This is a genomic window from Massilia sp. IC2-278 (assembly GCF_020708045.1).
GTDB lineage: Bacteria > Pseudomonadota > Gammaproteobacteria > Burkholderiales > Burkholderiaceae_D > Telluria.
The window spans coordinates 1-55,526 of sequence record NZ_JAJFES010000018.1; the positions used below are offsets into that span (position 1 = coordinate 1).

General features: G+C 63.7%; 56 protein-coding genes, 1 tRNA gene and 1 pseudogene (1 of these 58 running past the window's edge). 25 read left to right on the top strand and 33 right to left on the bottom strand.

Annotation, left to right across the window (positions count from 1 at the left end):
* Positions 1–150 precede the first annotated feature (150 nt).
* Complete coding sequence (locus LK540_RS22210; protein ID WP_229439574.1) at positions 151–348, bottom strand: YbdD/YjiX family protein; 198 nt, start codon at positions 346–348, stop codon at positions 151–153.
* The gene (locus LK540_RS22215; RefSeq protein ID WP_229439575.1) at positions 348–2,414 is read right to left on the bottom strand and encodes a carbon starvation CstA family protein; all 2,067 of its coding nucleotides are present in this window, start codon (positions 2,412–2,414) and stop codon (positions 348–350) included. Before LK540_RS22215 ends, LK540_RS22210 begins: the two co-directional genes overlap by 1 nt.
* Positions 2,415–2,712: 298 nt before the next feature.
* Between LK540_RS22215 and LK540_RS22220 the strand changes: the two genes are divergently transcribed.
* Positions 2,713–3,888 carry an HDOD domain-containing protein gene (locus tag LK540_RS22220; RefSeq protein ID WP_229439576.1) on the top strand — a complete coding sequence of 392 codons (1,176 nt, stop codon included), beginning with the start codon at positions 2,713–2,715 and terminating at the stop codon, positions 3,886–3,888.
* Positions 3,881–5,938, top strand: a complete 2,058-nt coding sequence (locus tag LK540_RS22225; RefSeq protein WP_229439577.1) for a bifunctional diguanylate cyclase/phosphodiesterase — start codon at positions 3,881–3,883, stop codon at positions 5,936–5,938. The genes LK540_RS22220 and LK540_RS22225 overlap by 8 nt, the downstream gene beginning before the upstream one ends.
* Positions 5,939–6,336: 398 nt before the next feature.
* Here LK540_RS22225 and LK540_RS22230 read toward each other — a convergent pair whose 3' ends face one another.
* The 4 genes from LK540_RS22230 to LK540_RS22245 form a co-directional block, all read right to left on the bottom strand.
* A complete protein-coding gene (locus tag LK540_RS22230) occupies positions 6,337–6,603 on the bottom strand; it encodes a PAAR domain-containing protein (protein WP_229439578.1) in 267 nt (88 codons plus the stop codon).
* Between the two features lie 140 nt (positions 6,604–6,743).
* Positions 6,744–8,339 carry a DUF6396 domain-containing protein gene (locus tag LK540_RS22235; protein WP_229439579.1) on the bottom strand — a complete coding sequence of 532 codons (1,596 nt, stop codon included), beginning with the start codon at positions 8,337–8,339 and terminating at the stop codon, positions 6,744–6,746.
* 97 nt (positions 8,340–8,436) lie between these two features.
* Entirely contained in the window at positions 8,437–10,524 is a 2,088-nt protein-coding gene (locus LK540_RS25365; protein WP_307729199.1) for a phospholipase D-like domain-containing protein, read from the bottom strand.
* A 29-nt stretch (positions 10,525–10,553) separates the two neighbouring features.
* A complete protein-coding gene (locus tag LK540_RS22245; RefSeq protein ID WP_229439580.1) occupies positions 10,554–13,502 on the bottom strand; it encodes a type VI secretion system Vgr family protein in 2,949 nt (982 codons plus the stop codon).
* A gap of 80 nt (positions 13,503–13,582) precedes the next feature.
* On the opposite strand from LK540_RS22245, the gene LK540_RS22250 reads away from it, so the two are divergent.
* Together LK540_RS22250 and LK540_RS25415 are read left to right on the top strand one after the other, a co-directional pair.
* Entirely contained in the window at positions 13,583–13,822 is a 240-nt protein-coding gene (locus LK540_RS22250) for a hypothetical protein (protein WP_229439581.1), read from the top strand.
* A 21-nt stretch (positions 13,823–13,843) separates the two neighbouring features.
* Positions 13,844–14,545, top strand: a pseudogene (locus tag LK540_RS25415) (hypothetical protein); the annotation flags it as partial.
* Here the strand turns inward: LK540_RS25415 and LK540_RS22255 are convergent.
* The 3 genes from LK540_RS22255 to LK540_RS22265 form a co-directional block, all read right to left on the bottom strand.
* A tRNA-Ser gene (locus tag LK540_RS22255) sits at positions 14,531–14,620 on the bottom strand. The pseudogene LK540_RS25415 and the gene LK540_RS22255 overlap by 15 nt on opposite strands.
* Positions 14,621–14,635: 15 nt before the next feature.
* Complete coding sequence (locus tag LK540_RS22260) at positions 14,636–14,911, bottom strand: hypothetical protein (RefSeq protein ID WP_229439582.1); 276 nt, start codon at positions 14,909–14,911, stop codon at positions 14,636–14,638.
* 70 nt (positions 14,912–14,981) lie between these two features.
* A complete protein-coding gene (locus tag LK540_RS22265; RefSeq protein ID WP_229439583.1) occupies positions 14,982–15,614 on the bottom strand; it encodes a hypothetical protein in 633 nt (210 codons plus the stop codon).
* 324 nt (positions 15,615–15,938) lie between these two features.
* On the opposite strand from LK540_RS22265, the gene LK540_RS22270 reads away from it, so the two are divergent.
* The 3 genes from LK540_RS22270 (at position 15,939) to LK540_RS22280 (ending at position 19,491) form a co-directional block, all read left to right on the top strand.
* Positions 15,939–17,678, top strand: a complete 1,740-nt coding sequence (locus LK540_RS22270) for a diguanylate cyclase domain-containing protein (RefSeq protein WP_374041386.1) — start codon at positions 15,939–15,941, stop codon at positions 17,676–17,678.
* A 131-nt stretch (positions 17,679–17,809) separates the two neighbouring features.
* Positions 17,810–18,955, top strand: a complete 1,146-nt coding sequence (locus LK540_RS22275; RefSeq protein ID WP_229439584.1) for a porin — start codon at positions 17,810–17,812, stop codon at positions 18,953–18,955.
* Between the two features lie 98 nt (positions 18,956–19,053).
* Positions 19,054–19,491, top strand: coding sequence for a hypothetical protein (locus LK540_RS22280; protein ID WP_229439585.1), 438 nt, complete (start codon positions 19,054–19,056; stop codon positions 19,489–19,491).
* Here the strand turns inward: LK540_RS22280 and LK540_RS22285 are convergent.
* A complete protein-coding gene (locus LK540_RS22285; protein ID WP_229439586.1) occupies positions 19,450–20,487 on the bottom strand; it encodes an SDR family oxidoreductase in 1,038 nt (345 codons plus the stop codon). The genes LK540_RS22280 and LK540_RS22285 overlap by 42 nt on opposite strands.
* Positions 20,488–20,991: 504 nt before the next feature.
* Positions 20,992–21,216: a hypothetical protein gene (locus LK540_RS22290; protein WP_229439587.1), complete on the bottom strand. Its 225-nt coding sequence runs from the start codon at positions 21,214–21,216 to the stop codon at positions 20,992–20,994.
* A 154-nt stretch (positions 21,217–21,370) separates the two neighbouring features.
* Between LK540_RS22290 and LK540_RS22295 the strand changes: the two genes are divergently transcribed.
* From LK540_RS22295 to LK540_RS22305, 3 genes are read left to right on the top strand one after another with little or no spacing between them, the layout of a single operon-like run.
* Positions 21,371–22,135 carry a phosphatase PAP2 family protein gene (locus LK540_RS22295; protein ID WP_229439588.1) on the top strand — a complete coding sequence of 255 codons (765 nt, stop codon included), beginning with the start codon at positions 21,371–21,373 and terminating at the stop codon, positions 22,133–22,135.
* The gene (locus LK540_RS22300) at positions 22,135–22,971 is read left to right on the top strand and encodes a metallophosphoesterase (protein WP_229439589.1); all 837 of its coding nucleotides are present in this window, start codon (positions 22,135–22,137) and stop codon (positions 22,969–22,971) included. Before LK540_RS22295 ends, LK540_RS22300 begins: the two co-directional genes overlap by 1 nt.
* A 52-nt stretch (positions 22,972–23,023) precedes the next feature.
* Positions 23,024–23,374, top strand: a complete 351-nt coding sequence (locus LK540_RS22305; RefSeq protein ID WP_229439590.1) for a translation initiation factor Sui1 — start codon at positions 23,024–23,026, stop codon at positions 23,372–23,374.
* Between the two features lie 14 nt (positions 23,375–23,388).
* On the opposite strand, the gene cls is transcribed toward LK540_RS22305, so the two are convergent.
* From cls to LK540_RS22345, 8 genes are all read right to left on the bottom strand, one after another.
* On the bottom strand, positions 23,389–24,777 hold the full coding sequence (gene cls, locus LK540_RS22310) for a cardiolipin synthase (protein ID WP_229439591.1): 1,389 nt from the start codon (positions 24,775–24,777) through the stop codon (positions 23,389–23,391).
* Positions 24,774–26,918 carry a site-specific recombinase gene (locus LK540_RS22315; protein WP_229439592.1) on the bottom strand — a complete coding sequence of 715 codons (2,145 nt, stop codon included), beginning with the start codon at positions 26,916–26,918 and terminating at the stop codon, positions 24,774–24,776. The genes cls and LK540_RS22315 overlap by 4 nt, the downstream gene beginning before the upstream one ends.
* Positions 26,919–27,243: 325 nt before the next feature.
* The gene (locus LK540_RS22320; RefSeq protein ID WP_229439593.1) at positions 27,244–27,702 is read right to left on the bottom strand and encodes a hypothetical protein; all 459 of its coding nucleotides are present in this window, start codon (positions 27,700–27,702) and stop codon (positions 27,244–27,246) included.
* A gap of 151 nt (positions 27,703–27,853) precedes the next feature.
* Positions 27,854–30,718, bottom strand: a complete 2,865-nt coding sequence (locus LK540_RS22325; RefSeq protein ID WP_229439594.1) for a TonB-dependent receptor — start codon at positions 30,716–30,718, stop codon at positions 27,854–27,856.
* Positions 30,719–31,062: 344 nt separating this feature from the next.
* Positions 31,063–31,731 (bottom strand): OmpA family protein, encoded by a 669-nt coding sequence (locus LK540_RS22330; protein WP_229439595.1) that lies wholly within the window; start codon positions 31,729–31,731, stop codon positions 31,063–31,065.
* A 155-nt stretch (positions 31,732–31,886) separates the two neighbouring features.
* Complete coding sequence (locus LK540_RS22335; protein WP_136223041.1) at positions 31,887–32,033, bottom strand: lmo0937 family membrane protein; 147 nt, start codon at positions 32,031–32,033, stop codon at positions 31,887–31,889.
* Positions 32,034–32,121: 88 nt separating this feature from the next.
* Positions 32,122–32,379 carry a hypothetical protein gene (locus LK540_RS22340; RefSeq protein ID WP_229439596.1) on the bottom strand — a complete coding sequence of 86 codons (258 nt, stop codon included), beginning with the start codon at positions 32,377–32,379 and terminating at the stop codon, positions 32,122–32,124.
* Between the two features lie 208 nt (positions 32,380–32,587).
* Positions 32,588–33,340 carry a glycine zipper 2TM domain-containing protein gene (locus tag LK540_RS22345; RefSeq protein ID WP_229439597.1) on the bottom strand — a complete coding sequence of 251 codons (753 nt, stop codon included), beginning with the start codon at positions 33,338–33,340 and terminating at the stop codon, positions 32,588–32,590.
* Between the two features lie 234 nt (positions 33,341–33,574).
* On the opposite strand from LK540_RS22345, the gene LK540_RS22350 reads away from it, so the two are divergent.
* Complete coding sequence (locus LK540_RS22350) at positions 33,575–34,306, top strand: Crp/Fnr family transcriptional regulator (protein WP_229439598.1); 732 nt, start codon at positions 33,575–33,577, stop codon at positions 34,304–34,306.
* Positions 34,307–34,571: 265 nt separating this feature from the next.
* On the opposite strand, the gene LK540_RS22355 is transcribed toward LK540_RS22350, so the two are convergent.
* The 3 genes from LK540_RS22355 to LK540_RS22365 form a co-directional block, all read right to left on the bottom strand.
* A complete protein-coding gene (locus LK540_RS22355) occupies positions 34,572–34,793 on the bottom strand; it encodes a glycine zipper 2TM domain-containing protein (protein WP_229439599.1) in 222 nt (73 codons plus the stop codon).
* A gap of 22 nt (positions 34,794–34,815) precedes the next feature.
* Positions 34,816–35,136, bottom strand: a complete 321-nt coding sequence (locus LK540_RS22360) for a BON domain-containing protein (RefSeq protein ID WP_229439600.1) — start codon at positions 35,134–35,136, stop codon at positions 34,816–34,818.
* A 122-nt stretch (positions 35,137–35,258) separates the two neighbouring features.
* On the bottom strand, positions 35,259–37,322 hold the full coding sequence (locus LK540_RS22365) for an AsmA family protein (protein WP_229439601.1): 2,064 nt from the start codon (positions 37,320–37,322) through the stop codon (positions 35,259–35,261).
* Positions 37,323–37,510: 188 nt separating this feature from the next.
* Between LK540_RS22365 and LK540_RS22370 the strand changes: the two genes are divergently transcribed.
* The 6 genes from LK540_RS22370 to LK540_RS22395 all read left to right on the top strand — a co-directional run bounded on the left by LK540_RS22370 (position 37,511) and on the right by LK540_RS22395 (position 40,731).
* Positions 37,511–37,897: a DUF4398 domain-containing protein gene (locus LK540_RS22370; RefSeq protein ID WP_229439602.1), complete on the top strand. Its 387-nt coding sequence runs from the start codon at positions 37,511–37,513 to the stop codon at positions 37,895–37,897.
* A 154-nt stretch (positions 37,898–38,051) separates the two neighbouring features.
* Positions 38,052–38,954 (top strand): OmpA family protein, encoded by a 903-nt coding sequence (locus LK540_RS22375; RefSeq protein ID WP_229439603.1) that lies wholly within the window; start codon positions 38,052–38,054, stop codon positions 38,952–38,954.
* 49 nt (positions 38,955–39,003) lie between these two features.
* Positions 39,004–39,543: a bacterioferritin gene (locus LK540_RS22380; protein ID WP_229439604.1), complete on the top strand. Its 540-nt coding sequence runs from the start codon at positions 39,004–39,006 to the stop codon at positions 39,541–39,543.
* Positions 39,544–39,585: 42 nt separating this feature from the next.
* Complete coding sequence (locus tag LK540_RS22385) at positions 39,586–39,909, top strand: YqjD family protein (protein ID WP_229439605.1); 324 nt, start codon at positions 39,586–39,588, stop codon at positions 39,907–39,909.
* 18 nt (positions 39,910–39,927) lie between these two features.
* Positions 39,928–40,314, top strand: a complete 387-nt coding sequence (locus tag LK540_RS22390) for a phage holin family protein (RefSeq protein ID WP_229439606.1) — start codon at positions 39,928–39,930, stop codon at positions 40,312–40,314.
* A 21-nt stretch (positions 40,315–40,335) separates the two neighbouring features.
* Entirely contained in the window at positions 40,336–40,731 is a 396-nt protein-coding gene (locus tag LK540_RS22395; protein WP_229439607.1) for a hypothetical protein, read from the top strand.
* 162 nt (positions 40,732–40,893) lie between these two features.
* Here LK540_RS22395 and LK540_RS22400 read toward each other — a convergent pair whose 3' ends face one another.
* Positions 40,894–41,427 carry a hypothetical protein gene (locus tag LK540_RS22400; protein WP_229439608.1) on the bottom strand — a complete coding sequence of 178 codons (534 nt, stop codon included), beginning with the start codon at positions 41,425–41,427 and terminating at the stop codon, positions 40,894–40,896.
* A 90-nt stretch (positions 41,428–41,517) separates the two neighbouring features.
* The gene (locus LK540_RS22405; protein WP_229439609.1) at positions 41,518–41,982 is read right to left on the bottom strand and encodes a glycine zipper 2TM domain-containing protein; all 465 of its coding nucleotides are present in this window, start codon (positions 41,980–41,982) and stop codon (positions 41,518–41,520) included.
* A 216-nt stretch (positions 41,983–42,198) separates the two neighbouring features.
* On the opposite strand from LK540_RS22405, the gene LK540_RS22410 reads away from it, so the two are divergent.
* The 3 genes from LK540_RS22410 to LK540_RS22420 all read left to right on the top strand — a co-directional run bounded on the left by LK540_RS22410 (position 42,199) and on the right by LK540_RS22420 (position 44,521).
* Entirely contained in the window at positions 42,199–42,804 is a 606-nt protein-coding gene (locus LK540_RS22410; protein ID WP_229439610.1) for a hypothetical protein, read from the top strand.
* Between the two features lie 84 nt (positions 42,805–42,888).
* Entirely contained in the window at positions 42,889–43,203 is a 315-nt protein-coding gene (locus LK540_RS22415; protein WP_229439611.1) for a BON domain-containing protein, read from the top strand.
* A 49-nt stretch (positions 43,204–43,252) separates the two neighbouring features.
* The gene (locus LK540_RS22420) at positions 43,253–44,521 is read left to right on the top strand and encodes an AI-2E family transporter (RefSeq protein WP_229439612.1); all 1,269 of its coding nucleotides are present in this window, start codon (positions 43,253–43,255) and stop codon (positions 44,519–44,521) included.
* A gap of 39 nt (positions 44,522–44,560) precedes the next feature.
* Here LK540_RS22420 and LK540_RS22425 read toward each other — a convergent pair whose 3' ends face one another.
* From LK540_RS22425 to LK540_RS22435, 3 genes are all read right to left on the bottom strand, one after another.
* Positions 44,561–44,743, bottom strand: coding sequence for a hypothetical protein (locus LK540_RS22425; protein WP_229439613.1), 183 nt, complete (start codon positions 44,741–44,743; stop codon positions 44,561–44,563).
* A gap of 237 nt (positions 44,744–44,980) precedes the next feature.
* Positions 44,981–45,895, bottom strand: coding sequence for a YihY/virulence factor BrkB family protein (locus LK540_RS22430; RefSeq protein WP_229439614.1), 915 nt, complete (start codon positions 45,893–45,895; stop codon positions 44,981–44,983).
* Positions 45,896–46,013: 118 nt separating this feature from the next.
* Positions 46,014–47,051 carry an OmpA family protein gene (locus LK540_RS22435; RefSeq protein ID WP_229439615.1) on the bottom strand — a complete coding sequence of 346 codons (1,038 nt, stop codon included), beginning with the start codon at positions 47,049–47,051 and terminating at the stop codon, positions 46,014–46,016.
* Positions 47,052–47,516: 465 nt separating this feature from the next.
* Here LK540_RS22435 and LK540_RS22440 point away from each other — a divergent pair, with 465 nt between their 5' ends.
* The 5 genes from LK540_RS22440 to phbB all read left to right on the top strand — a co-directional run bounded on the left by LK540_RS22440 (position 47,517) and on the right by phbB (position 51,629).
* Positions 47,517–48,122: a winged helix-turn-helix domain-containing protein gene (locus LK540_RS22440; RefSeq protein ID WP_229439616.1), complete on the top strand. Its 606-nt coding sequence runs from the start codon at positions 47,517–47,519 to the stop codon at positions 48,120–48,122.
* Between the two features lie 199 nt (positions 48,123–48,321).
* Entirely contained in the window at positions 48,322–49,074 is a 753-nt protein-coding gene (locus LK540_RS22445) for a glutathione peroxidase (RefSeq protein ID WP_229439617.1), read from the top strand.
* 91 nt (positions 49,075–49,165) lie between these two features.
* Positions 49,166–50,032 carry a zinc-dependent peptidase gene (locus LK540_RS22450; RefSeq protein WP_229439618.1) on the top strand — a complete coding sequence of 289 codons (867 nt, stop codon included), beginning with the start codon at positions 49,166–49,168 and terminating at the stop codon, positions 50,030–50,032.
* 102 nt (positions 50,033–50,134) lie between these two features.
* A complete protein-coding gene (locus LK540_RS22455) occupies positions 50,135–50,689 on the top strand; it encodes a hypothetical protein (RefSeq protein ID WP_229439619.1) in 555 nt (184 codons plus the stop codon).
* A gap of 193 nt (positions 50,690–50,882) precedes the next feature.
* Positions 50,883–51,629, top strand: coding sequence for an acetoacetyl-CoA reductase (phbB, locus tag LK540_RS22460; RefSeq protein WP_229439620.1), 747 nt, complete (start codon positions 50,883–50,885; stop codon positions 51,627–51,629).
* 6 nt (positions 51,630–51,635) lie between these two features.
* On the opposite strand, the gene LK540_RS22465 is transcribed toward phbB, so the two are convergent.
* The 6 genes from LK540_RS22465 to LK540_RS22490 form a co-directional block, all read right to left on the bottom strand.
* Positions 51,636–52,004 carry a TraR/DksA family transcriptional regulator gene (locus tag LK540_RS22465; RefSeq protein ID WP_229439621.1) on the bottom strand — a complete coding sequence of 123 codons (369 nt, stop codon included), beginning with the start codon at positions 52,002–52,004 and terminating at the stop codon, positions 51,636–51,638.
* Positions 52,005–52,231: 227 nt separating this feature from the next.
* A complete protein-coding gene (locus LK540_RS22470; protein WP_229439622.1) occupies positions 52,232–52,831 on the bottom strand; it encodes a hypothetical protein in 600 nt (199 codons plus the stop codon).
* Between the two features lie 15 nt (positions 52,832–52,846).
* Positions 52,847–53,704 (bottom strand): hypothetical protein, encoded by an 858-nt coding sequence (locus LK540_RS22475; RefSeq protein WP_229439623.1) that lies wholly within the window; start codon positions 53,702–53,704, stop codon positions 52,847–52,849.
* A gap of 108 nt (positions 53,705–53,812) precedes the next feature.
* Positions 53,813–54,178, bottom strand: a complete 366-nt coding sequence (locus LK540_RS22480) for a VOC family protein (protein WP_229439624.1) — start codon at positions 54,176–54,178, stop codon at positions 53,813–53,815.
* A gap of 80 nt (positions 54,179–54,258) precedes the next feature.
* Positions 54,259–55,038, bottom strand: a complete 780-nt coding sequence (gene hyi / locus LK540_RS22485; protein WP_229439625.1) for a hydroxypyruvate isomerase — start codon at positions 55,036–55,038, stop codon at positions 54,259–54,261.
* Between the two features lie 387 nt (positions 55,039–55,425).
* On the bottom strand, positions 55,426–55,526 hold the 3' end of the coding sequence (locus LK540_RS22490) for a DEAD/DEAH box helicase (protein WP_229439626.1). The gene runs 1,327 nt beyond the window's last position; 101 of the gene's 1,428 nt are visible here — the last part of the coding sequence; the start codon falls outside the window, past its right edge; its stop codon occupies positions 55,426–55,428.

Sequence of the window (55,526 nt, forward strand, 5' to 3'; positions counted from 1 at the left end):
CTGGTGGGTTCGAGAACCCACCCTACAACAGCCCATAGCCCATGCGCCGGCACGGGCTCCGTTCATGTAGGGTGGGTTCTCGAACCCACCATATAAAAAGCCCGCGCCATCACTGGCACGGGCTTCGTTCAAGCGGTCAAGTACAGCGCCTCAGCAGCACCCCCCGCTGCGCCCCGACCCATACCGCGCTTCCTGGCGCTCGCGGAAAAACTCCTCGTAGGTCATGGGCGTCTTGTCCGGATGCTCGCGCTCCATGTGCGCGAGGTAGGTGTCGTACTCGGGCAGGCCGACCATCAGGCGCATGCTTTGCCCGAGGTAGCGGCCGGCCTGGGCCAGGGCGCCGAGCATCACTGCACCTGCGCGGTTGGTGCGGCAACAAACGGCGATTCCTTCACCGTCGGGCTGTTGCTGTTGCGCGCATTGATCACGGTCTTGATGCCGTACACCAGCACTGCAATCACCACCACCATGAAGAAGCCGGCCAGGGTGGCGTCAACGTAGTCGTTGAAGATGATGCGGCGCATCTCGTCGAGCGACTTGGCCGGGGCCAGCACTTCGCCGGCGTCGAGCGCGGCCTGGAACTTCTGGGCGTGGGCGACGAAGCCAACCTTCACGTTCTCGTCGAAGATCTTCTGCCAGCCGGCGGTGAGCGTGCAGATCAGCAGCCAGATGGTCGGCAGCACCGTTACCATCGCGTACTGGCCGCGCTTCATCTTGAACAGCACCACGGTGCCCAGCATCAGCGCGATACCGGCCAGCATCTGGTTGGCGATGCCGAACAGCGGCCACAGGGTGTTGATGCCGCCCAGCGGATCGACCACGCCCTGGTACAGGAAGTAGCCCCAGGCCGCGACGCACAGGCCGGTGGCCAGCAGGTTGGCCGGCAGCGACTCGGTGCGCTTGAGCGACGGGACAAAGGCGCCCAGCAAGTCCTGCAGCATGAAGCGGCCGGCGCGGGTACCCGCATCCACCGCGGTCAGGATGAACAGGGCCTCGAACAGGATCGCGAAGTGGTACCAGAAGGCCATCATGGCCTTGCCGCCGACCACGTTGGCCAGGATGTTGGCCATGCCCACGGCCAGGGTCGGGGCGCCGCCGGCGCGCGAGATGATGGTGTGCTCGCCGACGTCCTTCGCCACCTGCGTGAGCGTTTCGGGCGTGATCACGAAGCCCCAGTTCGACACGGCCGCCGCCGCCGATTGCGCGGTGGTGCCGAGTACCGCGGCCGGCGCGTTCATGGCGAAGTAGATGCCCGGGTCGATGGTCGACGCGGCCACCAGCGCCATGATGGCGACGAACGATTCCATCAGCATCGCGCCGTAGCCGATGAAGCGGGCGTGGGTTTCGTTCTCGATCATCTTCGGCGTGGTGCCCGAGGAGATCAGCGCGTGGAAGCCGGACACGGCGCCGCAGGCGATGGTGATGAACAGGAAGGGGAAGAGGTTGCCCGACCAGACCGGGCCGGTGCCGTCGATGAAGCGGGTCACGGCCGGCATCTGCATGTGCGGGGCGACCACCAGGATGCCGATGGCCAGGGCGACGATGGTGCCGATCTTCAGGAAGGTCGACAGGTAGTCGCGCGGCGCCAGCAGCAGCCACACCGGAATCACCGAGGCCACGAAGCCGTAGCCGATCAGCATCCAGGTCAGTTCGACGCCGGTGAAGGTGAACATCGGGCCGAAGGTCGGCGAATCGTGGACCCACTGGCCGCCGACGATGGCCAGCATCAGCAGCACGAAGCCGATCAGCGAGATCTCGCCGATACGGCCGACGCGCACGTAGCGCGAGTAGATGCCCATGAACAGCGCGATCGGGATCGTTGCCATCACGGTGAAGGTGCCCCACGGCGAACCGGTCAGCGCCTTGACGACGATCAGGGCCAGCACCGCGAGGATGATGACCATGATCATGAAGGTGCCGAACAGGGCGATCACGCCCGGAATCTCGCCCATCTCGGATTTGATCAGGTCGCCCAGCGACCGGCCGTCGCGGCGCATCGACATGAACAGGACGATGAAGTCCTGCACCGCGCCGGCGAACACGACGCCGGCCAGGATCCACATCATGCCCGGCAGGTAACCCATCTGGGCCGCCAGGACCGGCCCCACGAGCGGCCCCGCGCCGGCGATGGCGGCGAAGTGGTGGCCGAACAGCACGTAGCGGTTGGTGGGAACGTAGTCGAGACCGTCGTTGTATTTATAGGCGGGCGTCTGGCGGCGCGCGTCCAGACCCATCACCTTGGTGGCGATGTACAGGCTGTAGAAACGGTAGGCGATGAGATAAACACAGACGGCAGCGGCAACCACCCACACGGCATTGATCGACTCGCCGCGGCGCAGGGCCACATAAGCGAGCGCGAACGCGCCGAGGAGTGAGACTGCCAACCAGCCGAGCTTGTTTCCGAGGCTTTTCATGGTGGCTCCTTCAGTTTTTTATTCGTCAGGGTAGGGCGCATCCAGCGTCCTGCCGCGAGCGGCAATACGGCCGCAGCACCGGCCGCCAGACAGGCGACAGGTTGACAACGGCCGCCCCCGGCGTCCGATACATATCTTGCACCATTATGGAAATGGCAAGCGCATGATTCTACCGCCTGGCTCATGCGTATCCAGTTCGTATTAGTACGTAGTCAATGTATCTCTGAGGAAACAAATTTAGTTGCCATTCGCTAATCGCTCGTCTAATATGGCCCGATCACTCACTCAGAGGAAGCCGATGGCCGCCTTGGACTTGACCCCGTTCCCGCTGGTGCAGATGCACCCGATCGCCAATGGGCGAAACGAGTGGGTGGCGCTGGGCCTGGACTTGCGCGCCCGATCCGGCAACGCCGACGCGCTGCCGCTGCTGTTCGGTTCGCCCGATTTGCTGGCGGCAATCGCGCCGCTCGACTGCGTGCTGCAGCTCGACGGCCCGGCCCAGCTGCCCTTGCCCCTGTTGAAGCAACTGCCGCCGCAGCGCGTGGTGCTGGCCATCGATGCCGCCGCCCTGGCCCAGGACGGCGCGCCGCGCCAGCTGGCCGCCCTGCAGGAAGAGGGCTACCGCATCCTGCTCGACGGCGCCCTGGCGCCGGGCGTGGCCCGCCCCGCGACCCTGCGCGCCGTGGCCCTCGACTGCGGCGCCGGCGCGCCGCCGCCCGGCCAACTGCTGGCGCTGTTCGGCCCGCATTTGGCCTATGGCCTGCCTGATCAGCGCGCCATGCAGGCCTGCGAGAAGGCCGGCTTCGCCTGGTTCGCCGGCGCCTACCTGGAACGCTGCTGCCCGGCAGGCGCCGGCGCCAGCGAAGTGCCGACGCGCCGGCGCCTGCTCGGCCTCCTGGCCTTGCTCGCGCGCGACGCCGATTCGCGCGAACTCGAAACCCTGCTGAAGCAGGACCCGGTGCTGTCCTGGCACCTGCTCAAGCTGGTCAACTCGGCGGCCTTTGCCCTCAACACCCAGATCACCGGCTTTGCCCAGGCGATCGCGCTGCTCGGGCGGCGCCAGCTGCAGCGCTGGCTGCAGCTGCTGCTGTATGCGCGCACCGACGCCGAAGGGCCGCTCAACCCCTTGCTGCCGCAGGCGGCGCTGCGCGCGGCGCGCCTCGAGGTGCTGTGCAAGATGGATGGCGGCAACCGAGACGAGCAGGACCTCGCCTTCATGACCGGCGCCTTTTCCCTGCTCGACCACCTGCTCGGCATGCACATGGCCGAGATCGTCGGCGAATTGTGCCTGCCGGCCCACGTGGAAGCGGCGCTGCTGCGGCGCGAGGGGATCAACGGCGCGCGCTTGCGCTTGATGGAAGGCGGCGGCGCCCACGCCCAGGCGCTGGCCGCCGCCGGCGTCGATGCCGGCTCCTGGTGGCGCAGCCAGCTGCATGCCTATCACTGGGCGATCCAGGTGGGCCGCAATGTCTGAGCTGCTGGCGCTGCGCAGCCACGATTTCGCGGCCGCCGGCGCCGCCCTGGGCGAAGCCGTCATGCGCCTGCGCGGCGCAGCCTTGCACGAAGAACTGGGCCGCATCGCCCGCGCCCTGCTGGCCAGCCCGCAGGGCAGTTTCATGGCCGATGCAAGCGCGGAACTGCGTGCCGGCGCCTCCAGCGATCCCCACACGCTGCAGCAGGACATCCGCTTCGACGGCCATCTCTTCGGCAGCTTCGAGGTCGCCGGGCGCCACGACTACGACGCCGAGGACCGGCGCCAGCTGGCCAGCCTGGCGGCGCTCGCCGGTCCGCTGCTGCAGGTGCATTCGCTGGCCCAGCGCGCCACCCACGCCTACGCCCAGGTCGAGGCCCAGCTGGCGCACCAGTCGCAGATCCTCGACCAGATCCACGAGTCGGTGCTCACGCTCGACCAGATGGGCTACATCACCAGCTGGAACGGCGGCGCCGAGCGCCTGTTCGGCTACACGGCGCTGGAAGCAGTGGGCCGCAACATCCTCTTCCTGTACGCCGACGAAGACGCCAGCGACAGCCAGCCGGACCTGTTCGCCGAGCAGGGCGGGCGCATGATGGAAGTCCGGCGCCGCAAGAAATCCGGCGAGATCTTCTGGGCCAGCCTCTCGCTGTCGCCGCTGCGCGACCTGGAAGACCGCCCGGCCGGCCTGATCGCCTACCTGACCGACATCACCGAGCGCAAGCTGGCCGAAGAGCGCCTGCACCACCTGGCCTACTACAACGAACTGACAAGCCTGCCGAACCGCACCCTGTTCACGCGCCTGGTCGACCAGGCCCTGATGGTGGCCCAGCGCAACGAGCTGTCGGGCTGCGTGCTGTTCATCGACCTGAACCGCTTCAAGCTGGTGAACGACACCCTGGGCCGGCGCATCGGCGACGAACTGCTGCGCCAGGTGGCCATGCGCTTCCGGGCCGCCCTGCGCGAGGAAGACGTGGTGGCCCACCTGTCCGGCGATGAGTTCGCGGTCGGCCTGTTCGACGTGCGCCAGCACTTCGAGGCCACCACGGTGGCGCAGAAACTGCAGGCCGCGCTCGACGCGCCCTTCCTGATCGAAGGCCACGATTTACGCGTGGGCGCCAGCGTCGGCATCAGCGTCTACCCGCAGGACGGCTTCGATGCCGATACCCTGCTCGGCAAGGCCGACATCGCGATGGCGCGCGCCAAAGAAGGGCATGCGAATCCGGACCACAGCGTGGCCTTCTACAGCTTCGACATGAACAAGGGCATGCACGAGCGCATGCGCATCGAGTCCGGCCTGCGCCACGCGCTCGGGCACGGCGAACTGATGCTGGTCTACCAGCCGAAGTTTGAAATCGGTACCGACAGGATCGTCGGTGCCGAAGCGCTGGTGCGCTGGGTGCACCCGGAGCGCGGCGTGGTGCCGCCGTCGGAATTCATTCCGCTGGCCGAGACCACCGGCCTGATCGTGCAGGTGGGCGAGTGGGTGCTGGAACAGGCCTGCGCCCAGGCGGCCGTATGGCAGCGCGCCGGCATGCGGCCGTTCCGCCTGGCCGTGAACGTCTCTGCGCGCGAATTCACCGAGTCGCTGCCGAACCGCGTAGCCGACACGCTGGCGCGCTACGCCCTCGACCCGGACTGGCTCGAACTCGAGATCACCGAAAGCACGCTGATGCACGACATCGACCGCGTGATCGGTATCATGGACCGCATCAACGCCCTCGGCGTGGCCTTGTCGCTGGACGATTTCGGCACCGGGTATTCGAGCCTGTCCTACCTGAAGCGCTTCCCGATCCACACGCTGAAGATCGACCGCTCGTTCACCACCGGGATTCCGAACGACGCCAGCGACTGCGCGATTGCCAGCACCATCATCAGCATCGGGCGCCAGTTGGGGCATCGGGTGATCGCAGAAGGGGTGGAGACGCCGGACCAGCTGGCCTTCCTGCGCGACAGCGGGTGCGACGAGGTGCAGGGGTATCTGTATGCGCAGCCGCTGCCGGCGGCGAGGTTCGAGCAGGGGCTGCGCGAGAACTGGCTGCTGGTGGGGTAGGAAATGCAGGGTGGGGCACGCGCTGCAAGGACATGAAGCAAGGAGCCCCGATGGCAAGGGCTGATGCCGGGATCCTGGCGGAAGCGGTGTCCGCCGTTTTCCCTATGAAAAGCCAACGAGTTTGTCGCCTACCCACACTAGTGTCCATACGCCATTACGCCTGCGGGGCCGGCAGTATGGCAACTACACTAGACTGCTGAATAAGCCGACCCACTCTTACAGATGGCACTTTCGGCTTATGCACCTAAAAATTTCGTGCTTGCCCTGAGAGCAACATTCGCGTCTTCTGAACCATTCGAATTGAAAACACAGCCAAAAGCAGACGTACCTATGCCCTAAATCCGTCCGAGCTTGGCTATTACGCACTTAGCCCGTTTGTGCAACAAAGCTATTCGACATTACGGCCTGCTGAGGTTTGCCGTGCTAGCAATCAGAACGGCGCCGCAAGTGGTCTTGCACCCTTCATAAGCCACGCACACACCTTCGACAACGTGATGCGGGTCGCCTTCCGCAATGGTGCAGTTGTCATGCCCCTTGATGGGACAACTGCAAACATCGCCTACACGTGCGACCGCAATGCCCTCAACCGTAACATGACGTGCGCTTACACTTACGACCTTGCCACCGTGGGACGTGGCGTCGCCAAGACGAATCACGTTAGACATAAGTGAACCAATAAAAATAATAATGAAGACATTGCGCCGTCATTCGCAGCTCGCCCGACGTATTCCTGCCGGGCTGCAATGCGACTACGGGCTGTACGCGATGTGCCTGGTCTAGCTTGCCCTGCAGCATGTTCGAGATGTCACGACTGATCAGCTGCAATTTGGCTACCGCCCAAGCTGACATATTCAACGTCACCGCGCATTTCATTGGCTTGCCCCAGCCAATACCAGGTAACCTCATGACTACCAATGGCAAGATGGTGTGCCTCGGGATCCGGGAAACTCAGGCCTCGTGTTACATACGCTTGCTGGTGCCATTGATTGAATATGGAGGAGGACGGGTGATTTGGTGGCACGCTCGCGCTCCATATTCCTGTTTGAGGACATGGAAAATGGCCATTACATTCGCGCGGCAGTGAAGCCAAATCGCCATAACGGACAATGCCTCGGACGACAAGCGGATGTTCGGTCATCACAATCGGCACTGCCTGCTCGACTGGCTGTCCCAGATAATGGAATTGAATGCGGCCGTCGTCGTCGCGCAAGCCAGGCCGGCTACGGTCGAAAAGTTCGCCCTTTTCGTAACGCAGCGGGACCTGGGCGACATTCCAGGCATGATGACGCTCTGTAACAGGGCGCATCAAACGCGCAATCCAGTAACCGTCGAGTGGCGCGGAGGTGGTTTCGTACTGGGCCGGTACAGGTGTTTGCGGCTTGTCGGGAAGTCCCCAGCCATCGGGAATGTAGGCTCGCCCCGTGCGCACCGGCGCCGAAGGCGCAACAGGTTTGGTTGACGTTGCCGGTTTAGGTACGACAGCTTTGGCGGCATTGATGAGCGTTTCCTTGTCCCCGTTCCACATCGGCAGTTTGGCTGGTGGCAGCGGTAACACCTTGTCGAGGTTGGGGAAGCGCAGGTCGGAATTTCTAAAAAGTGCGTCGCCAAGAACCATGTAACGTTCGGAACGGGACTTGTCGACTTCCGCAGCTACACTTGCCGCAGTGGATGGGCCTGAGTGAAAATCAACACCAAGAAAATTCGCTGCCCTTTCGCTTCCCAACTTTGCTGCCTCATGAAAGTATCGAAGCGCCGGCACTTTTTTTGTCTTGTCTGTTTGACCAAGAATCGCATAGTCCAAGCCTAATTCATAGCCAGCCCTGCCATCGCCCTGAGCATATGCGCATTCCAACATCTTCAGGCCCACATTTCTGTTGGCCCACGCTTCCGGTGGTTGATCGCTAGCGGCGAGCAGCTTTGCCCCGATGTATGTCTGCGCAGCCATGCTCCCCATGTCGGCGGCCTTTTGCCAGAAGGCGTATGCGACGGTTGCGTCCTGTTCGAGCGGCCCGACGCCACCCATGTAGTAGGCACCCATGTTGTCCCAGGCGGCAGGCACGCCTTTCCGCATCAGTTCCTCGGTCAATACGATTGCCTTCTCAGTGTCTTGCGGTACGCCAATTCCTTTCAAGTACAGCCCGGCCAGGTTGAATTGCGCTTTCCAATGGCCCAGTTTCATGGCGTGCTCGTACAGGGTCGCGATCTTCGGATAATCCCGCTGGGCGGGCCACAGATCATGGTTATCCAACATTAGCGCCTGCTGGAAGATGGCTTCCGCTTCTGCCGAGATCGGTGGGTTGACGTCAGCTTCGTGTTTGCACGCAAAGTCCGGGCGATGAGGATTGAAGGCTTCGAGCTTGGTAAAGCGAGGCAACGCTGCGTCCTGTGAATGGTCTTTCATGGAGCATCCTGATATGAGAAATGCCAGGGCGATAATTGTCACCCTACCGAAGGGAAATATGTAATTGCGCCTAGAACCGCCAGTGCTGTTTTTCATTTTATGCGAGCCGAACCAGCGGCTCTCCGCGTGGATCTTCGAAGGGATGAATAAAACTATTTGCTACTGGCGGCCGATTCGCCAATTTAATCCCTTTGTTGAAATCCATTCTCTGCTGCCACGATTTAAGTGTTAGTTCCATATCCTTCCTCATACCCTCGCCACCATTCAAATCCTCCCCGGCCAAATTCCCCCATACCCGTTTGCGGGCCGTCTTGGTAAAAGCCCATTCCTCAGTGCAGATGTTTAATTCACTGTCGCCAGCCATGCTGCGCGCGTTAAGGTTCGCGCTGCCCAGCGTCGTGTACACATCGTCCACGAACATCAATTTGCTGTGAATATAAATTTCCCGGTAGCGGCGCGGGACGATGTTGTAGTCGCTATAGTTTTCCACATCTACGTCATCGGCCTTACCCTTGTGCACGTTGGCTTGAGTATTTTCTTTCACTTCCAAGTCCGCCTGTGCCTGCTGGGCATGGTTGTCGCGTTTCTTGATCAGAATATCCTTGGCCTCGTTCCCGGCATCATAGGTCATCAGCATGGCGACAACGGTTTTGATGCCCAAGGCTTCAAGTTCGGCTCGTGGATTGGCGGGAGCGGTTTTCAGCGAATCCTTGACAATGCCGCCGCCAGAGTTTTTCTCGTCGCCCTTGCGCCGGCCCTGCACCAGTTTATCGTAGGCGCCGACTGACCGGCCTTGGCCCAGTTGGTTGATGGTGTCGTAAGTGTTCGGCACCATCTCGCCGCGCTCAGGCTGCGGAATTACCACAAAGATATGTAGCGGCGCGATATCGGCCGGCTTGGCGCCAGCCTGCATCATCGCCTGGCAGTATTGCTCCCGTACTTTTTTTATCATGCGGACCCAGTCGTCCAATTGGAAATACTGGTTTTCGATATAAATATAATTGACGGCGTTTGACGCAGCCAGGATATATGCCTTGAGGATGGTAGCATCTTCTTTTTCTGGAAAAGTACGCAGGATTTGCGCCCGGCATCGGGCACCGCGTGCAATGGGGATATCCTTGGGCTGGACTGATTTGCGCTCCTTTTCCAAACTACTGCTGAAGATCGAAGCGCCATTTGCCAGGCCGTAGCCGCTGGCGTTATCCCATCCTTCAACGAAATTCTTGTTGAGGCAATGCAGCGCTTCACCTTGCACACGAATAGCGTAATCGCGGTAGGGTTTCCGGCGCCAAGCCTTTGTCCAATAGGCACCTTCGGGGCTGTATTCGCGTTTGGGATCGTTGAAGCGGTGCTCGGTAGTGTCCCAATAGTCCGTTACGCTGTTAAGGCCCATGACATAGCCACATGAGTTGGCTTTGGCGGCGTTTGCCTTACCTGGCGCATAATCGATGAGAACGGGTTTTTGGTGATGCGTACCGATTTCGATTATGCCGGCAGCTTCAGTCAAGGTCCTGACAGAGCCGGGCAAATATTTGCGTACGTTTTTCCCAATTGCGTCGCCATATGTTTTACGCAGGCGAACCTCAAGATTGGTAAAACCTCCACGAAGCGCGATGTCCCACCATGAACTGCAATACTTCTGCCGCATTTTTATTACCTCCGGCGCTGACTTGCCGACAGTATTAGGGGCGTGCAACTCCTTCGTTAACATGGACAATGGAATACAGCTCAGTGCGCCAATGTCTGGGACATTGCCTGTAGCATTTGCAATAGGGTTAAAAAATGGGACGCACCCGAGAAAAGGAATTTGTCCATAAAAGACCAAGAGGCGCACTTTCACCCCTTCTCGCGCCTTTGCGGTCAACAAATCACCGTAAGTGGTACCACGCGGCCAGACGCTCCCTGTACGCACCAGTTCCATGCCGGGGTCGAATCCCCAAAGAACCAGGTCAATACTACTGACCGCCGCGCGAATATCTTTTTCGATAGCAGCAAATCCGTCTTGTCCGCAAATATAAAATTCCAGGTGATTGTTGTCATGGACAGGATGTGTCTTACTTTCTTTTTCAAGAAACCACTGCAGGCTGCCCTTGGCACGTCGCTTGATCATGTCGACGTTGCTCTTTTCAGGATTCTGTATCTGTGCAAGAAGTTTGGTTAGATCAGTTGGCTGAAAGAAGTTCATGTGGATGGGTTCCTTGGGCGGTCAATTGATTAGGAATTGCCACGATTACGCTGTGATAGCCGTTTGCCGGCGTCCTGGCCATCGGCCCGATAGCCTTTATTCGATAACTGCTGTTCGTAGTACTCGGGTTTCTCCGGATCGGATTCCATCGACTCTTGCGCTATCGGCACGTCATGCAGCGTGCCATTATGAAGACGCACCTGATAAGTTGCTCCCTTCTCGGCTTTATCCACCGTCACGCGCCCATATTCATCGAATAAACCTTTCTTGATTTCTGCACCGTCTTTCAACAACGTATAGGGTTGCCCAGCAAACAGCGCGGGGGATGGCCCGGGGATGTGCTGCATCGAAAATGTCACTTGGTGTTCTAGCGGGGTTTCCTTCAATGCAACATCGATCTGCTTCGGCTCGAAAACGGGACCATTGGCTGGCCCGTCCATTACATGCTTAGTTGCGTGCGAGCGCCAAGTGCCATTCGTTCCTTCTTCTATACCCGACGCATTCCAACGAGAATAGCTACCTCCGCCGTTGATCACGACTTCTTCCTTGGCGGTAATCGAGATACGGTTGGCAGAATGCGTAATATTCAGTTTGGCGAGGATGTTGACGCTTTCCTTCAACGCCGTGATGTCGATGTCGGCACTGGCCGCCACGAGTTTCATGCCTGCCCTGTAGGCAAAAAGGCGCACGGCCTCCTTGGCACTGACCAGCAAACTTTTTCCGGCGCTGATACTGGCATGCCCACCGCTGGTAAGAACGTTATGCTGGGTGCTGATCACATGGGTTGAGCCCTCCGTACTGGCTTCAATGCCGGCAGGGCTGGCGAGTGTCAGATGGGGTGATTGAAATTCCGGAAACCGACCTTTCTCACGCGCGTTATCCGATCCTTTTATCGCATTGATCTGGTCTCGGATTGCCTCGACGACCTGATCTTGGTCGCCGCTTTGATGAGCCTCGGCCTGCTGGGCAGCTTGAGATAAGCTATCGTGCAGGTCGCGTCCTTGCGCCATGCGGGCCAAGGTCTCGGCCATGTCGGTGATATGGCCCTCCGCATCCGGCCGCGCTTCGGTAGTGAGCAGCAGCCCCTGTTGTGCCCGCACTGCGCCGTGTCCATCAGTGCGCAATTCAAGTCCCTGACCCCTAGGATCCTTGCGTCCGGCGTTGTCATCGATGCGCGTGATATAGCCGAGGCTAAGTTGACTAGTTTGATGGTCGCTCTTGAGTTGGACCTGGATCTGGTTGGCTGTGTCGTCGAGCACAAAATGGTTGCTACGTCCGCCCGGACGATTGCCGCCATCGGTGGTCAGCTCCCGGCTGCGAAGGCCAGTCAGCGCCTGTTGTTCAGGCAGCTTCCAGGGCGGCATCATGCTCTGGTTGTGCACGCATCCAGTTACCAATGGATGGTCTGGATTACCGTCGAGCCATTGCACAACAACTTCTGAACCTACTCGCGGATGGCTGACCAGGCCTTTTTCGCCTCCTGCCCAGTTCGTCGCGACCCGCACCCAGCAACTGCTAGTCTCGTTACGGTCCCAGTGAAAGCGAACTCGAATGCGACCGTATTGGTCGACATTCAGGCTGCCTTGTCCTTCGGGGCCGACTACCAGCGCGGTTTGTAACGCCACCAGTTTGGTGTCAAGACTGGCGAAGCCGCGACCCGGACGCCATGGCACGTTCCTGGGTTGGCAAGTGAAGCTGTTCTTGTACTCGGCGACCGCGCCTTTGCCTTGTAGGTAATTATTGCAGGCTTCGTGATGCACCTCCAAGATCAGAAATTCATTGGCCTGACGAGTATGATTGAAGTGATCTATCAGCCGAAACCACTTTCCAGGGGCAACATGTTTATTATTGCCGCGCGCTTCGTAATACATACCGCGTGCTTCAATTTCCTCCATACGCTGCCGGGCGAGGCGGTTCGCCCCTGCCATTCGACTAAAACCGTAGTGGCCTTCGTAACTATGCACTTCTAAATGAGGGACGTCGCCTTGCTGGTTGACAGTAGGAACGTCAACATGCATTGGATGCGGCCGTTTGAAGTCGAATCCACTGATCGCTGACTTTGCGGATGCCGATACCTTTACCGTGCTCCAATGCTCAATAGCGTTTTCCTCTAGTGAACCTTCCTTGCTATGAAAGCGGATCTCAGGTGGATATATGTCAATCGATTTGACACTTAGCGTGTCGTTGTTGATCGTTAGCGTGTGCTCCTTTTCCGAGTGCTCGTACCAGTAAGTATAGCCATCGGCTTCCCAGCGCCTGGACAGATAGTTGTGGTCAGACTCCGACCATTGCGCGCACATGGTGTATTGCGGCTGTTCTCCCAAGACTTTCCATTCCCATGTAGGGAGTCGACCGTAGGCCTGAAGGATTTCGTCTGTCTGCTGCCGAAGGGTCTGATCGTGGAACAAACGGTTGTTCTGCCGCAATCGCGCGTAGTACAGCCAAGGCACAAGTGTCGCTTCGTAAAACGCAATGCCTCCGTCGGCCTTGACGAGTTTGAACTGGGCGACGTACCCCGTGAACGGTCGTAAGTTGCCGTTTGCCTGAACCAAGGAAATGCAGAGCAGCTTGCCTTGCATGGTTTCGAGGGCAATGCTGGCGTCGTCACTGAGCACTTCAACAGTGAACTGGAAGTCGCGTGACAGCGATTCCGTGCCACTGAAACGATTGACCATGAGCCGGACCGGAGGAGCATCGTCGTGCGGAAAAGACAAGCGTAGCAGCCGCTTGTTCTGATGGGCTTGGAGCAGGTCTTGCAGAAGTGTCATATAACGATCCGTTATGTTGGGAATCAGAGCGTTTTTGATAGCTGGCCATGCTTCCATGTACTCAAAGTCTGCAATTCTTATTGGAGCAAATAAGCTATAGATACGGTAAAAAATTGCCCGGATTTTGAGGAGGCCCAATGCTGGAGAGAATGTAGTAAGGAAGAAACAACACAAGTATTCCGCTGCAATGATCGAGCGTGCGGTACGCATGATCACCGAAGCCGGCAGCGAGTATCCTTTACGGTGAGCGCGGTCACATCAATCGTAGCCAAGACTGATTGTGCGTCTGCATGGGTTCCGTCAAGTCGGCCGCGGCCATGTACTGGCTTGGCGGGCAGCCTGGAGCAGGGCGCCTTGGCAGCACAACCATCCGCTGCAATTTGTCGTCGCTGTTCGACGCGCTTGGCGAAGCGAATGCAATCGCCGGCAATGTGGTCGAGGGTATGAAACGCCCGGAGGCGGCCAGTCTGGAAGATGGAACATCGGCGATCGGCGACCACCAAGCGTGCGGTGCTGGCGGCACCGGATGACTCGACCTTGAGGCCTGCGATCGCGCCATCCTAGTCACCCAGCTCTACCACGCCTTGCGCCGCGCCGAGCTATGCGCTCTACGTCAGATCGACGTACACGAGCGCCGCAGCGTGTTTTACCTGCAGGCGCACGGCAAGGGCAGCAAGAGCCGACATATGCCGCTGCTACCTTGCGGCGCCGGTGAGATCGCCTCGAGGTGGATGACCAAGGTGACGACAAGGGGGCCGCTGTTCCGGTCCGCTGCAAATGGCCAAGAGCAGGCATGGCAGGAGAATGAAATTCAAAGACGAAGACGTTATGCAAGCACTAACGCACAATGGCATTCCTTTAGACCGTTGGCTTGCCACTGGTGGTCATCTCGTCGGTTATTTGATGAGACTGGTCGTTTAATGGCCCGCGTAATCGAAGAGAAGCCCTTGCCACAGCCGCGTCAAAGATGCTGCAAAAGCGTAGGCAGATTCACTATGCTGTCGCAGCCGAAAAGCCTGTTTGGCCATGTCTGCTTCGGGTCGCCGCAACCGTCGCAAAAGGCGGGGGCCGGCCAGAAGCGAACGGTTGAGATACCAAGGAATCTTGAGCAGCCCTGGCCTCCCTTCATCGGACGGCCGAGCTGTGTCAAGGGTGGGATGTGGTTAACCTGGGCGAGAAAGCGGGCGCCCATGAGGGGCAAACGAGAAAAAACCATTGCTGGGTTCTTCAAAGAATTCTGGCGGAAGCGGTGAGATTCGAACTCACGAACGGGTTCCCCCGTCGGCAGTTTTCAAGACTGCTGCCTTCAACCACTCGGCCACGCTTCCTTTGAGGAACCGGCATTATACATAAATCATCGCAAGCCGGGCAGTGGGGGCAAGGCGGCCGCCGGCGTGCAGAGCGAGACGGTGGTCCTTACCGGAGATGCGGATCAAGGAAACGAGGACCACGAAGAACACGATGAGGGAAGGGTTGCGCCCGGCGGCAATCGCATCGAGCAAGTACTGGCTGTCCGCCGCGACGAATTGCCGCACCGACGGGCGGTCGATGGTTTCCAGGTGGACGGGAGGACGCTTTTCCGCAAAGAGAGTAGTCATTTTTCTGGTGTAGAGCGACATGGAAGCGTGCCGTAACGCCGGAGCGCCATACCCGGCGCTCCAGCCGGTCCATCAAGTACAGCCTGTCGGATCACTTGCGCGTAAAGCGCTCGTTCACCACATACGTCGATCCGCTTGGCGTCAGTTCGAACATCTCGTTCTCGCGCAGGTACAGGCCGCCGTCGACGGTCTGCGCCGGCTGCGCGCCGCGGTCGTGGACGCAGGTGGACGTGCCGTCGCCGAAATTGATGCACCATTGCGGCTGGCCGAACTGCACCGTGTGGGTGACGTTAGGGCCGACGACGGACTGCGTGTGCGCCGGCAGGGTTGCGGTGACCTTGTCGACCCTGGCCGGCGTCGGGCTGGCGCCGGCCGTGAAGACGATCGAGGAATCGACGCTGCCGGCGTATACGGCGGTGGCGTCCGCGCTTTGCGTCCAGGTTGCCACCACGTTGCCGGTGCAATTCAGGTTGGCGTAGTAGTCGGACTTGTAGGAAATGACGATCGCATCCGCCGAACCGCTGGCGCGGGTGACGGTGACGCTGTTCAGCTCGCGGCCATCGCAGGCGGAGACCCAGGTGCCGACGTAGGCTGCCAGCTGGGACACCGGCGGCGGGGTGATCGGCGCCGGCGCCGGGGCTGTCGTACTGCCGCTACCGCCACCACCGCCTCCACAGGCAGCCAGCGCCATTGCCGCCAGCGCGGCCAGGACAATCTGTTTCATTGCTTTCTCTCTCAGTATGCCGGCGTCAGGTGCGCCGTTCGAAACAGATGATAATGCTGAGCAAGTCGCAGAAGGCTCACCAATTGTCACGCCAGCCAGCTTGCCGGGGTTCCCGAAACTGAAATACACACGAGTTCGTCATGAACGGCGGCGCACTGGCGCGATAGCCTGTCTGGCCCGCAAAGTCGTTGCTGTTAAACAACGACTTTGGCGTTCAACATCCGTTTGACTAACGGTTTCCTCTGCGGCAGTAGCCGGTTTTTGTTTTCTGGGCCGGCAAGGACGGTATCATGTCGTCTTGCCCGAGAGAATTAAAATGACGACGTGCTGACCATCTCCGCCACCCGCCCGCGCGCTTCCGTTAAACGTCCACTTCGCCTGGCTACCCTGACCATGCTCGTCGTCAGCGCCGCCGTCGTCCTGACCATGCTCCTGCACCTAGCCCTGGTCAGCCACTTCGCCCACCAGCAGGCGCGCAAGGAAGCGCAGCTGCGCCTGCAGCAGCTGTCCTGGCAGATGCGCGATTCGTTGAACCGGGTGATCGGCAATGCCGCCGCCAACGTCAAGCTGCTCTCCGAATTGCCGCAAATCCGCTCGGTGCACGACGTCGACGCCACCCGCAGCGCCCTCGAATCGCTGCAGCGTTCGGTGCCGGAGTACGCCTGGATCGGGGTGACCGATGCCAATGGGCGCCTGATGGCGTCCACCGGGCGCCTGCTGGAGGGCGCGCAGGTCGATGCCCGGCCCTGGTTCCAGGGCGGACGCCAGGGCTTGCACGCCTCCGACTACCATCCTGCCGTCCTGCTCGGCAAGCTGCTGCCGAAGTCGCCCGACCCCTGGCGCTTCGTCGACGTGTCGGCGCCGCTGAAGAACGATCAAGGCGAGTTCGTCGGCGTGGTGGGCATGCACATGAGCTGGCAATGGGTGCGCAAGCGTGCCGCCGAGCTCCTGACGCCGGCCTTGCGCGAATACGGCGCCGAGGTGCTGGTCGTGCGCGACGACGGCATGGTCTTGCTGGGCCCCGAACAACTGATCGAAACGCACATCGACACGCCCAGCCTGCGTCTGGCAGCGAAGGGCGAGACCGGTTCCATGAGCGAAACCGGGCCCGACGGCAAGGTGTATTTCACGGGCTACAGCCGCACCGGCGCCGATGGCGATCCCGCGACCCTGAAGTGGTCGGTACTGGTGCGCCACAGCGAGGATGCTGCCCTGGCCGGCGCGCGCGTGCTGGAGCGGCGCATGATCTGGCTGAGTATCCTGATGGCGGCGGTGCTGGCCGGTTCGGCGGTGCTGCTGGCGCGGCGCCTGACGCGGCCGATGGATGCGCTCAGCAATGCCATCGAACTGGCTGCCCACGAAACCGATGCCGGCCGCCCGGCGCCCGAGATTCCGGTGGTGGCCGGCTTCCACGAGGCGCAGGTCTTGTCGCAGGCAATGCGCGAACTGGTGCGCAGCGAGGAAACCCATCGCCAGGCGCTGGAAACCATGAACCTGCAGCTCGAATCGACGGTGGCGCTGCGCACCGCCGAGCTGCAGGCCCTGCTGCTGCGCGACGTGCTGACCGGCCTGCCGAACCGGCGCGCGCTGATGGAAACGCTGCCCGATGCGATGGAGCGCTCAGCGCGCAGCGGCAAGCCCTGCGCCTTGCTGTTCCTCGACATGGACGGCTTCAAGGCCGTCAACGATACCCACGGGCACGAGGAGGGCGACGAGCTGCTGCGCCAGTTCGGGTCGCGCATTGCCGAGGCGGTGCGGCGCACCGATACCGTGGCGCGCCTGGCCGGCGACGAATTCGTGGTGATCCTCGAGAACCTGGCCCATCTTGGCGACGCCGAGGACAAGGCGCAAAGCCTGCTGGCGTCGCTGCGCCAGCCGTATGCGCTGAAGAACGGCACCGTCAGTGTCGGCGCCAGCGTCGGCGTGGCCCTGCACCTGCCGGGCGACGCGGCAGACCTGGAGGCCTGGCTGGCGCGCGCCGACCAGGCCATGTACGTGGCCAAGCGCGGCGGCAAGAATGCGGTGGCGCTGGCGCCGCCGGCGCAGCGGACGGCAGCCGCTTAGTTGCAACCAAGAATCATCGTGGGAATATACCTACAAAAAGACAAGCCATTCTGGTGAGCGGTATGTGAGCTTTTTGACAGATGAACTCGCTTGGAGAGGCGTAAGGTAGAGGCGTAGAGAGGAATACGCCGATGCTCAAGTCGCTTGTCACATTTGCCATGCTGGGAGGAAGTGCCGCCGCTGCCTGCGCACAGGATGCGGGCCCACGCGGGATCACGACCTATGGCGTGCTCGACGCCGGCGTGGTTGGCGAGCGTGGCTGCACGAACGCTTGCACGACGCGTGTTGGCAGCGGCGTGGCATCGGCCTCGCGCATCGGCATCCAGGGCAGCGAAGCGGTCGGCCAGAACACCAGCGCCATCTTCGGCTTCGAAACCGAGCTCCGGCTCGACACCGGCCGCGCCGCGAACAACCACGAGACCGGCCGCACGCTCGACCACGAACAGCGCCGCAACCCGGGCAGCGACTTCGCACGCGAGCACCTGGAGCACCAGGCCTGGGTTGGCCTGACGGGCGAATTCGGCGCCGTCACCATCGGCCGCCAGTACAACCTGGAATACCTGGCCCTGGCCGACGTCGCCGATCCCTTCAAGGGCGGCACCGCCGGCAGTGCGACCAACCTGATCGGCGGCCCGCGCCGCACCGACAACAGCGTCCAGTACTACAAGACCCTGCCGAACGGCTTTTCTGCCGGCGCCTCCTGGGCCGCGCGCGACCTCGACACTTCGCCGGCCGGACGTGCCTGGGGCATGACGGTGGGCCTGACCAGTGGCCCGCTGACGGTGCGCGCGGCGCACCGCAACCAGGGCGCGGTACGGGCCCAGCTCAACTACAAGACCAGCAACGACATGACGTCGAAGAATTCGCTGCTGGCCGCTAACCTGCGCCTCGGCTGGGGCACCGCCTATGCGGCCTACAGCATGAGCCGCGGCATTTCCAGTTCGCCGCTTTTCAATCCCGATAATCCCTACGCCGCCGGCATGGCGCGCACGCCGTCGAACAGTAGCCGCGACGTGCTGTTCGGGATGGCGGTGCCGGTCGACCGTTCCTTTACCCTGCTAGCGTCCTATATCCGCAAGGACGACCGCGACCTGGCCAACCAGGACGCCAACCAGGCCGCCTTCGGCGCCAGCTATGCGGTGTCGCGCCGTACCGATTTCTACGCCGCGTACTCGCACATCCGCAACCGCAATGGCGCCGGCTATACGGTCGGCAACGCCAGCGCGCCGGGCAGCGGCAACAAGGCCTTCAATATCGGCATGCGCCACGCTTTCTAGCAGCATCCACCGTCAGGCCGATGCCATGCGCTGCGACGCGCAGGCAGGAAACTCTGTAGCCTGACACCATCCACCCACTACCTGTATATGGAGGCAATATGACTGGAGCCAGCACCCTCGATCCGGATAACTTCCCGGAAGCCCCGGACCGCAGCCTTGGCAAGGGCCACGGCACCGACGCCCTCGGGCCGAGCGATATTTCCGATACCGGCAGCGACGTTGTCGGCGGCCCCGGCTTTGCCGGCAACCTCGACGACGACCAGCTGATCCACCTCGACGAAGGCACGACCTCGGACCTCGAGCAGAGCCACGCCGGCGACACCGCCGGCCCCGACGTCGGCGACGCCGATTTCTCGGGCGACACCGACATGGGCGGCACCGGCGAGCGCGCCGCCGCCGGCCGCGACACGGTGGCCAGGGATGGCGCCGATATCGATACGGACCGTATCGAATCCATCCCCGACCTGCCGCTCACGGAAGACGATACCGACTTCCTAGCGAGCCAGCCGCCGCGAGATCCCGCGGGCCGCGAATAAGGCCCCGAACAGCGCGCCACCGGCCAGCAGGGCGGTGGTGACCGGTTTCGAGCGCAGCGCCAGCGCCGTGTAGGCCGAGCTTTCGGCCACATGGCGCTCGGTCATGCCCTGGCGCTCGCGCAGGGCCTGGGTCGGATCGGGCGCATGCAGGGCGTCGGTGCGGCCGGGCTGCTTGTCGTATTTCGACTTCTGCTGCTTGAACATCGAGGCGTTCATGTACTTGTCGAGCAGGCGTGGCATGTGGGCAGCGCCCGAGGACACCAGCTTCGAGGCGCCGCCAACAAAAATGTCGCGCTTCGGATGCTGGGCGCAGTACAGAATGGCCTTGGCCACGATCTCCGGCGCATACACGGGCGCCGGCAGCACCGCTTCCTTCTCCATGTAGTTCTTCGCGTGCAGCGCGAACATGGTGTCGATCGCGGCCGGCCTGACCAGCGTCACCGAAACCGGCGCCTCTTCCTTTTCCAGTTCCATGCGCAGGGCGTCGGTAAAGCCTTTCACGGCGTGCTTCGAGGCCGAGTACATGCCCTGCAGCGGCGCGGCGCGCTCCGACACTTCGCTGCCGACGTTGATGAGGGCGCCGCCGCCGCGCTGCTTCATGCGCTTCACCGCTTCCAGCGAACCATTCACCACGCCCCAGAAATTGGTCTGGAACAGGCGGATGTGGTCTTCCAGCGCCACTTCCTCCAGGCGGCCGAAGGTGCCGACGCCGGCGTTGTTGACCCAGGTGTCGATGCGGCCGAAGCGCTCCATGGCGGTGGCGCCGATGCGCTCGACGTCATTGGCGTTGCCGACGTCGGCGGCGACGGTGGCCACCTGGCAGCCCTGGCGCCGCAGCTCGCTGGCCAGCTGGTCGAGGGCGTCGCCGTTGCGCGAGGCCAGCACCAGCTTGGCGCCCTGTTCGGCGGCCATGCGTGCGGTCGTGAGGCCGATGCCGCTGCTGGCGCCGGTAATCACGATGACTTGCTCATTGATCTTGCGAAGTTTTACGGACATGACGTGTTCCTTTCCTGTCGGTTGGTACGAAACAAGCGCGGGCTGCGGGATTGCGCGATTGCGCACAGACGGCAGCGCCGCGTTATCGAACTATCACAGTCGTGATCGTGCCGTGTATTTCAAGGCATTTTTTGTTGGGCTGGCGCGCCGTAGGCTTGCGGCACGCCGGCACGTGAAAGCAGGAAAGGAAGAGACAGTTGTGCGCGACAGCCGGGCGTTCGCTGTTAGCATTGAAGCAATGCCATTCGCAAGGCCGTGCACAAGGCTATGCGCAAAGGCATGAGCAAAGGCGTGCGCGGCGGCGCGGGAGAATGCTGGAGGCTGGAGGGTGGTCGCCCGGTGCGCCGCGGCCAGGAACGGGTCGCGCGGCGCATCGGGCGTTCTTGCACACTGCGGCGGCCGCTGCGAAGGAAGCAGGGCGCCGGGAGCAAGCCCCGCCGGCACGGATTGGTGCGCGCCGGTCGGGGAGGGAGGAAACTGGTGAGGCCCGTCTTGATGCGAGACTTAGTGCGAGACTTGATGCGCCTTCGAGAGGATCAGCAGCCAGCGGCCGAACAACAACACCTCGACGTGGCCCGCTTCGATGCCGGTATCGCATTCGATGACCGGGTTGACCGGGTAGAAGCGCTTGCGGAAGTCACGCGTGACGGTGAGTTCGCGGCGGCCGAAGCGCATCATGAAAGGAGCAGGAGCGTATTCCAGGCCGAAGGAGTTGTTCAGAGTGGTCATTGACGTTTCCCTATCGTTTTGTTGTGTTGGTCAAGTGAGTACAGAATAGCATAACCACTGTATAAATCTACAGGTACTGTACAAATAACCAGTAATATTTTTTGACTGTAGTTTTTTTGCCATGCATCCCCATTTGATGTCGATGGACAAATCATTGACTGCCCGCCTGCACCGTTTCGCGCGCGCACGCTTCTCGCCCGCAGAGGAATTCGGCCTGCACCTGACCCTTGGCGTGCTGGTGCTGCTACTGGCGATGGCCGGTTTCGCGCGCATCGCCGGGGCGGTGGTGGCAGGGGCGCCCATCACCCAGCTCGACGTCGACCTGGCGAACTGGCTGCATGCCCACGCCCATGGCAACGACGCCTTGCGCACCTCGCTGATGGTGCTGACCCAATTGCACAGCACCCCCGGCGTGCTGGCGTTGACCGGCCTGGCCGGCTGGTGGTTGTATCGCCGCGGCGCGCGTCACTGGATGCTCACCATCCTGGTGACGGTGCCGGGCGGCATGGTCCTGAACGTGCTCATGAAGCACACCTTCGAGCGTGCGCGGCCGCATTTCGAGGAACCCATCCTCACCCTCACGACCTACAGTTTCCCGAGCGGCCATACGGTGGCCGCGACCCTGCTGTACGGCTTCCTGGCCTGCTACCTGGTGCGCCATGCCCGTTCCTGGCAGGCGCGTGCCGGCTGGGTGCTGCTGGCCTGCGTCATGGTGCTGCTGGTGGCCGGCTCGCGCCTTTATCTGGGCGCCCATTATTTGAGCGACGTGCTGGCGGCCATGGCCGAAGGCTGTGCCTGGCTATCGGTGTGCGTGACCGGCGTGGCCACGCTGCGCCGGCGCCAGGCCGCGCAAGCTGCCCGTGCTTCCAGTGCCGCCAGTGCACGGAGCGCTTCCACCAACCTGAGCGAGAAATCCTGATGCGTACACTTGTCCACTTGTCCGACCTGCATTTCGGCCGCGTCGACCCGGCCCTGCTGGAGCCGCTGCGCAAGCTGGTCCACGAGGTCGCCCCCGACGTGGTGGTGGTCTCCGGCGACCTCACCCAGCGCGCCCGCAGCGAGGAGTTCGAGGAAGCCAAGGCTTTCCTCGACACCCTGCCGGGCCCGCAGATCGTGGTGCCGGGGAACCACGACATTTCCCTGTACAACGTTTTCCGGCGCTTCGCCAAGCCGCTCGACCGCTACAAGCGCTACATCACCGACGACTTGTGCCCGGTGCATCTCGATGACGAGATCGCCGTGGTCGGCGTCAACACGGCGCGCTCGCTGACCATCAAGGACGGCCGCGTCAACAAGGAACAGGTCACGCGCATCCACGAGCGCCTGGGCGGGCTGCCGCCGCACATCACGCGCATCGTCGTCACCCACCATCCCTTCGATCTGCCGGAAAGCTTCCAGGAGCGCGACCTGGTGAACCGCGCGCCGATGGCGATGGAAGTCTTCGCCCAGTGCGGCGTCGACGTGCTGCTGGCCGGCCACATGCACGTCAGCCATGCGGCCAGCACCGCCACCCGCTACCAGATCGATGCCTACGCGGCGCTGGTGGTGCAGGCCGGCACCGCCACCTCGACCCGGGGGCGCGGCGAGACCAATTCCTTCAACGTGCTGCGGGTGGAGCCGGAGCGGGTCGAGGTCGACCGTTATGGCTGGGACGTGGTGAACGGCGGCTACCGCGTGGTGCTTACCGAGAAATTCGTGCGCAGCGGGAATGTGTGGGCGCCCGCCAGCGAGGGCATGCTGGCGGCCGGCATCTAGGCCGGGCGAAGCTGCTACACTCGCGTGTTTTCACACACGCGTTTTCCCAAGCATGAAGCACAGTTCAAACAGCGGCCTGGTCTATTCCACCGAAAGCGGCCGCATGTGCCCCGATTGCCGCCAGCCGCTGGCAGGATGCCAGTGCAAGGCCGGCGCCGCCATCCTGGGCGACGGCATGGTGCGCGTATCGCGCCAGAAAAAGGGCGGCAAGACCGTCACCCTGGTCAAGGGCCTCGCTTTAGATGCCGCCGCGCTCGCCCAGCTGGGCAAGGCGTTGCGCACGGCCTGCGGCGCGGGCGGCACCGTCAAGGACGGCGTGATCGAAGTGCAGGGCGACCATTGCGACCTGGTGATGACCATGCTCGTTGAGCAGGGCCACCGCCCCAAGCGCGCCGGCGGCTGAACGCCGGCCGCCGCTCAGATCCAGTATTCGGTCAGGCGCGAAGCCCATTCCTTGATGCGGTCCGACCAGGGGCGGTCGCGCCATTGTTCCAGGGTGACTTCCTTGGACGAGCGCAGGTCTTCGTTGAAGGCGGCTTCCATGTCGCGGCCAAAGGCGGGGTCGATCACGACCACGTTCAGTTCGTAGTTGTGGATGAAGCTGCGGCGGTCGATATTCGCCGAGCCGATGGTCGACCAGGCGCCGTCCACGACCACGGTCTTGGCGTGCAGCACGGCCACCTGCAACTGGAAGATCTTGACTCCGCCCTCGAGCAATTGTTCGTAGAAGGCACGGCCGGCCTGCATCACCAGGCCATGGTCGGACACGCCCGGCAGCACGAGTTTCACGTCCACGCCGCGCTTGGCTGCTGCGATCAGGGCATCCACGATCTGCTGGTCCGGCACGAAATAGGCCGAGGTCACGTGCACCGACTTTTTCGCTTCGTTGATCGCCACCATCAGCGATTTGTAGATTTCCGAATGGCTGCCAGGTTCGGTGGCCAGCACGCGCACGAATTTCTCGCCGGCCGGGACCAGGCGCGGGAAATACTCGGCCGGCAGCAGTTCGCCGGCTTCCTGGCGCACCCAGTTGTTCACGAAGGCATATTGCAGGGTGGCGACGGCCGGGCCGTCGATGCGGATGTGGGTATCGCGCCAGCCGACCTTGTCTTTATCGACCTTGTCGCTTTTACGGCCCGAACGGAACAGCGAGCTGTTGGCATAGTCGGCGCTGATGTTGATGCCGCCGGTGAACCCCACCTTGCCGTCCACCACCAGGATCTTGCGGTGGTCGCGGTTGTTGATCGACCAGTTGCCCTTGGCCTTGGCCGGGTTGATCGGATTAAAGGCCAGCATGTTCACGCCGGCGGCGCGCATGTTGTCGAAAAAGGCTTGCGGCGTGCCGATGGTGCCGACGCTGTCGTACATCACGTTCACCACTACGCCCTGGCGCCGCTTTTCCATCAGCAGTTCGGCGAACTGCAGGCCGATCGGGTCCTGGTCGAAGATATAGGTTTCCAGGTTGATCGTACTCTTCGCGGCGCGCACCGCTTCGATCATGGCGCGCAGGGTGGCCGGTCCGTCGAACAGCAATTGCACGTTGTTGCCGGCGATCAGCGGCACGCCGGTGGCCTGCTCCTCGAGCACGGCCAGCGACTTCAGGTCGGGCGTGGCGTTGGCCCAGCGCCGCGACAGCAGCTTCGACGATTGCGCCTGGCTCAGCGTGCCCTTGGCCGTGGCCACCGTCGGCACCGCCTTGGCCGGGGTCTCGGGCAGGTGCTCGGCGTTCGGCAGGGTCTTGCAGGAAGCGACCACGCCCAGGAAGGCGAGCGCGGCAATCCACATCGACGTGCGGTGCTTGTTCATTTTGAGTGTCCTCGATGAGCCTCGGGCGCGGCATCGACGGCGTCGATGTCGCGCGGGCCGAATAAGAAGTCGAGCGGCGCGTGCAGGAAGCGCCGGCCGAGTGCGCGCATCAGCAGGATGCTGCGCGTGAAGCGGATATTCCGTGCACGCAGCGCCACCCACAGCGCCAGGTTGAAGCTGACCAGCAAATTCACGGCGCCGATCAGGGCCACGCCGGCGGTGGCGTTCGCGATCATCTGCCAGCTCATCTGGTAATCGAGGGCGACCAGGGCGGTGGCGAAGTTCGCGGTCGAGAAGGTGACGTGGCGGATGTCCAGTGGCAGCCCGAGCAGGTAGCCGACGGTGCCAGTGGTGCCGAGCAGGATGCCGAAGAAGAAGTTACCCATCAGGCCACCCAGGTTGTTCTCGATGTAGACGGAGACGCGGTCGCGGCGCTCGGCGCCGAGCAGCCAGCGCAGCCAGCGCAACTGGCGCACGCGCAGACCCATGCGCGTGTACAGCGCCTTGTTGTCGTAGTAGCCGGAAATTAGCCCGGCCACGAACAGCCAGACGCCGGCAATGGCCGCATAGAACAGGGCCGGTGTATGGAAGGGATCGATGTCGTGCAGCAGGTGGTGGGCCTTTTCCACATTCACCAGGTGGTGGCCCGTCATTTGCTGGACGGCGATGGCGATCACCAGCGCCGTCGGGAAGGCGACTACGACGTTGCCGAGCACCGAGACGATCTGGGTGCGGAACACTTTATTGACCAGCTCGGCCATGCTGTCGAAGTCGATCCCGCGCCCGTCGCGGCTGTGCAGGCCGGCGGCGATGCGCTGGGCCGTCATCGCCGGCTGCTTGGTGGCAATCGTCCAGTGCAGCATGTGCACCAGCATGAAGCCGAGCGAATAGTTCATGCTGAACAGGAAGGACTCGACCAGCGGCGCGGCGCGCAGGTAGCCCAGCAGAATCTTGAACATCGCCATGAAGCCGACGATGAAGCCGGCCCCGGCCGACGCGCCGAACATGCGGCGCAGGCCGGCGCGGCTTTCGGCGATGTAGTGCTCGCCGGTGCGGCTGGCGTTCTCGGTGACATTGCGCGCCAGCAGGTGGATGTTCTCGCGGAACAGCCCGCCCACCTGGTACTTGGTGTTGTGGGCCTCGATCAGTTCCTGGGCCAGGGCCAGGGCGGCGGCGCGCCGTTCGCTTACCAACGGCTGGGCCGGCTGGGCGACCGTGGCCGGCAGCATCGTGCCGCTGTAGCCGGGGCTGTCGGGCGAGCCGGGCGCGTCGAGTGCCAGCGGGGCGGTCACGGTCGGCGGCTCGGCCGCTTCGCTGGTGTCGACCAGGAACAGCAGCTTGCGCAGCCGCGCGATGCTTTGGGTAATGGCCACCAGCACATAGGTCAGGGCCACGCTGGTGCCGACCGACAGCGAGTTGCGGCGGATCTTGGCCACGACTTCGTCGCACTGGTCCAGCATCACCAGCAAATGGCGCGGATCGTCGGGGCGGTCCATCACGCCGTCGAGGTGGCGCGCATAGGCATCCAGGTAGGCGTTGACCTCGATGTTCTGCATCAGGAAGGGCGAATCGAAATCCTCGATCTGGCTGTAGCTGTGCACCAGCAGCGGCTCCAGGCCCAGCGCGCAGATGCGGCAGGACAGGGTGCGGATCGCGTCCAGGATGCCGGTCAGCGTCACGTAGCGGGCGCGGTCGGCTTTCGCGTCCTGGGGTGGCGGCGCGTAGGCCACCACGTCGAACAGGGCCAGCCAGTCGGCGTCGGGCACGGCGCGGATCCATTCGTGGTCGTCCTCGGCGTACAGCACGCCGGCCAGGGCGTCGGACAAATAGATGTCGTCGAGCGCGGGCGGCAGCACGCGGTAGGCGATGCGGCGCTTGAGTTCGGTAAAGAAACCGTCGTTCGAGAGGATGCCGACGTCGCTGTACAGGCTGGTGTGGCGGCGCTTCTCGAGCAGGGTGACGAGGTAGCTGCGCAGGGCCCAGGCCTGCTGCGGGTTGCCTCTCAACAGCTGCGTCAGCGTGCGCACATTCGCGCGCGCCTGTCCGCCGTCGCGCCGCCGTGGACGCAGGCTGCAGACCAGTTCGACCAGCAGGTCGATGCGGTCGCTGTGCGGGTCGATGCGTTCGAGAATGGCGAGCATAAGTAATCCGGTTTTCGTCAAAGAGAGTGTACGCGCTGAGGCCGCCCGCGATTGGTACGGCAACGTACACACAGAGGATGATGGCGAGAAAGAGCGATCCGGCTAGGAACCTATCCCAGTAGGGAATGAGTCGTTGCTGACGCGCCTGGAAAGCGGGGGCGGCGTTGCTCGTCCTTGCATGGCTCGCCATGCGGCGTCCTCGCGCCTAGCCCGCGCTTCCCAGTCATCGCCAGCAACTTCCTCCTCCCTACTGGGATAGGTTCTAAGGGCTAGCCGGGCGGGCACTATAACCGATCATGGCGGCCGGTGCCGAGGGAGGGGCGGTTCAGGTAAACGCGAGCAGCAGGGTGGTGAACAGGAAAGCGCCGGCCCAGCAAAGCCCGCCCAGCACCACGGCCAGGCCGAGCGCGCCGTTCCAGCCGCGCCGCGCATAGCGGCGCCCGTACTGGCGGCGCACCGCGATCCATTGCGGCCAGGCCGCGCCGAGCAGCCACAGCAGCAGCCAGGCCAGGGCCAGCCAGGCCATCAGCGGCGAGTCGCCGTTGACGCGGCGGTTGATGGCGCCAGCCAGCAGTTGCAGGGCCAGCATAGCGAGGCTGGCGGCCAGCCAGATGCGGGCGCGGCCGGCTGCCTGGGGCTGGCCGAGGGCGCGCCAGTTATGCATCAGCAGCCAGGAACCGAAGGCCGGCGTGAACACCAGGCTCCAGGCGGCCACCACCGAAGGACGCCAGAGAGCGGCGGCCGGTGCGGCATCGGACGAAAGAGAGTGGCTGGTGTCGCGCATGATGGCGATAGGAAATGTTGCCTGAATGAAGCAACACTATCGCGCGGACGCCCCGAGAAAGGTTTGTGCGGCATCGAACCGGCCATGAAAAAACCGCCCGGTTGTGACACCGGGCGGTTTTCGCTGGAGCTAAGCTTCGATCAAACGTCGATTAGAAGCGGTAGCCGGCGGTCAGGCGGAAGTAACGACCCATGCCGTTGTGCAGCTGTGGGTTGAAGCCTTCGCTTGGGTAGCGTGGATCGTACGGCGCCGCGGTGTCGAACAGGTTGCGGATGTTGGCCGACAGGGTCCAGTTCTTGAAGCCCGTGTAGGTGTAGCCGACGTTAACCGTGGTCCATTCCTGCACCGAGCAATCGCTCACCCAGTTGCTGAAGCGCGGCAGGCCGCCAACGGTCTGGCCGGTAGGCGCACCGGTGTTGCTGCCGTAGTAGCAGAACGGGGTCTCGAAGCGCTCGGCGTTGTCGTAGCGACGGTACAGCGAGACTGGCGACACGTAGTCGATCGAGCCGGTGACGGTGTGCACGCCCATGGTCCAGGCGGTCGACAGGGTAGCACGGTGACGCGGAATGTCGCCTACCGAGGTTGCCCAGTCAGCCAGGCCGCCGTTGGTGCCAACCAGGTTGTTCTCGTGGTCGCCCGGCATTTCGGCGCGCTTGTACGAGATCGCGTAGTTGTAGTCCAGCTTGGTCGACAGGCGGCCCTTGTCGCCCAGCGACAGGCGGTGCGCGACTTCGAAGTCCAGGCCCGACACGGTCGTCGAACCCTGGTTCACGTAGTAACGGTTGACGGCGCTCAGCGGGCCGCTGTTCGGGATCACGTTGCCGTTGGCATCGCGCAGCAGGTTGGCCGGGTTGTTGTCGCGAATCGCCAGGCCCGGGTACAGGTCCGGGTGGTCGACGACGTAGCCAGCCGACAGCAGCGCGGTCTCGTCTTCCTTGCGGATCTTGTAGTAGTCGATCAGGATGTCGAGGTTGCGGGTCGGGTTGATGATCGCGCCGAACGAGAAGCTCTTCGAGGTTTCCGGCTTCAGATTCGGGTTCGACGCCGACATGCTCGAGATGCGGCGTGCGCAGTCGGCATCCGACGCGCCCGGCAGCGGATCTTCGCCGTTCGGGCAGCGCACGGTGTCAGGCACGGTCGAGAACGACTGCACGCCGCCCTTGGCGATCTGCGACAGGGCCGGGGCGCGGAAGCCTTCGGCGTAGGTCGAGCGGAAGGTCAGCTGGTCGCTGACGGCCCACTTGGCGCCGACTTTCGGCACGAAGCTCGAATCGTTCGGGTACTTGTCGTAGCGGCCGGCGAAGTCCATCTCGAAGTTCTTGGTGAACGGCGTACGGATTTCGACGAATGCCGACTTGACCATGCGACGGCCTTCGATCAGCGAGTTCGACAGGCCGAGGATCTGGCCGGTCTGGGTCAGCTCGTCCGGGGTCATCGACAGTTTTTCCTGGCGGATTTCGCCGCCGAAGGCCAGGCCGATGTCGCCGCCGGCCAGGGTGCCGACCGTGGTCGAGGCTTTCGCGTCGAACTGGGCAACCTGGGCATAACCCTCGTTGCGCACGTCGCGCACAGCCGATGGATCGGCGGCGGTCTGGGCCAGGGTACGGCCTTCGCTGACGATGCGGTCGATGGTCGGGCGGTACAGCATGCCGCGCATCGTTTCGGTACGCTCGCTGCGGTTGATCAAGAGGCCCGATTCCCAGTCGAAGCGGCCGGTGGTGCCTTTCAGGCCGGTCAGCAGGCGGAAGGCCTCGTTGACGTTGCGCGAGCCGCCGTTCGTGCCGACGAAGCGGTAGCCGACTGCCGAGCGGGCATCGGTGAACGGATTGTCCGGGTGGCCGACCGGCAGGATCAGCTGGTAGTCGCTCGGCAGGCCGTCGGTGCGGAACACGGTGGTCGGCGAGGTCGACAGCAGGGTCGAAGGATTGCCGGTGTATTCGCGGTCGACGCGGCTGTAGCCGAATTCCGTGAACGAGGTGATGTCCGGGGTGATCTGGACGGTCAGCTTGCCCAGGATGTTGGCGTCCTTGCCCTTGCTCTGCGCTTCGGCGTTGTTGTCGGCGTCGTAGTTGCAGAAGGTGCGGCCGTTCAGCATCGAGGTCGCGGTCAGGTTGTTCGCAACGCGGTCGCCGGTGATCTGCTGCGACGGATCGCAACCGAGCTGGTTGACGATGCCGGCGCCGGTGGCCAGGTTGTTCGCGAAGTTGCGCGCGCCTGGGGTGCGCTCGCGGAAGAAGAAGGCCTGGTCCGACAGGTAGCTCGAATAAGGATTCAGACGGGCATTGATGTCCGAATACATGTTCTGCTTGATGTCCTTGACGTCCTTGATGCCGGTGCGGTCGCGCTGCGCCAGGTCGAAGGAGATGAAGGCATTGTAGCGGTCTGCCTCGAGGTCGCCGAAGCCGAACACGCCGTTGACGTTGTTGCGGGCGAACTCGCCGTCTTCGTTGGCGCTGGTCGAGACCTTGATCTCGGCGCCCTGGTAGTCGGTCTTGGTGATGAAGTTGATGACGCCGGCGATCGCGTCCGAGCCGTACACGGCCGAAGCCCCATCCTTGAAGATCTCGACGCGGTCGATGGCCGAGACCGGGATGCTGTTCAGGTCATACACGGCCGACTTGCCCTGGTTCGGGTCGGCGTAGGCCGATGCCGTGATGCGGCGGCCGTTCAGCAGGATCAGGGTCGAGGACGAGCCCAGGCCGCGCAGCGAGGCGGTCGAGGTGCCTTTCGAGAACGAGCCGTCGGTGATGTCGTTCGAGGTGCCCGAGCCGAAGGCCGGGATCGAGTGCAGCAGTTCGGCGACGGTGTTGGCGCCGGTCGCTTCGATCTGTTTTGCGTTCATGACGCCGACCGGCGAGGAGCCTTCCTTGTCGGCACGCTTGATGTTGGAACCGGTGACGTACACCTTGGTTACCGGGGCGGCAGCTTCCTGCTGCGCGAAGACGACGCTGGTCGAGGCCAGGGTCAGGGCGACAGCGACAACGCTGCGCTTTACTGCGAGATGCTGCTTAGTCAAAAAAATCTCCGATGCTTCTTTCACCGCGCGGCCCGCCTGTCCGGGGCTGGCTTGTGGCCGGGCCGTAGGGCGCTGACGTTCGGTTTGTTGCTGTTAATAGATTGCTCAAGCAGCAAATCGCGCTTGAGGGCAACATAAAAGCATTTCGGATAAACAAATGTCAAATTCGATTGGATGTTTGTTTGATTAACACAACAGGTATGCCATCAACTCATAGGGTCATAGGCTAATTACTCGTCTAGACGTCTATACAAAAAGGCCTCGAGCATAAGTAAAACTCACGCTCGAGGCCCTTTTTACTTATCCTCCTCGCCTCGCTCCAGCGGAGCCTGGCGGGATGGGACTCAACCCTGTGCCGGTTCGGCGACGAAGATCTCGACGCGGCGGTTGCGGGCACGGCCGGCCGCATCGCCGTTGTTGGCGATCGGCTCGCGGTCGGCGCGGCCTTCGATGGTGATGCGGTTCGGATTCACGCCGCGGCCAGCCAGGTAGTCGCGCGTGCGCGAAGCGCGGTCGACCGACAGCGGCTGGTTGATCGACACGCTGCCGGTGTTGTCGGTATGGCCGATGATGACGACGTTCGTGTTCGGGTTTTCCTGCAGGGTGGTGGCGAAGCGCTGCAGGATCGGCTGGAAGTTCGACTTGATGTCGGAGCGGCCCGTGTCGAACGAGATATCGCTCGGGATTTCCAGCTTCAGGCGGTTATCCGAGGTCTGCGACACTTGCACGCCGGTGCCTTGCGTGGCCTGTTCCATGGCCTGCTTCTGCTGCTCCATGCGCTTGGACCAGATGTTGCCGATCACGGCGCCGGCAGCGCCGCCGAGGACGGCGCCCTTGGTGGCGCGGCTGCTGCCGCCGCCACCGGTGGTGCCGCCGATGATGGCGCCGAGGGCCGCACCGGCGCCGGCGCCGGTGGCGGTGCCGCGCTGGGTGGCGCTCATGTCGGCGCAGCCGCTGACGCCGAGTGCGAGAATGGTTGCTGCGATGGCGGATTTGGTGAGGTTGGTAGTCATAATCGCTCTCCTTAAAGAAAAAATCCGTTTCGTAGGCGCACCCTGCGGGCACGTCCGCGAAACGGATTGGTCAAACAAACTTCTGTTGGCGCATGCGATTGTCGATGCAATCGCGGGCGGCAAGCCGACGCAAGGCGTCACTCGCGCGCTGGCGCCTATATGCCTCGTCCGCTGATCAGGCGCACCAGGATCATGATCACGGCAACGACCAGCAGGATGTGGATGAAGCCGCCGATGGTGTACGAGGTAACCAGGCCGAGCAGCCACAGGACGATCAAAACGATGGCAATAGTATAAAGCATGATGAGTCTCCTCAGACATTAGCGCCTCGGTGGCGCGGTAAGTCCAGTATGAGGCGGGCTGCTCAGCACCACCGTTCGATGGCCCACATTATGCGCGAGATTTTTGTTCTTTTTGCATCCCGCCGCTTTGCAGGCCGGCGCTTTGCAGCCCCGGAATCCAGCCCATGAAGCCGAGCAGGCCGACCACGCCGATCAGGCAGGTCAGCAGGCCGCCGGCAACGAGCAGCGTCACGTCGTGCGGCGCCACCGCATGCCCCTCGGGCAGCGGCGGACCCGCGGACACCAGGCCGAAGCCCGTCACAAGCAATCCCCAAACGATGATGCCGATCCACGCGAGGCTATTCATGGTAATCCCCTTTTCGATGGTTGGTGTCCGGGACTTGCCGCAGCAGGTGCCCGGCGCCGGCTGGTGTGCTCTTAGTTTCCGGCGTAGAAACATTCTGGTGCCAGCTCAGCAGTAATTCCGTGCGTTGGCGCACATTGCACTGGAGAAAATATCAAGGCCGGGCATCCTCGCGGATGGCCGGCCTCGAAAAGGGGAAGGATGATCTTGATCAGGCGGCGCGCAGGCGGCCCTTGACGATGCGCACGCGGTCGCCGCTGCGCCATTGCGGCTGGCTGCTCTGGTGGAAGGTGCGCAAGGTGCCGTCGTCCAGGCGCACCCGGATTTCGTAGCTGGTGCTGGCCTTCATGTTGCCTTCGACCTGGTTGCCGACCACGGCGCCGCCGATGGCGCCGGCGACGGTGGCCAGCTGGCGGCCATGGCCGCCGCCGATCTGGTTGCCGAGCAAGCCGCCGACCACCGCACCGCCGGCCGCGCCCAGGCCGCTGCCCTGGGCGCGCTGCTTGATGGCGCGCACCGATTCGATGTTGCCGCAGTTGCCGCACCATTTTGGTGTCTCCGCGGCGGCGACCTGGACCGGCTCCTTCTCGGCCTTCGGATGCACGACCGGAGCAGGGGCCGGCGCGGGCGCGGGGGCGGGAGCGGGGGCATAGCCCTGGGCCAGCTGCTGGGCAGGATAGGCCGGTGCGGCCGGGGCCGCAGTCATGGCGCCCTGGGCGGCGAGCGGATCGGCGCCGGCGGCCGGCAGGGTCGGCGCATCCTGGTTCGCCGGCGGCAGGGTGGCCGCCAGCGCGGCGCGGTCGGCTTCGCTCAATTGACGGCCCGAATTGCCACCGATCGAAGACGGAATCCAGCCCATGATGGCGGCGGTGCCGACCAGGCAGAACAGGACGACGGCAAGCGCCGCGATCAGGAGGAGCGGGTGGTGCTGGGCGCGCGCCGGGGGAGTAGGGATATTGTTCATGGCTTGTTCCTCGACAGATTGCAGGCCGCGTGTACGGCCCGCGCCGGCCAGGCAGCGCGCCCGGTCGACGCTGCTGATTGTCCTCAGGAACAACAAGGTATTCCGTGCGTCACCGAACATACTTCCTCCTATGGGAGGATTTACTCTGATCGAAATTGTTTGCAAATGTATCCGCTGTTCGTGCCCCGTCCTTTTACCCGAGGCGGGACGCGTGCAGCCTACCACGAGGGTCCGATGAATTTTGCCGCTTCCCACGACGTCGCCGAGCACAACGCCAATTTGCTGCTGGCCGCGCTCCCGCCGCAGGAGTTGGCCCAGGTGTTGCCGATGCTCGACCAGGTAAAGGTCGAGGCGGGAGAGGTATTGTCCGAAGCGGGCGAGCCTTTCCACCACATTTACTTTCCCCACGACAGCCTGATCTCGCTGCTCGGCGTGGCCGGCGGGCGCCTCACGCTCGAGGTCGGCCTGGTCGGGCGCGAGGGCATGCTCGGCGCCACCGTCGCGCTTGGCCACCAGACGGCCCAGGTGCGCGCGGTGGTGCAGCGGCCCGGGAGCGCCAGCCGCATGACGAGCAGCGATTTCCGCGCCGAGTTCGCGCGCAATCCGGCGCTGCAGCGCGTGCTCTACCGCTACACCGACACCCTGCTGGCGCAGGCGATCCAGATCGCCGTCTGCAGCCGCTTCCACGTGCTCGAGGCGCGCCTGGCGCGCTCGCTGCTGATCACGCGCGACCGCCTGCAATCCGACAAATTCCACCTCACGCACGAATTCCTGGCCCATGCGCTCGGCGTGCGCCGGGTCGGCGTAACAAAAGCGGCCAGCGCGCTGCAGCAGCAGGGATTGATCATCTACAGCCGCGGCAACATCGAGATCCTCGACCCGGTCGGGCTGGCCGCGGCGGCCTGCACCTGCTACGAGATCGTCAAGGATGCCTCGGTCGGGGCATTGTCGAGCGCCTTCGTTTGACGCGGGCGCGTAGGGTGGTCCGGGCCGCGAGAGGCGGCTTCATCCGGGCGTGTGCGGTCACGCGGCTTTTGCGCCGCCCACGCGTTCAACCATCTGCAAACCCGTCGCGGCGTGTCATCGTGGGTTTGAACGCGTGGACGGCGTTCACGCAGCATGCTCGTCCAGCACCAGGGTAAAGCCGTCCACCCTACGCCATCCCCCACACACAGCCTGCAAACAACAACGCCCCGCAAGCGGGGCGTTGTTGCATCGGGCTGAAAACGATTTAGTTCGTTTTGCCGGTCTGGTTGCCGATCACGCCGCCGACGGCTGCGCCGCCCACGGTGCCGACGGCCGAGCCACCGGTCAGGACGCCGCCGACCACTGCACCGGCGCCGGCGCCGATGGCGGTGTTCTTGTCTTGCTGCGACATGTTGGAGCAGCCGGTCATGCCCAGTGCCAGGGTTGCGATGGTTGCGCTCACTGCCAGTTGTTTGATGGTTTTCATAATGATCTCCTTGGGTGGGGTTTTACTTCAGGCGCAGGTCGTTGTGTACCGACTTGACGCCCTTCACGGTGCGCGCAACCGACGCTGCGGTTGCCACATTCTCTGCCGAGCTGACGAAACCGCTCAGCCTGACGATGCCTTCGCGGGTGGCGACATCGATGTCCGCTGCGCGCAGCTCCGGCGCCTTGCCGATGGCTGCCTGGACGCCGGTCGTGATCGTCGCGTCGTCCACAGCCCGGGCTTCAGTTCTTCCCGGCACATTGCCGGAGGAAACACAGCCGCTGGCCATGCTTCCGAAGCCCAGGACCGCGAGCAAGGCCACGGCCGGTTTCCAGTACGTCATGCAGTTTCCTCGAATGCCGCTTTTCACTTCGGCGATGGGTCCAGAATAGGCCAGCGCACAAATGAAGTCTGTTCGACAACACACACTGTGGCTGGCCCTGCTTTGGGTCTTACATTTTTACATTACTTCTTCGTCTTGCCGGGCGGCGGCGCGGTCGGCTTGGCGTTGGCCAGGGCCACCAGCTTGGCGCAGTCGCTGTTCTCGCCAGGGCCGGTATTGATCAGCGGGAGCAGGGCCGCCACCGGCGCCGCGATGGTCGCCAGGGCTGCCGCGCCGCCCGCCTTCAGGGCCAGCGTCTTCTTGTCGACCGACACGTCCGGGTCGCTGAAGGTGCCGCGCACGTAGAGCGGGGCGCGCAGCGTGAACAGGCGCAGGGCCTTGGTCTCGGGTTTCACGGTCAGGTCCATGCCTTCGTTGCCCAGGTTGACGTTGCCGCTGACGTTGATGATCGCCTCTTTCGTATCGACCACGAAGACCTGCGACTGCATCACGCCCTTCTTGACGTCGAAGTCGGCCGCCAGGCAGTTCAGTTCCACCGGCTTGTCGCCGAACAGCTTGGTGAGCACCATGTTGCCCACGTTCAGGCCGGCCATCTCGAGCAGCATCTTGCTGATCGTGCCCTGGTTGACCAGTGCCTTGACCTCGCCGTTCGAGGTGCCGAGCAGGGAAGCGACCGAGGTGCCGGTGGCCGACAGTTGCGCGTCGCCGTTCACCTGGCCGACCGTGGCCTGCATCTGCTCGATGGTCGGGAACAGTTGCTTGATCTGGATGTGGCGCGCCGAGACCTTGGCCGTGGCCGCGATGGTATTGCCGGCCGCGCCGCTGCCATCCAAACGGATCGTCGAGCGCAGCGTGCCCCCGGCCACGCCGAAGTCGAGCGGCGCCAGGGTGATGACGCCATCCTTCATGATCAGGTGGGCCGAGAGCTTGCTGATCGGCAGGGTCTTTTCGCGGACAATCTTGTCCGCTGCATACTTCACATCGGCGTCGATGGCTTTCCAGCGCTCGGTACGGAACTCTTCCACCGGCAAGACCTTGCCGCCCGGCTGCACCGCTTCCACGCCGCGCGCCTTCTTGCTGGCGTTCGAGTCGGCGCCGACCAGCGGGCCCAGATCCTCGAACACCAGCTTGTTCGACGCCACGTTGCCCGACAGCTTGCCGCGCGGCTTGCCGCCCTCGTAGACCAACTTGCCGTGGATGTCGCTGCTGCCGACCTTGCCCTTGAAGTCCTCGTAGGTCCAGCGCCCGTATTCACGGTCGAGCTCGCCGCGCAGGCGGCCAGCGGTCGAGAAGGCCGGGGTTTCCGGCAGCGTGATGCCGGTGAAGTTGTACAGGCGCGCCATGCTGCGGCCGGCCAGTTGCAGCTGCAAATCGACCGCCTTCAGCTTGGCCGGGGAGGTGACGGTGCCCTCGATCGCAATGCGGCTGGGGCCGCTGCGCATGTCGGCCTGGATCGGGTAGGGCGTGTTCTGGTCCTTCAGCGACAGCACCTGGCCCACCTTGCCGCCGCCCGTGACCGGCGCGCCGTTGTAGCTGCCGCCGACCTCGAAGCTGATGCCGTACTTCGGATCATTGGCGAGCGTGCGCACGTGGGCCGTGACGTCGGCCTTGGTGACGGCGTCGACGAAGCTCACCACGCCGTCGGTCAGGACCACGCGCTCGAGGTCGAGCTTCCACTTCGATTCCTTTTCCTCTTTCTTGTAGACCCAGTTGTAGTGACTGGCGTCGGTGCGCACCAGGTCCACGCGCGGCGAGTCGAAGCGCAGCACGGGGATGCCGATCGTGTGGTGCAGCAGGCCGAGCGGGTTCAGCGAGAACGAGAACTGCTTCACCGCCGCCATGTCGGCCTGCTTCATGTGGGCCGGGTTGCCGACGTGGACGTCGTTGGCGATCAGGTGCGGCCAGGGAATCCAGTCGCGCAGGTTGCGGTCGCCCGGCGCCATGCTGCGCGCCGGGATTTCCCATTCCACGTTCAGGTTGCCGCGGATGGCGAACGGACGTTCGATGGCCTCGCTGACCTTGGCGTTCAGCCAGGGGCGGGCCTTGTTCCAGTCGAAGGTCAGGATGAAAATGACGGCGATGACCGGGATCGCAATCAGGATACCGATTGCGCTGAGGATGATTTTCTTGCGGCGGCCGTTGTGGGGCTTGACGGCGCCGTGCTGGGGAGTTGTGGTGTCTGGCATGACGATCCTTCGCTGGGTGTCAGTGTTGAAGCCAGCTTAGCGCAAAGACAAGGGTCATCAATGTGCGGTGTCGCACGCTGAAAACGGATGAGCATTGCGATCGGTGGTCAGTGTGCGCTAGCGTACCGAACTCGTCTCATAACAAGCTTATAACGTTAACAACTTCCTCACATAAACAGGAGAACCGGATGGACAAGCAATTCCCGATGAAGCGTGCAGTTGGCAGTGCTGCGCTGGCAGCGATGCTGGTACTGACCGGTTGCGCCAGCCAGAAAGCGCCGGCCACCGCCGATGTCGCGGTGTCGCGCAATGCAGTCCAGAACGCCGTGCAGGCGGGCGCCGCCGAGCTGGCCCCGGCCGAGATCACTGCGGCGCGCGCCAAGATGATGCGCGCCAACGAAGCCCTGGCCGCACGCGACTACAAGCTGGCGCGCGAGCTGGCCATGCAGGCCCAGGCCGATGCGCAACTGGCGCAGAGCAAGGCGAACTCGGCCAAGGCCACGGCTGCTTCCGACGCGCTGAACGAAGACCTGCGCGTGCTGCGCCAGGAAGTCGAGCGCGCGAACTCGCAGTAAGAGCAATGAGGAGGACGGCAGTCGCCATGCGCGCCGTCCACCATGCAGTACGCCTGCACATCCGTGCAGCACACCATGACAGCGCCGCACCGCGCATGCCGGCGCACCGCGATCCCATGCGCCATGCGGCGCCAACGACAAGGAGGGCAAGAACATGAAAAACCGTTTCCTGAAACCGGCCGTCTTCGCCAGCGCCATCCTGCTGGCCGCCTGCAGCAGCACGCCGACCACCACGCCGACCCTGGACCAGGCGCGCGCCGATTTCGTTTCCGCCAACAATAACCCGCAGGTCTCGACCTACGCGCCGATGGAGTTCCGCGACGCCAGCGCCGCGCTCGACGCCGCCAACACCGCCGCCGCCAAGAAGGAAAGCCTGGAAGACATCGACCGCCTGGCCTATGTGGCCAAGCAGAAGATCGCCACCGCCCAGGAAGTGGCGCGCGCCAAGGCCGCCGAAGCGAATATCGCGAACGCCTCGATGGAGCGCAACGCCGTGCGCCTGGAAGCGCGCACCGCCGAAGCCGAACGCGCCAAGCGCGAAGCCGAAGCCGCCCAGGCCGCCGCCATGGCCGCCCAGCAGCAGGCGAACGCCGCCGCCGACCAGAACCGCGCCCTGGCCGAACGCGCCGCCAAGCTCGAAGCGATGCTGGTCGAACTGCACGCCAAGCAGACCGAGCGCGGCATGGTCGTCACCATCGGCGACGTGCTGTTCGCGACCGGCCAGGCGACCCTGACGCCTAACGGAACCTCGACCCTGCGCAAGCTCGCCGAGGTGATGCAGCAGAACCCGGAGCGTACCGTGCTGGTCGAAGGTTTTACCGACAGCACCGGCAGCTCGAGCTTCAACCAGGACTTGTCGCAGCGCCGCGCCAACGCGGTCGCCACGGCACTGGGTGAAATGGGCATCGAGCGCCAGCGCATCGCCACCAAGGCCTATGGCGAAGCCTTCCCGGTCGCAGGCAACGATACCGCCGGCAACCGCCAGCTGAACCGCCGTGTCGAGATCGTGCTGTCGAACGGCAATGCGCCGATTCCGCAACGCACTGCCGGACGCTGAGCAGGCGGACCCTTAGTTGAAGTAAATGAGCCGAGGTAAAGGAATCATCATGGAACAGTCCGGCAAGCCCCTGGCACACGGCTTCGACATCGAAGCCATCCGCCGCGCCGCCGCCAACATCGACGAAGGCGCCGTCACCGACGGCTACGCGGCCGACCGCGAAGCCGTCATCGCCATGCTGAACGATGCGCTCGCCACCGAGCTGCTGTGCGTGCTGCGTTATAAACGCCACTACTACACGGTGAGCGGGCCGAACAACGGCGCCCTGAAGGCCGAGTTCCTGGAACACGCCCAGCAGGAGCAGGACCACGCCGACCGCATCGCCGAGCGCATCGTGCAACTGAACGGTTCGCCGAACTTCAACCCGGCCACGCTGACCGCGCGTTCGCATGCCGAGTACGACGATTCCGACGATACCCAGGCCATGGTGCGCGCCGACCTCATCGCCGAGCGCGTGGCCATCGAGTCCTATCGCCAGATGATCCAGGCGATCGGCGACAAGGACCCGACCACGCGCCAGATGCTGACCGAGATCCTCGCCGTCGAGGAAGAGCATGCCGACGACATGCGCGATTTCCTCGTGCCGTAACCACGTTTTATCCAACCCCATAACCAACAACAGGAGTACATCATGCAAGACACCACCGCCCGCTCGATCGACAACGGCCTGAACAATGCAAATGCCGACATGAAAGTCCTGGTCAAGGATGCGCAATCGCTGCTGAGCGCAGCCGCTTCGCTGACCGGCGACAAGGCCGACGAGCTGCGTTCGCGCGGCATGGAACTGCTGGACCGCGCCATGGGCAAGGCCAGCCAGTACCAGGGTCAAGCTGTCGTCAAGAGCAAGGAACTGGCGCACACGGCCGATGTCTACGTAAAAGACAACCCATGGCGCACCGTCGTTGCTGCCGCCAGCGTCGGCCTGCTGGTCGGCATCGTCTTGGGTCGTAAATAACACACGTCGGAGAGCGCCATGGAAAAGACCGACACCGTTGTACATGGTCCCGGACTCATGGGCGGCATCTCCGGCCTGGCGAAGAACCTGTTCGGCCTCATCGTGTCCCGCGTGGAATTAGCGGCACTCGAGTTGTCGGAAGTGCGCAACCACGCGATCGAACTGCTGGCGATCTTCGCCGGCGCGATTCTCGCCGTGTGGTTCGCACTGGCCTACGGCACCGCGACAATCGTGGCGCTGGCCTGGGACGCCATGGGCTGGAAGATCCTGCTGGTGCTGTTCCTCGTGTTCCTCGTCATCACGGCCGTGCTGGTGATGCGCGGAATGGCGATGCTCAAGCAGGGCAAGCTCGCCTTCCCGGAAACGATGAACGAATTGCGCAACGACCGCGACGCACTGCTGTAAGCGTCTACCAGGGGAGGGAACATGGACAAGCATCATCATCATAACGACGAACCGACCGGCCTGGCCGGTCACAAGCACAGCCGCGACCCTGCAACCCGCAAGGCCGAGTTGCTGCGCGAGGGCGAGTTCTACCGTGCCGGGGTGGCGTACGCGCGCGCACAAGTGAAACACGGCGCGCGGCCCGAAGTCATGTTACATTCTGCTTTCGACCACGCGACATGGGCACTTCGGGCCAGGGCTGATGCTCTGCTGAAACCCACGGGTACCAGCATCTCGGTCCTGATGCCGTATGGCCTGGCTGCCTTCAACTTCGTGCGCCAGCGGCGCATGGGCAAGCAGGCACTGGCAGGTGCGGTACTGCTGGGTGTAGCGGGCTGGTTCATGCAGAAGCGCCGGGCAGCACGCGAAGTATCCTGAGCACGGCCGCGTTGCATGCGGCTTGCCTGGAATGCGCAACCCGTTTGCGCTCCTGGCAAGCCCGATCCTCGCGGTGTCGACGAAAGAATATGGTGGGGCTTGAGCGGCGTCGCAATCGTTGATTGGGCGCCGTCTTTTTTTGCTGATGGCCTGCAGACGGCCTCAGCGCCCCACCGTGGTAGTTCCGGCGCCGGCTGCCTGTTCCGTGCCGGCATTGCCCGTGCTGCCGGAACCTGTGCCGCCGGCGTCCGAGCTGCCAGCATTGCTGGAACCGGCATTGCTGGACCCCACGTTGTTCGAGCCAGCGCTGCTGGCACCCGCATTGCTGGAACCCGCGCTGCCGGCGCCAGCCTGCACCGGCGCCTCGGCGCGCACCGCCTTCATTTCGCTTTCCCAGGTGGCCTGGGCAGTCTTCAAGCAAGCCTGGCGCTCTGCCGCCGGCCCCGCCTTGCAGGCATTCTTCGCTTCATCCAATGCCGCGCCGATTTCCTTGGTACGCGTACGCATGCGTTCCTGGCGCGTCGTGTCTTCCTTGGACCAGCGCACCGGGTCGCCCTGGGCGATCTCGCGCGCCTGCTTGCTGGCCGCGGCCGGCGGCACGTTAGCATCGGTGCTGGCCTGGGCCAGGGCGAGGGGTGCGGCGGCGGCGAGGCAGGCGCCAAGCACGGCGCGTCCGGCGATCGTTCGAAGCTTCATGATGACCTCCACAAAGAATGCGGGCCGGCGCAGGCCGGCCCGTGGGCGTTTCGACAAGGAGGGAGCCGGGGAGCGCTCCCGGATACGGTCTTAGTAGCGGTAGACGCGGCCGTCGACCAGGCGCACGCGGTTGCCCACGCGCAGGTCGTAGACGCTGTCCTGGACCACGGTACGGTATTCGCCGTTGTCCATGCGCACGTTCACCTGGTACATCTCCTGGCCATTGCCGGCATTCCGGTTGCGCTCGACATTGTTGCCGATGGCGGCGCCGGCCACGCCGCCGGCCACCGTGGCCGCCGTACGGCCGCTGCCGCTGCCGACCTGGTTGCCCGCGAGGGCGCCGATCAGCGCGCCGGCCACGGCGCCGCCGCCGCTGGTGCGGTTTTCGGCCTGGGTCACCTGGATCGACTCGATCGTGCCGTAGCCCATCGAGGCGGTGTTGTTGTAGCCGCTGTTGTAGCCATTGTTGCCGTACGAAGGGCCGTTGCTGGCGCAACCGGCGAGGACGGCGCTGGCTGCGACGACCGCAGCTGCAAGGGTGCGGGTAGCTTTCATATTGTTCTCCTGGCAAATGATGTATGGCCAGAATAGGCAGTGCGGAGCAGGGGGTCTGTGCGATGACGCACTCATTGTTGCCGAGTTGCTAATGCTGAGCAGTATCACGCTGTTGTGTTCGACACCGTACAGAAATACACCGTCAAGGAGCGTAAAACATCATATGTGTTGACAGATAGAGCACAAATGGAGCACTCGAAGAACATGACGACAAGAATGAAAAATACGCATGCCCTGCTGATCCTCGGCGCCGCCCTGTTGTGGGTAGGCCATGCCCGCGCCCAGGCCGTCACGACGCCGGCCACGCCGGCCGCCACCGCGGCGGCAACTGCGGGCACGACGCCGGTGCCCGACGCCAAGACGGCCTATGAACGGGCGCGCGACACGGCCGCCGCCAACTACAAGACGGCGCGGGCGCGCTGCGACAGCCTGAGCGGCAACCCGCACGACGTGTGCGAGGCCGAGGCCAAGGCCGAGCGCGTGCGCACCGAAGAAGAAGCCGGCGCCGCCTACAAGAACACCCTGAAGGCCTATACCCAGGCCCGCATGCGCATCGCCGACGCCAACCATGCGCGCGACAAGGCGCGCTGCGGGGCGCTGGCGGGCAACGACCGCGACGTGTGCATCAAGCAGGCCAAGGCGACCCTGGTCGCCGCTCAGGCCGATGCCACCGCGGACCGCAAGATGATCGAGGCGCGCAGCAATGCGCGCGAAGACAAACTGACGGCTGAATACCGGGTCGCACTGCAGAAGTGCGATGCGTTTGCCGGCGCGGCGAAGGACCAATGTGTCCAGGCCGCAAAAACCGCGTACGGCAAGTGACGTACCGGCCCCGCTCGCAGTGAGCAAGCAGTAAACATACGACGCAGTGAATATTTTTTGACCAACGAAAGAAAGGGATACATCATGAAAATCACCCAACGCCTGGCCACCGCTGTCTTCACCGGCGCACTCGCCTTCACCATGGTCGGTTGCGCTTCCGGCCCGCAAAAGGAAAGCGCCGGCGAATACGTCGACGACAGCGTCATCACCGCCAAGGTGAAGGCTGCCTTCGCCGCCGACTCGAACGTCAAGGCAACCGAAATCAACGTCGAAACCTTCAAGGGCGACGTCCAGCTGTCGGGCTTCGTGTCCGATGCCGGCGATGCGCAGAAAGCCGTCGCGATCGCCCGCGGCGTGAAGGGTGTAAGCTCGGTCAAGAACGATATCCGCGTGAAGTAATCCACGCAGCCGGGGCGGCGCGGTCCGGCGACTAACATTCGGCAAACACATGCAACTCGCCAGACCGGGCTCGGCAGCAGCCGAGCCAAACCATTCCGCCGCCCCCGAGGGAGTGCCGGCATTCGCGGCAGACGCCGCCAGGCCGGACTCCCTCGAGCCGCCTTCTCACGGCCATCCGCATCATCCCGACGACCTGGCCCTGCATTCCGGCGGCCTGCGTCTTCCCGTCCATGTGAACGCCCGAGGGCTGTCGCTGGGCATCCTGGCCACCGTGGCCTTTGTCTTCGCGCTGCAATGGGCGCAAAAATTCTTCGTGCCGCTCCTGCTCGGCATCTTCATCGCCTACACCCTGAGTCCGGTCGTACGCTGGCTCGAGCGCCTGCGCATCCCGCGCCTGATCGGCGCCACCATCGTCACCGGCGTGCTGCTGGGCGGCATGGGCGCGACCATGTACCGGCTGCAGGACGAATTCTTCAACATCCTCGACGAACTGCCGACGCTCACGCACAAGGTGACCAAGCTCGTCACCAGCGCCACCGGCGGCGAGGGCTCGACCATCCAGCGCGTGCAAAAGGCCGCCGCCGAGATCGAGCAGGCCACCGCCAACGTCGGCGCCAACCCGCGCCTGATCCAGCGCCGTCCCACGGTCGCGGCCCAGCACTCCTCGAGTTTCCGCATCACCGACTGGCTGCTGGCCGGCTCGGTCGGCCTGGCTTCCTTCGTCACCCAGTCGACCATGGTCGTGTTCCTGGTGTTCTTCCTGCTGCTGGCCGGCGACACCTTCAAGCGCAAGCTGGTCAAGCTGACCGGGCCCTCGCTGACGCGCAAGAAAGTGACCGTGCACATCCTGGACGACATCAACACCTCGATCCAGAACTACATGTTCATGCTGCTGGTCACGAACATCCTGCTGGCGCTGCTGATGTGGGTGGCACTGCGCGCGATCGGCCTGGAAAACGCCGGCGCCTGGGCCATCTTCGCCGGCGTGGCCCACATCATGCCTTACTTCGGCCCCTTGCTGATCACCTCGGCCACCGGCCTGGTCGCCTTCATGCAGTTCGAGTCGCTGCGCATGGTCATCCTCGTGGCCGGCGCCTCGATGGGGATCGCCACCCTGGTCGGCATGGTCGTCACTACCTGGATGACCGGCAAGATCGCCAAGATGAACCCGGCCGCCGTGTTCGTCAGCCTGCTGTTCTGGGGCTGGCTGTGGGGCATGTGGGGCCTGCTGCTCGGCGTGCCGGTGGTGGTGGTGTTGAAGGTGGTGGCCGAGCGGGTCGAGGGGATGGAAGCGCTGGCGGAGCTGCTGGGCGAATAAGGGCACGGCATGCGGCAGGGGATGCCTATTGGCGACGGCTTATCTCACCGCGTCTGCGTCAAATTCGTTATGTAGATTGAATACGGTCCCTTTGCCAAATTGCGCTTCGAGCTTTTGCCGCGCGTCTTCGAGACTGTAGGCCGCGACTGCCACACGCTTGCCAGGAACGTCGGGACCGGCTTCCCAGATGATGGCGTGGTAGAGCTTCTGGTTCAGTTCCATAATGGTATGGTGAGAGCGAATCGGCGGCGAATGCGGGCCTCGGATTGGGGGCAGGCATGGGCGCTTATTGTAGACCGCCGCGCCAAAACTGGCGCGGTCTGGCTGAAGGTCGTTAATAGGATCGGCAAAGGCGCCTGTGATTATGTGGCGACGGAAGCGTGATTACTTTCGCTTCCATCGCCAAGACCTATGCACGGCACTCTGTGCTAGACAAAGAAAAAGTTCGACGCACGGTTTTCAGCTCATGCGCTTGACCTTCTTGGCCCCGGTCTCTTCCTTCGGCTTGTGCCGCAAGCTGCCTAGCTGCAGCGCATACTGGCGCGCGAACTCGGCGCCGAGGAAGAAGATCTGCGCCGAGTAATATACCCACAGCAGCAGGGCGATCAGCGAGCCGGCCGCGCCGAAGCTGTTGGCGGCGCCGCTGTTGCCGATGTACAGGCCGATGCCGAATTTCCCCAGCGTGAACATGGCGGCCGTGCCGAGCGCGCCGATGGTGACGTCGTGCCATGACAGGTGGACGCGCGGCAGCAGTTTGTAGATCGTCCCGAACAGGGTGGCGATGACGAGGAAGCTGATGCAGGAGGAAATCCAGCCGACGATGATCGACGCTTCCTTGTACATGCCGCCGAAATAATTTTCGACCACGGCCATTGCCGCGCTCACGACCAGCGACACCATCAGCAGGAAGCCCAGCACCAGGATCAGGCCGAACGAGAGCAGGCGCGTGCGCACCGTGTCCCACCAGCTGGCGTCCTTCGGCGGCGGCACGTCCCAGATCTCGTCCAGGCTGTCCTTCAGCTCGGCGAAGACAGAGGTGGCGCCGACCAGCAGCAGCACGGTGGCGATGATGGTGGCCATCAGGCCGCTGTCTTTGTTTTGTGCGCCGGCCAGGATCGCCTGGATGGTGTCGGCGCCTTGCGCCCCGACCAGGCCGCGCAATTCATTGAAGAGCTGACCCTGCGCCGCTTCGGCGCCATAGAAGAAGCCGGCGATCGCGATCACCAGCACCAGGATCGGCGCCAGCGAGAACAGGGTGTAGTAAGCCAGTGCGGCGCCCTTGCTGGCGGCGCGGTGCTCCAGCCATTCGGTGACGGCGCACTTCATCACGTGGATGATCTGGCGTGAATATGGGAACCATTGTTTGACGGCCATACCGGATCTCCAAAAAAGGGGAAAAGAAAAAGGGGCACGAGGCCCCTTGAGCCGGACGTCCTGGGACGTCCGGGTGAAGGGGCAATGTCGATCTCATTGCCCCTGCCGGCTGACCGGATTACTGCACGCGTTTTTCGATCGTGATCTGCTCGACTTCGACGCGGCGGTTCGGTTCCAGGCACTTGATCAGGTCTGCACGTTTCTTGTCGTTGCACTCGACGACAGGATTCGCTTCGCCCTTGCCGATGGCGTTCAGGCGGCTACCGTCGATGCCCTTGCTGACCAGGTAGTCACGCACGGCGTTGGCGCGGCGCTCCGACAGCTTCTGGTTGTAGCTGTCCGAACCCAGGCGGTCGGTGTAGCCGGTGATGTCGACGTTGGTGATGCTGGTGTCGGCTTGCAGGGCCATGGCGATCTCGTCCAGGCGGGTCTGTGGCATGCGCAGCTCAGCCTTGTCGAACTGGAACAGTTCGGTTGCCGACATCGTCACTTTTTCGAAACGTGCTGGCGGTGGTGGCGGCGGAGCGACCGGTGCCGGTGCCGGAGCCGGGGCTTCGACGACTGGTGCTGGAGCCGGTGCCGGTGGTGCTGGCGGCGGGTTGAACGCGTAGTTCAGGCCGACGGTGACGTACTTGTTGTTGCTTTGTTCGAAGCCGTAGCGTTCGTCGTCACGCAGGAAGCCGCGCACCGAACGGATGTCGGCCTGCAGCGACCACTGTGGGCTCAGGCTTGCCTGGAAGCCGATACCGGCGGTGGCATATGGCGAGTTCTTGCTGACGAAACGCTGAGCGTTTTCAACCTTGTCGCGCTCGGCGCCGACGCCGAACAGGATGAATGGGCGGAACTGTTTACGCGACAGCATCAGCAGCGCATCGACACCGACCAGGGTCTGGCGATAGCGTGCAGCGCCATCTTCGGTACGGACCTGGGTGGCGCCGATCTGGATGTCCCAGTACGGGTGCACGGCCTTACCGAACTTCAGGCCGCCGCCCCAGTCCTTGTCGTCCACGCCGAAGTTGCTGTCAGGCTTCATGCCGACAACGCTAGGCTGGATGTACCAGGACGGGTTAATGATCTCAGACGCTTCTTGAGCCAGCGCGGTGCCGGCGGCGCAGAGCATTGCGACGGCCAGGGCGATCTTCTTCGAATTATTCACAGGAAACTCCCATAAGTTGAAAAGGTAGGGTGACATCGCGTGCCTTGACAGTGATGTTGGAGTGAAGAATACGAGGCCGAGTTCCGGAGGGTCCGTGCGCTAGCGCACCTATGAGTACTGCTGAGTGACAAAACCGCAACGTTGACAGCTTGATTTCACATTTGCTCTATATAGAGGGAAGGCGGATTTAACTTAATTGGAGGAAACTTTCTAATTTGTCGTGCTCCGTTGTAATCGTACAACAAACGCGATTTTTCTCGAGTTCATTTGATTTTTGACAAGTTCCATGCTTGTCGAAATTCTTCATGGAATTTTACCAATGTGGGCTGGCGCACAGACCGGACAGTCTGACGCAGGCAATCTTGTGGCCAGTTAAGCGGAACCCAAGGTGTTGTCAGGGTGTCAGACAGACACACAGCGACCCGGACCACACAGTCTCTCTCTATCTCAACGGAGTACACCAACATGCATGCAACGACCCATCACAACGCGGTGCAAGGCGAACACGGCGCAGTGCACACTTCCAGCAACTCAGCGCTGATCGAACGCGTGCCGCCCCAACCGACCGAACGCGCCCCGATTTCGTTGGCGCCGATCGAGCGTGTGCGGTCTACCTCGGCCACCCAGCGCCGGATCGAGAACATGCAAAAGCTCATCAACGAACTGTCGACCCATGAGATGCTCGCCGACGAGATCGCATGGTTCCTGAAATTCTCGCCGTCCGGCGCCCGCAAGTACATCCGCGACCTGCGCGAAGCCGGCGTCATCGAACTGGCCCGCTATATCGAAGGCACCGCCACCTACCTGGGCAAGGCCGTGTACCAGATCTGCCCGGACCAGGAACGCGTGAAAGCCTTCCTGGCCGCCATCTGCCAGCCAAAGCGCGAAGGCGCCGCCCCACGCAAGGAGCGTCCAGGCCTGCGCGAGCAGAGCATGGCCGGCAGCGGCCGCCACTTCCACATCCTGGCCGACGACACCCACTACGCGATCCGCGTGAACCGCAGCCCGGTCGCCCGCGATCCGCTGGTCGCCGCTCTGTTCGGCCCAGCGCCTAACCAGGTCGGCAAGTAACGCGCTCCGGCGCCTGCCGGAAGTGCGCAGCGGTGGAGACCCGTGGCGCCCTTCCTGAATCGACGATCGCTGTCGTCAAGTAAACGCCGCCCAGTGCGGCGTTTGCCGTTTACATCGAGTGGTTGGTCATTGCCGCCAGTTGAAAACCTGCCAACAAGCCCCACCTGCGGCGGATATCCTGATAACAGAAAGGAATCCCATGCTGCCGAGTGCCGAATCGCTGGAAGGCAAACCAGTACCGAATGTCACGTTCAAGATCCGCCCGAACGACGTCTGGCAAGACCTGGGCAGCGACGAGCTGTTCAAGGGCAAGACCGTCGTCGTCTTTGCGTTGCCCGGTGCCTACACGCCTACCTGTTCCTCGACCCACCTGCCGCGCTACAACGAACTGGCCGCCGTGCTGCACGATAACGGTGTCGACGAGATCGTCTGCATCTCGGTCAACGATGCCTTCGTGATGAACGAATGGCGGCATGGCCAGGACGCGGACGCGATCACCTTCATCCCCGACGGCAATGCCGACTTCACGCGCGGCATGGGCATGCTGGTCGACAAGCGCGAACTCGGTTTCGGCCAGCGCTCGTGGCGCTATTCGATGCTGGTGCGCGACGGCGTGATCGAGAAGATGTTCATCGAAGAAGAGGGCGAGGGCGATCCTTTTGCCGTGTCCGATGCCGACACCATGCTCAGGCACATCAACCCGCAGGCCGTGGCGCCGGAACCGATCGTCATGTTCTCGCGCCCCGGGTGCCCGTTCTGCGCACGCGCCAAGGCGGCGCTGGCACATCACCGTTTGCGTTTTACGGATATTTCTCAGAGCCAGAAGATCAATATCAGTGTGTTGCGCGCCGTGAGCGGGAACATCACCTGGCCCCAGGTCTTCATCGGAGGCCGCCTGATCGGCGGCGCCGATGAGCTCGATGCGCACCTGGCCCAGCGCGTGACGGCGTGAGTGGCCCTGCTTTATCGGGCAAGGTGTGCGGCAACCTGCTTGCAGGCACGTCGGACAGCTTGATGGATGGCTTATTTGACAGGACGCGCTGATGGAAGCCCTGCTGACCGTTTCCGCCCTCGTGGCCGCGGGCCTGTTGGCCTGGGCAATCCCGCGCTGGCGCCTGCACCGCGCGCTGGCCCGGCCCTTGCCGCAGGAGGCGCTGGACACGCTGGCGCGCAATGTCGAGCAGTATGGCGGCATGGGCGCCGCCCAGCGCACCCGCCTGGAGCGCCTGGTGCGCCGCTTTCTGCACGAAAAAACCTTCGTCGGCTGCGCCGGCCTCGAGATCACCGACGAAATGCGGGTGACCATCGCCGGCCAGGCCTGCCTGCTGCTGCTCGGCACCAGGGGCGAGCTGGTCTATCCGACCCTGCATTCGGTGCTGGTCTATCCCGGCGCCTTCCTGGTGCCGCGGCGCCAGGTCGACGAAGCCGGGGTGGTCAGCGAGGAACGCCAGGACTTGCTGGGCGAATCCTGGGGCGACGGGCGCGTGATCCTGTCCTGGGACCACGTGCGCCGCAGCGACAACGAGGAGCCGCCTTCGCATAACGTCGTGCTGCACGAGTTCGCCCACCAGCTCGACAGCGAATCCGGCAGCACGAACGGCGCGCCTTACCTGGGCAGCGCCGAGCGCTACCGCAGCTGGTCGGAAGTGCTGTCGCGCGACTTCGCCGCCCTGCGCCACGATGCCTGGTTCGGCCAGCAGGGCGTGCTCGACCATTACGGCGCCACCAATCCGGCCGAGTTCTTCGCGGTGGCCACCGAGGCCTTTTTCGAGCAGCCGCACCGCCTGGCCGAACGCCACGCGGCCCTGTTCGAGGAATTCCTGAAGTATTACCGGGTCGATCCACGCGCCTGGAGTGCGCCGCCGGCGCCGGTGCCGGATTACGGCATGGTGTATGGGCAATGGCAGTAGACCTGTCCTGGAGCGCGAGGCGCTCCAACTGCGTGCGTTTGCGTACAGATTGAGCAGCCCAGCAGGAGCATCCTGTTGTCATTACAGACGCAGGAGAATCCCATGTCTACCATCATTGCAGGACACTTCGAACTCCAGGACGAGGTCGACGTCGCGCGCCGTGCCCTGGCCGAGGCCGGTTTCAGCCAGGAGCGCATCAGCGCGTTTTACCTGAGCCAGGCCGGCCAGCACGACATGACCCCGATCGGCGGCGACAACCTCCATTCGCCGGGCGCCAAGGAAACCCCGGTCGGGGTGGTGCAGGGCGCGGCCACCGGCGGCGCCATTGGTGCGGCCGTCGGCACGGCCACGGTGCCGCTGACCGGCCCGGCCGGCCCGATCGTTGGCGGCCTGGTCGGCGCCCACGTCGGTTCGCTGTTCAGCTTTTCCAAGATGAAGGAAGCCGGCGAGCACGAAGAGGGCGGGCGCGCGCCGGTCGAGCAGCGCAAGGCGGGCATGCTGGTGGCCGTCGCCTTCGACGAAGCCGGCGACGAGGGGCGCGCCGTCGAAGTGTTGCGCAAGCTGGGTGCGGTACAGATCGAACGGGCGCGCGGGAACATCGTGGACGGCGACTGGGCCGATTTCGATCCGTCGCAGCCGCCGGATATTGTGCACTGAGCGCCCACTGAGCCAGTACCGGGCGCTCACCGCGCATTCGCCGCCTGCTCGCTTGCCATTCGGCGAACCTGTTTTCCGGCGCACCGCAAGCGGGCCGGGCAGTATATGTATTTGATCCATCTCAATGTTCACGGGAGCCGCGCTCCTAGACTTGTCCGTTCCGGCCGCCTGGCCGTCGACAAGGGGACACAAGATGGAAGAGAAACGCGTAGCACTGGTGACCGGGGGCATGGGCGGCCTCGGCACCGCCCTGTGCCGCCGCCTGCATGACGCGGGCTTTGCGGTTGCACTGACCTATTCGCCGGGCAATCCTGCCCCCGCAGGCTGGCTCGCCGCCCAGCGCGACGACCATTACCACTTTACCGCGTACAAACTCGACGTGACCGATCACGATGCCTGCGCCGCCACCGTGGCGCGCCTGCTCGATGCCTTCGGCCGCATCGACGTCCTGGTGAACAACGCCGGCATCACGCGCGACCGCAGCCTGCGCAAGATGTCGATGGACGACTGGCGCGCCGTGCTGTCCACCAACCTCGACAGCGTATTCAACATGAGCAAGGCGGTGATCGAGCCCATGGTGAACGGGCGCTGGGGCCGCATTGTCAACATTTCCTCGGTGAATGCGAACGCCGGCGCCTTCGGGCAGGCGAACTACGCCGCGGCCAAGGCCGGCATGCACGGTTTCACCAAGGCGCTGGCGCTGGAAACGGCGCGCTTCGGCATCACCGTCAACACGGTATCGCCGGGCTACCTGCGCACGAAGATGGTGAGCGCCGTGCCGGCCGAGATCATGCAGACGAAAATCCTGCCGCAGATTCCGGTGGGGCGCCTGGGCGAGCCGGACGAGGTGGCGGCCCTGGTTGCTTACCTGGCATCGGACGCGGCCGGTTTCGTGACCGGCGCCGACATTGCCATCAACGGCGGCCAGCACATGCGCTGACTGCGCCTAGCGTTTCTCGAAGCGCGTCTGGCAGGCAATGCACAGGCGCGCTTCGGGGCGGGCCTGCAGGCGCGAATAGCCGATGTCGTTGCCGCATTCCTCGCACAGGCCGTAGCTGCCGTCCTCGAACTTGGCCAGCGCCTTGCGCATTACCTGCATCTGTGCCGCATTGTGCCCGGCCGCTTCGAGCGCGAGGTCGTTCAGCAGGCGCACGGTGGCCTTGTCGGCGGGCGAGGTTTCGACTTCGGACACGGGCAGGTCGCGCCCGCCCGCAGGGGGCGATTCGGCAACGTCGTTCAGGCCGCTGAGCGCGGCAAGGCGGGCCTCGAGGGTGGCGCGCAACTGCGCCAGCTGGCCTTGGTCGAGGGCGGCCATGGCAGGGGCATGCATTCAGGACCGCAGCGCGACAAGGCGTTGCGCAGGCCGCATGCTGGCCTGAAGCAAAGGAAAGCGGTCCATTGCGCACTCCCCGGGTGACGGTGTGGGGACAGTGTAGCGCGATGCGGGCGGGAAGAACATGGGCGCACGCGTGCGCCCATTACGGCGGCTCGGGCGGCTGATGTGCCCCGGGCGCTTGAAGTGGATCGGGTGGCTGGAGCGGCTCAGGCGGGCTTGCTGGCCGGGGCCGGCGTCTTGTTGGCCTCGATCGCCGCCATGTGCGCGCGGATCTTGTCGAGCGCGCCGACGATGGAGGCGGCCTGTCCGGTGGCCGCGGCGCCGGCCAGCTGCAGCAGGCCGCCGACCAGGCCGGTGATGTCGCCGATCAGGGTGATCTTGCGGATCTTTTCCGCCGCTTCGGTGGTCAGGGCGATGACGCCGCGCTGCGATTTGCCGAGCGACTTCACGGTGTAGGTGGCGGCGTCGGCGTACAAACCGTTGGCGCGCTGGCGCAGGATGACTTCGTCCTCGAGCAGGGCGCGGGCAGCGGCCTGCACCGCATCGGGTACGGTGCGGCCCTCGTAGGCGCGGATGTCGCGCATGATGCGATCGTGCAGCTGGTCTGCGCAGGCGGACAATTGATCCGCCAGCTCGACGATCTGCTGGACGCTGGCGAGGCCGCCGCCCTGGTCCGTCGCCGGGGTCGACGCACCCGCCGTGGCCGGGGCTGCCGTAGCGGATGCCGCGCCGCCATCCATGGCCGCGTCCGGTGCCGCACCCTTGTCCCTGGCCGCGCCGGCGGCTGCCTGATTCTCGTTTTCCATCGCATCTCCTTCGGATCAGTCGCCGGACAGGCCGTCGCGGATCATTCGCAAATCCCGCGCGTAATTGCCCAGCATGCGGCGCACATCTGCCTCGGACAGCTTGTGCAGGTTCTCGCGCAGCTTCTGGTGGCCGAGCGCGACTTTCGTCAGGCCCTGCAGCGCGAGGTCGTAGCGGCGGTCGATCAGCTTGTATTCGCTGGCCTTGTTCAGGTAATGCACCTTGGCCAGGGTAACCAGCATGCGGTCGCCGGTCTTGTTGTTGAACGGCAGCTCGACGTCGAAGATGCCGAGGATGGTCTTCTTTTCATTTTCATTGGTCTTGTAGTACAGGCGGGTGAGCGAGATCATGGCTTCCAGCAGCACCTGCACGTCGGCGTCGCCGTCGCGCACCATGGTTTCCACGCTGCGGTTCTGGTAGCCCGAGGCGATCACCCGCGTCAGCAGGCGGGTCAGGCCGGTGTAGGCGGCGATATGGCGCTGCTGCAGGCCCGATTCGGTATTCGCCTTCAGTCCGTTGCCGAGATCGTCGATGCGTTCCGACAGGTCGTAGCGGGTGTCGCCGGCCAGCAGGCTCAGGGTCTGCATGTAGAGCACCACCGCCTTTTGCACGCCGACGAAGTCGTCGTAGACGGCGCGGCGCTTGGCATCGTTCTCGCGCGCCAGCTTGTCGGCGGCGGCGGGCAGGTAGGGCTGTTCGCGCTCGTAGGTGTCGCGGTAGCGGCGCGAGAGCTCGGCATAGCCGCCCAGGCGCGCCGAGGCGTCGGCGAATTCGCGCACCTCGGTCAGGCTGACGGGACCGTTGGTGGTCGCACAGCCGCCCAGGAACAGGCTCAGGCCCAGCAGGGCGGTGGCGACGAGACGGGAAGTGTTCATCGGGTCCTTTCGAACGGCGAAGATGCCGGCCGGAAAGTACCCATTCTGGCAAACGCCGCCTGCCGCGGCGTTGCAGTTGGTCAACTCATTCGCTGAGGGTGTTGCGCCTTACGCGACCTTGCCCAGGTCGAAGTGGGGATTCTCGATGATGCCGAACAGGTTGCCGTACGGATCGCGGATGGTGGCGACCCGGATCCCGTCGCCGACGTCTTCCACCGACGACTCGACCGTGGCGCCGAGTCCTTCGAGGCGCGCCACCTCGGCCCCGGCGTCGGACGTGCCCCAGTAGGCGGTGGCGCCGGCGCTGCCGGGCACGCCGTCGGGAACCAGGCCCAGCTCGAAGCCGCCGACCTCGAAGCCCACGTAGAAGGGCTGCTCGAAGTAGGGCGCCTTGTCGAGCACGCGGCGGTACCACTCGGTGGCCTCGGTCAATTGCGTGACGGGGTAGATGACGGTGCGCAGTCCCTGGATCATGGCGGTCCCTTTAATTGATTTTGGAACAATCGTGCATCAAGCCGGAGGGCTTGTCCAGCCCTACCTTTTCTGACAGCCGGTCAGCCCGCCAGTTCCGTACGCCAGCCCAGGCTTTGCGCGGTATCGCCTTGCGGGTTGTATTCGCAGCCGATCCAGCCGCCGTAGCCGAGTTCGTCCAGCAGGCGGAACAGGTAGGGGTAGTTGATCTCGCCGGTGCCCGGTTCGTGGCGGCCGGGCACGTCGGCCAGCTGGATGTGGCGGATCAGCGGCAGCAGGGTGCGCAGGCTGTTGGCCAGGTCGCCCTCCATGCGCTGCATGTGGTAGATGTCGAACTGCAGGAACAGGTTGTCGGCGCCGCATTCCTCGATGATGGCCGCGGCCTGGCGCGAGCCAGTCAGGAAGTAGCCGGGCATGTCACGGTCGTTGATCGGCTCGATCAGCAGGGCGAGCTCTTTTTCCTTCAGCCTGGCGGCGGCGAACTGCAGGTTGGCGACGTAGGTGGCGTGGGCGCGTTCGTGCGGCACGTTCGGCGGAATCTTGCCTGCCATGCAATGCAATTGCTTGACGCCGAGTTCCTCGGCGTAATCGAGAGCGAGCCCGACGCTGTCCTGGAACTCGCCGATGCGGCGCGGATCGCAGGCCATGCCGCGGTCGCCGGCTGCCCAGTCGCCCGGCGGGAAATTGTGCAGGACAAGTTGGAGATCGTAGCGCGCCAGGCGGCCGGTGATCCATTCCGGCTCGCAGGCGTAGGGGAAGAGGAATTCCACGGCATCGAACCCGGCCGCCCGCGCCGCGGCAAAGCGGTCGAGGAAGCTGAGCTCGGGGAACAGCGTGCTCAGGTTGGCGGCGAATCGTGGCATGGCGGGTCTCGAATGTTGACAGCCCGCTATCGTAGCATTCGGGGTGAAAAGTTGCCGGGGTGGGGCAATCGTGTGGGAGGGGGCATTTTTTGCGGTGGCGCTGCCAACCGTACGGTGGGCACGCCGTGCCCACGCGGAAGTGGGCATGGTGATTGCATGCTTAGAACCCTGGTAGCCGCGTGTCGCCGGCGCGTTCTCGGGCATGCCGCGAGCGCTTGCTGAAGGCGCACACGGTGGTAACGCCGCGCTCGGACGATAACGCGGCATCACGTTCCGCGTGGGCACAGAGTGCCCACCGTACGGTTGAGGTCAACATACTTCGTGAGCCAACAAAAAAGGACAGGCCGGCATCCCGGTCCTGTCCTTCTCAGCAAACGCTAGCGCCGATTAACGGTCGCGCCCGCCCTGGCGTGGCGCCGCACCGGTACGCGGGCCGCGGCTGGCGCCGCCATTGCCGCCATTGCCGCCACGGTTGCCGCCGCCGGCAC

Excerpts from the sequence above, each read along its gene's own strand:
- LK540_RS22210 (WP_229439574.1), bottom strand. The coding sequence starts at position 348 with ATGCTCGGCGCCCTGGCCCAGGCCGGCCGCTACCTCGGGCAAAGCATG.
- LK540_RS22215 (WP_229439575.1), bottom strand. The coding sequence starts at position 2,414 with ATGAAAAGCCTCGGAAACAAGCTCGGCTGGTTGGCAGTCTCACTCCTC.
- LK540_RS22220 (WP_229439576.1), top strand. The coding sequence starts at position 2,713 with ATGGCCGCCTTGGACTTGACCCCGTTCCCGCTGGTGCAGATGCACCCG.
- LK540_RS22225 (WP_229439577.1), top strand. The coding sequence starts at position 3,881 with ATGTCTGAGCTGCTGGCGCTGCGCAGCCACGATTTCGCGGCCGCCGGC.
- LK540_RS22230 (WP_229439578.1), bottom strand. The coding sequence starts at position 6,603 with ATGTCTAACGTGATTCGTCTTGGCGACGCCACGTCCCACGGTGGCAAG.
- LK540_RS22235 (WP_229439579.1), bottom strand. The coding sequence starts at position 8,339 with ATGAAAGACCATTCACAGGACGCAGCGTTGCCTCGCTTTACCAAGCTC.
- LK540_RS25365 (WP_307729199.1), bottom strand. The coding sequence starts at position 10,524 with ATGAACTTCTTTCAGCCAACTGATCTAACCAAACTTCTTGCACAGATA.
- LK540_RS22245 (WP_229439580.1), bottom strand. The coding sequence starts at position 13,502 with ATGCGTACCGCACGCTCGATCATTGCAGCGGAATACTTGTGTTGTTTC.
- LK540_RS22250 (WP_229439581.1), top strand. The coding sequence starts at position 13,583 with ATGGGTTCCGTCAAGTCGGCCGCGGCCATGTACTGGCTTGGCGGGCAG.
- LK540_RS22260 (WP_229439582.1), bottom strand. The coding sequence starts at position 14,911 with ATGTCGCTCTACACCAGAAAAATGACTACTCTCTTTGCGGAAAAGCGT.
- LK540_RS22265 (WP_229439583.1), bottom strand. The coding sequence starts at position 15,614 with ATGAAACAGATTGTCCTGGCCGCGCTGGCGGCAATGGCGCTGGCTGCC.
- LK540_RS22275 (WP_229439584.1), top strand. The coding sequence starts at position 17,810 with ATGCTCAAGTCGCTTGTCACATTTGCCATGCTGGGAGGAAGTGCCGCC.
- LK540_RS22280 (WP_229439585.1), top strand. The coding sequence starts at position 19,054 with ATGACTGGAGCCAGCACCCTCGATCCGGATAACTTCCCGGAAGCCCCG.
- LK540_RS22285 (WP_229439586.1), bottom strand. The coding sequence starts at position 20,487 with ATGTCCGTAAAACTTCGCAAGATCAATGAGCAAGTCATCGTGATTACC.
- LK540_RS22290 (WP_229439587.1), bottom strand. The coding sequence starts at position 21,216 with ATGACCACTCTGAACAACTCCTTCGGCCTGGAATACGCTCCTGCTCCT.
- LK540_RS22300 (WP_229439589.1), top strand. The coding sequence starts at position 22,135 with ATGCGTACACTTGTCCACTTGTCCGACCTGCATTTCGGCCGCGTCGAC.
- LK540_RS22305 (WP_229439590.1), top strand. The coding sequence starts at position 23,024 with ATGAAGCACAGTTCAAACAGCGGCCTGGTCTATTCCACCGAAAGCGGC.
- cls (WP_229439591.1), bottom strand. The coding sequence starts at position 24,777 with ATGAACAAGCACCGCACGTCGATGTGGATTGCCGCGCTCGCCTTCCTG.
- LK540_RS22315 (WP_229439592.1), bottom strand. The coding sequence starts at position 26,918 with ATGCTCGCCATTCTCGAACGCATCGACCCGCACAGCGACCGCATCGAC.
- LK540_RS22320 (WP_229439593.1), bottom strand. The coding sequence starts at position 27,702 with ATGCGCGACACCAGCCACTCTCTTTCGTCCGATGCCGCACCGGCCGCC.
- LK540_RS22330 (WP_229439595.1), bottom strand. The coding sequence starts at position 31,731 with ATGACTACCAACCTCACCAAATCCGCCATCGCAGCAACCATTCTCGCA.
- LK540_RS22335 (WP_136223041.1), bottom strand. The coding sequence starts at position 32,033 with ATGCTTTATACTATTGCCATCGTTTTGATCGTCCTGTGGCTGCTCGGC.
- LK540_RS22340 (WP_229439596.1), bottom strand. The coding sequence starts at position 32,379 with ATGAATAGCCTCGCGTGGATCGGCATCATCGTTTGGGGATTGCTTGTG.
- LK540_RS22345 (WP_229439597.1), bottom strand. The coding sequence starts at position 33,340 with ATGAACAATATCCCTACTCCCCCGGCGCGCGCCCAGCACCACCCGCTC.
- LK540_RS22350 (WP_229439598.1), top strand. The coding sequence starts at position 33,575 with ATGAATTTTGCCGCTTCCCACGACGTCGCCGAGCACAACGCCAATTTG.
- LK540_RS22355 (WP_229439599.1), bottom strand. The coding sequence starts at position 34,793 with ATGAAAACCATCAAACAACTGGCAGTGAGCGCAACCATCGCAACCCTG.
- LK540_RS22360 (WP_229439600.1), bottom strand. The coding sequence starts at position 35,136 with ATGACGTACTGGAAACCGGCCGTGGCCTTGCTCGCGGTCCTGGGCTTC.
- LK540_RS22365 (WP_229439601.1), bottom strand. The coding sequence starts at position 37,322 with ATGCCAGACACCACAACTCCCCAGCACGGCGCCGTCAAGCCCCACAAC.
- LK540_RS22370 (WP_229439602.1), top strand. The coding sequence starts at position 37,511 with ATGGACAAGCAATTCCCGATGAAGCGTGCAGTTGGCAGTGCTGCGCTG.
- LK540_RS22375 (WP_229439603.1), top strand. The coding sequence starts at position 38,052 with ATGAAAAACCGTTTCCTGAAACCGGCCGTCTTCGCCAGCGCCATCCTG.
- LK540_RS22380 (WP_229439604.1), top strand. The coding sequence starts at position 39,004 with ATGGAACAGTCCGGCAAGCCCCTGGCACACGGCTTCGACATCGAAGCC.
- LK540_RS22385 (WP_229439605.1), top strand. The coding sequence starts at position 39,586 with ATGCAAGACACCACCGCCCGCTCGATCGACAACGGCCTGAACAATGCA.
- LK540_RS22390 (WP_229439606.1), top strand. The coding sequence starts at position 39,928 with ATGGAAAAGACCGACACCGTTGTACATGGTCCCGGACTCATGGGCGGC.
- LK540_RS22395 (WP_229439607.1), top strand. The coding sequence starts at position 40,336 with ATGGACAAGCATCATCATCATAACGACGAACCGACCGGCCTGGCCGGT.
- LK540_RS22400 (WP_229439608.1), bottom strand. The coding sequence starts at position 41,427 with ATGAAGCTTCGAACGATCGCCGGACGCGCCGTGCTTGGCGCCTGCCTC.
- LK540_RS22405 (WP_229439609.1), bottom strand. The coding sequence starts at position 41,982 with ATGAAAGCTACCCGCACCCTTGCAGCTGCGGTCGTCGCAGCCAGCGCC.
- LK540_RS22410 (WP_229439610.1), top strand. The coding sequence starts at position 42,199 with ATGAAAAATACGCATGCCCTGCTGATCCTCGGCGCCGCCCTGTTGTGG.
- LK540_RS22415 (WP_229439611.1), top strand. The coding sequence starts at position 42,889 with ATGAAAATCACCCAACGCCTGGCCACCGCTGTCTTCACCGGCGCACTC.
- LK540_RS22420 (WP_229439612.1), top strand. The coding sequence starts at position 43,253 with ATGCAACTCGCCAGACCGGGCTCGGCAGCAGCCGAGCCAAACCATTCC.
- LK540_RS22425 (WP_229439613.1), bottom strand. The coding sequence starts at position 44,743 with ATGGAACTGAACCAGAAGCTCTACCACGCCATCATCTGGGAAGCCGGT.
- LK540_RS22430 (WP_229439614.1), bottom strand. The coding sequence starts at position 45,895 with ATGGCCGTCAAACAATGGTTCCCATATTCACGCCAGATCATCCACGTG.
- LK540_RS22440 (WP_229439616.1), top strand. The coding sequence starts at position 47,517 with ATGCATGCAACGACCCATCACAACGCGGTGCAAGGCGAACACGGCGCA.
- LK540_RS22445 (WP_229439617.1), top strand. The coding sequence starts at position 48,322 with ATGCTGCCGAGTGCCGAATCGCTGGAAGGCAAACCAGTACCGAATGTC.
- LK540_RS22450 (WP_229439618.1), top strand. The coding sequence starts at position 49,166 with ATGGAAGCCCTGCTGACCGTTTCCGCCCTCGTGGCCGCGGGCCTGTTG.
- LK540_RS22455 (WP_229439619.1), top strand. The coding sequence starts at position 50,135 with ATGTCTACCATCATTGCAGGACACTTCGAACTCCAGGACGAGGTCGAC.
- phbB (WP_229439620.1), top strand. The coding sequence starts at position 50,883 with ATGGAAGAGAAACGCGTAGCACTGGTGACCGGGGGCATGGGCGGCCTC.
- LK540_RS22465 (WP_229439621.1), bottom strand. The coding sequence starts at position 52,004 with ATGGCCGCCCTCGACCAAGGCCAGCTGGCGCAGTTGCGCGCCACCCTC.
- LK540_RS22470 (WP_229439622.1), bottom strand. The coding sequence starts at position 52,831 with ATGGAAAACGAGAATCAGGCAGCCGCCGGCGCGGCCAGGGACAAGGGT.
- LK540_RS22475 (WP_229439623.1), bottom strand. The coding sequence starts at position 53,704 with ATGAACACTTCCCGTCTCGTCGCCACCGCCCTGCTGGGCCTGAGCCTG.
- LK540_RS22480 (WP_229439624.1), bottom strand. The coding sequence starts at position 54,178 with ATGATCCAGGGACTGCGCACCGTCATCTACCCCGTCACGCAATTGACC.
- hyi (WP_229439625.1), bottom strand. The coding sequence starts at position 55,038 with ATGCCACGATTCGCCGCCAACCTGAGCACGCTGTTCCCCGAGCTCAGC.